Below are 57,671 nucleotides of genomic sequence, written 5' to 3'. Positions count from 1 at the left end.
CATATTCAGAGCCGCTCTACGTCCTTGGGGTCGATGCCGCCCGGAACGAAGTAATCGCCGGGATCGAGGGGGATCTATACTGCAACGGCCTGCTGGCATCCGGCTTCAACTGGCTCTGCACCCCGGCGCTCCCCCTGCAGGCGGCCTGCAAGATCCGGTACCGCCACCAGCCTGCCGCCTGCGCGGTGACGGACGCCGGGAACGGGATGATCGCTGTCAGCTTCAGTCAGCCGCAGAAATCGGTCACCCCGGGCCAGGCAGTGGTCCTGTACGACAACGATCTGGTGCTCGGCGGCGGCTGGATTGAAAAAGGGGTGAAGGGTGAACTTTGAATAGTGAACAGAAACGGGTCGCCGTAACCACCCTTGGCTGCAAGACCAACCAGTTCGAGTCGGCGGCCATGATCGAAAGCCTTGAGCAGAGCGGCTTCGCTGTTGTGCCGTTCGAGGAGCCGGCGGAGTTCTACGTCATCAATACCTGCACGGTCACGGCCAGGACCGATGCCGAGTCGCGCAAGCTGGTGCGCCGGGCCAAACGGCGCAACCCGGCGGCGCGGATCATCGTTACCGGCTGCTATGCCCAGGTGGCGCCGGAACAGCTCTCGGCCATGGCCGAGGTCGAGCTGGTGATCGGCAACGAAGAGAAGCGGCGTCTGCCCGAGCTGCTGACAGCCGCCGGGACTCCGCAGCGGGTGCTCGTATCCGATATCGGCGGCCTTTCCGAAACCGCCGGCTTGCAGCTTTCGAGCTTCAGCGAGCATACCCGCGCCTTTTTGCAGATCCAGAACGGCTGCGACAGTTTCTGCTCCTACTGCATCGTGCCGTATGCGCGGGGCCGGAGCCGGAGCGTGGCAGCGGAAGAGGTGCTCGACGGCGTGGCCCGCCTTGCTGCCGAAGGGTTCCGCGAGATCGTCCTGACCGGGATTCACCTGGGGTGCTACGGCCGGGATCTTTCGCCGCCGAACTCCCTGCTCCGGCTGCTGCAAAAGATCGAAAAGCAGCGGGCGGTCGAGCGTCTCCGGCTCGGCTCCCTGGAGCCGCAGGATATTACGCCGGAACTGCTCGACTTCATCGCCGCCTCCGGACTGATCGCCCCCCATCTCCATCTCCCGCTGCAGAGCGGTTCCGACGCGGTGCTCTCCCGGATGAACCGGCGCTACGGAGGAAGCGGCTTCCGGGATCTCTGTCTCAGGGCAGTGGCCAGGGTTCCGGACCTCTGCCTCGGTTTCGACGTCATTGCCGGGTTCCCGGGTGAAACCGTGGCGGATTTTTCCGCAACGGTGCAACTCATCGAAGATCTGCCGGTCGCATACCTGCATGTGTTCCCGTTTTCGTCCCGTCCCGGCACTGCGGCGGCCGCAATGCCGGGTCATCTGCAGAGCAGCGTGGTCACCGCCAGGGCCGAGCAGTTGCGGAACCTCGGGGAACGGAAGAAGCTCCAGTATCAGAGCCGTTTTGCCGGCCGGACCCTGGAGGCGCTGGTGCTGCAGCGGTCCGGTGACCGGCTCTGGCACGGCCTGACGCCGAATTACCTGAGCGTCTGTTTCGAGTCCGATGAAGATCTGGGGAACCGGATCGTCCCGGTCCGGGTGACCTGGGTCCGGAACGGCGCAATAATGGCAGAACTGTTGCAATAGCCCTGCAGGGGGAAAAACCGATATGCCCGACAGATTTGCAGCCACACCTTTGCCGGTCGCCCTGTTTCTCGACGACGACCGCGATTTCCTGAACGAGATCCGCTTCGTCGCTGAAAGCAGCGGCCTCTGCAAGGCGGTTACCCTGGACGACAGCAGCCGGCTCCTGGCCGAGCTGGAGAAGAATAATTACGCGGTCCTGTTCATGGACTGGGTAATGCCGGTGGTGACCGGTTCGGACCTGCTGCCGGTGGTCAACAAGACCTGTCCGTCCCTGCCGGTGGTCGTGATGACCGGAATCAGCGATGTCGGCAATGCGGTCAGCTGCATCAAGCTCGGGGCCATCGATTATCTCACCAAGCCGGTCGATTCCAACCGCCTCATCACCTGCCTGACCAATGCACTCAAGATATCGGAACTCGCCAGCCAGAACCGCCAGCTCAAGGAATACCTGCTCGGCACCCCTCTGGAGAAGCCGGACAACTTCAAGCAGATCATCACCAGCAGTGAAAAGATGCGGTCGATCTTCAAGCTGATCGAGACCATCTCCCCCTCCCGGTATCCGGTGTTCATCACCGGCGAAACCGGGGTCGGCAAGGAGCTGATCGCATCAGCGGTGCACAAGGCGAGCGGGCTGAAGGGGAAGTTCGTGCCGATCAATGTCGCCGGACTCGACCCGCTGATGTTTGACGATACCCTGTTCGGGCACAAGAAAGGGGCGTTCACCGGCGCGGCCGAGCAGCGCGACGGTCTGATCGCCCAGGCCCAGGGCGGGACCCTGTTCCTGGACGAGATCGGCGATCTCAGCCACGACTCCCAGGTCAAGCTGCTCAGGCTGCTGCAGGAGAACGAGTATTACCGGCTCGGGTCGGATTACGTCATGAAGAGCGACGCCCGGATCGTCACCGCCTCCAACCGTGATTTCAAAAAGCTGATCAGCGAGCGGAAGTTCCGGGAAGACCTGTTTCACCGGCTCTGTTACCACCAGCTGCATATTCCCCCGCTACGGGAGCGGAAGGAGGATATCCTGCCCCTGGTGAACCATTATGCCAGGCAGGCGGCAAAGAGCGTGGGGAGGCCGGCGCCGCGGCTTTCTACCGAGTTGCAGTACCTGCTCGGCAATTACGACTTCCCGGGCAATGTCAGGGAGCTGGTCAACCGGGTCAGCAACGCGGTCGTGGTCAGCCGGAGCGGGCTGCTGACCCAGCACGATTTTCCGGGGTTGTCACTGAAGCAGGAGGTGGTGGGGGACACGGACGGGTCGGCCGGGAAAGGGCCGTTCAGCATGCATCTGGTGTTTCCCGAATTCCCCACCCTGGAGCAGATCGAGCATATCATGATCCAGGAGGCGATGAAGCGGAGCGAAGGCAGGAAGGGGATGGCTGCGGATATCCTCGGGATCGGCCGCCATACCCTGCGCCGGAAACTCGAAGAAGGGTAAGGCGGGGGGCCTGCTAGTGGGCTGCGGGGAGCCTGACCGTAAACGATGTCCCCCGGTCCCGGCCCGAATCGAACGTGAGCGAGCCGTTGTGCTCGCTGACGATATAGTTGGAGATGTACAGGCCGAGGCCGCTCCCACCCTTTTCAAAGCGGGTCGAGAAGAACGGCTCCATGAGCCTCCCCCTGACCTCGTCGGCAATCCCGGCCCCGTTGTCCCTCACCGTAACCGTAATATCCCCGGTTGTATCGTCCCTGCCGGTAATCACGGCGATTGTCCCCCGCCGTCCCTCGGGAATGGCCTGTACCGCGTTCAGCAGCAGGTTGGTGACCACCTGGCCGAGCTGGTAACGGTTCCCGGTCACCGGCGGTATCCCCTCATTGAGCTGCCGGTCGATGGCGATATCCTCCATCTGCCGGTGAGCGGCTATGATCGCCAGCGCGTCATTGACCACGCCGTTGATGCTGATATTTTCGGTCAGCTGGCTCTGCTCGCCGATACTGTACTGCCTCAGGTTCTTCAGGACCTGGTCGATCCTGCCGGTGCAGCGTTCGATCAGCTCCAGCGAATTGGTGACCTCGATCCTGGCCACGGTGTAATTGACCCCGCCCAGGAGAAAATCCCCCTCGTCCCGTTTCATCCGGTCCAGAATCCGGGCCGCGCCGTCCCAGATCCGGGCGAACTTCTGCCCTGCCAGCCTGATGGCGCCGTTGGGGGTATTGATCTCATGCGCCGCGCCCGATACCAGCAGCCCCAGCGAGGTCATCCGGTTGGTCTGGATCAGCTTGGCCATGATCTTGCGCCGCTCGTCCCGCACCTCGTTTTTCATGGCGTCGATCAGTTCGTTGTTGAGCCGGGCGTTTTCGGCCTCGCGTAACTGCAACGCCTCGGCCAGCTGGTTGATAGCCGTGGCGGCTTCCGCCAGCTCGTCCTGGCCGCAGGTGGCGATCCTGGCGCTGTAATCGCCGCTATGCATCGTCCTGAGGCCGTTCACCAGCGGCTCGATCGACTGGGTCGCCCACCTGACAATCTGGTAGCCGATGACCATGAACAGCAGCCAGAAAACGATCCCGGTGATGATGGAGGTCAGCAGCAGGGAGTAGATCTGCCGGTTCAGCTCATCGTCGTTCATCTCCAGCTGCACCGTGCCGATCTTACCCCTGGAGGCGGCCCCGCCGCTCATCAGCTGGTCCACGGACGGCCCGAAATCGCCGGCAACGACCCCGGCTTCGATCTTCAGGTGCTTGGCGTCCGGGGCACCGGGCGACAGCGACACGTCCGAAATCACCAGCCCCTTTTCATCCAGCACGATTACCCGGTGCACCCCGTGCTGCCGGGCGGTTTCGCCGGCATACCGGGCAACCGCCTCCCGGTCGCCGGCAAAGAGCGGCAGGCGGATCGAGCTGGAGAGCTGGCCGGCAAGGAGGTTGGCCTTTTCCACGGAATTGGCCTTGTATATCGGCATGTCGTGCAAAATCCAGAGGGCGGTGAAGACAGTGGACATGAGCAGGGCAAAGGCCGAGAAGGCGGCGAACAGCCGGAACCGAAGGCTTGCGGGTACCCTGATTTTGTGAACTCCTGAAAGCATCTATTTCCCCTGATTTTGATGGCCCGAAACGACCCGACGGGCGTTTATCCTTTGATTTCGTGTAATTGAAAGGATAGCATATTATATGCCGAATAGGGGAGAGTGAAAACTTTTGTAAGCTTCAGCAGGGTGATGATGGGTTGATCAGTTGTTCCAGGCATGCGTCGTAATAATCGCGGCGGCAGGCTGCTTGCTTCATGGCGCCGGTCTGCTGGTAGGTAATCAGGCGGCAGCCGCCGAAGCAGAGCGGCAGGTAGGGGCAGTCCAGGCATTCGTCGTTCTGCCAGAGCTTGAGGTTGTGCGATTCGCCGTACTCCCTGATCCCGGTTGCCAGCGTGCCGATGCTCAGTTCCGGCCACCCCATGAAGCCGGGGCATTTGTAGATGCTGCCGTCCCAGTTCACCACCATGTCGTTGCCGAACTCCACCATGCATGCCCCCATGGCCGGCTTCTCCACCTTGAACCCGCGCTTCTTCGTCTCTTGCCGCAGCATCACGGCCGCTTCGGCCAGCCACGGCTCTGCGCACGACACGCAGCACCCGGCCGCGTCTCGAACCGCACTGTTGCCGGATTTGGGGAGGATCGGCGCAAAGATGACCGGGTCGAGCCGCTGCGGGTCGATCCCAGCGGCCAGCATGCTATCGAGCAGCCGCGGGAACTCGCGATAATTGTCGCGGGTGAAGTTGCCGCCCGGCTTCAGGGTGACCATCCGGTGGACCGCAACGAGATTGGCCAGGATGGTGTCGAAGCTCCCCTTGCCGGATACGAAGGGGCGTTGCGGGTCGTGGATCTCCTTCGGCCCGTCGAGCGTCACCTGGGCGGCAGTCAGCCCCAGCGGCAGCAGTTCTGCCACCACTTGCGGGGTGAGGAGGGTGGCGTTGGTCACCATGGTGCAGCGGAATTCGGTCCCCTGTTGGTTGGCCGCCTCCTGCAGTTCGGCCGCGATCCGCTTCAGCATGGCAAGCGCCATCAACGGCTCGCCGCCGTAGAAGCGGATCTGCACATTCCGTCCCTTGGCTATCTGCTCCCTTTGGATGTATCCTGTCAGCAGCCCGGCAGTCTCGTCGGTCATGGCCTGGTTATGGCGGAAACCCTCTTCAAAGCAGTAGGGACAGGCGAGGTTGCACGCCATGGTCAGAGCCACAGTTGCCGAGAAGCTGGTGCTCCGCTCGTTGCTCCTGGCCACGATACCGGCCATGGCGGCCCGCTCCGCTGCCGGGTCGTCCACCAGCATCTCCAGCCGGGTCAGCGTCTCCCTGTCGGCCGCAGGCAGTTCGCCGTCACCGGCGGCCAAGGCCAGTTTGGCCGCGGAGAGCCGGATGAGCGACCCCTTTTTCGTGGAGTAGAGGAGGTAATGGCCCGGCCGGTCGCGGTCGTGGTAGATTTTCAGGTAGCGGGACAGCGGCATGACGGCTCCATGAAATGCAAAAGGGGGCGGCAGCCCCCTTTCTGTTTTCCGCTCAGGTGCGTGCCTGATTGACGGTTGTGCAGCACTTAGCTACCTCTTCGCAGTTCTCGATCCCTTCGTCCAGGACCTCCAGTCCTTTCTCTTCGGTTGCCATGATATTGCCTCCTTGGTGGTGATCTTTCATCGCTGCTGGATGAAAAGAATATTATCTGGATTTAATGCGTAAATTCTGCTACCTTATGCCCCAATTTTACAGCAGCGCGGCTTAGCTATTGTATCGGTTCGATAAAATGCATCTTAAGGGCTGATTCTGAGACGTTACAATTTCTTACATCTTTTTCTAGTCCTATTGGCCGTACTTTCGGCCTATGTTGCTGCGCCCGCCCTGGCTGCGGACGATGAGGTGGTGGCGTCGCTAGGCCTTGGCGATGACGAAACCGAATTAACCTCGTCCCATTTTCCCCGCCCTGCCTCCAAGATTGCCGAAAACGTCACGGTTGTCACTGCCGAAGAGATCGAACGGCTCAATGCCCATACCCTGGCCGAGGTGCTTCAGACAGTCTCCGGTTTTCAGCTCGACCAGGTCCGCACCCCGGGCAGCTGGGGTTTTTTCTCCATAAACGGCACTTACAGCGGCGACGGCCATATCCTGGTGATGATCGACGGGGTGCCGCAGAATTTCCTTGCTGCCAATAACACTTCTGCCGAGATCGGTTTGATCCCGGTGCAGCAGATCGAGCGGGTGGAGATCATCAAGGGGGCAGCCTCCACTGCCTGGGGACCAGCGCTCGGCGGGGTGATCAACGTCATCACCAAGTCGCCGGACCCGGAGCGGCGGGTGGCCGGCACAGCCTCTGCCTCGATCGGAAGCAGCTACACTACCGATCTGCATGGGGAACTGACCGGGACGATCGACCGTTTCGGCTATTACCTCACCGGCGGCAACCTCCACTCCGACGGTTTGAACCAGGGGAACTGGACAAAACTCAACCATTTTTTCGGCAAGTTTACCTACGACCTGCCGACCAAGGGGACCCTGACCCTGGGGCTGGATTACCGCGACTCTTCCCGCGGGCTGGAGGAGTCCATCCCGTTCGATATCCGCGATTCCTCTGGGTCATATTACGGCAGCAGTTATCTGAACTTCAGTTACCCGCTGGCGGACCGGCTGAACCTGGAACTGACCGGCCGGTTGGGCCACAAGGAGATGTGGACCAAGTGGGGGTTTGTAACCATTCCGGACCTCCTTGCTGATATTAAGACACAGGAGGATTCCTGGGGGACAGGCATCAGGCTTAACTGGGGTGACGCCGAACGTAACCTGGTTTTCGGCATGGAGTATGTCCATGACTCGATTAAGACCAGGGATCCGCTCGTTGATCAACCCTACACCAACTTCGACCGGAAACTGGACCGCTACGACGTTTACCTGAACGGAGCCTATTCACTTGGGCCGCTGACCATCCTTCCGGGTGTACGCTACGATTATACCGGCCTTGACGACAATGCCTTCAGCTATACCCTTGGCGCCACCTACAAAATCACCGACAAGACCCTGCTCCGCGCCTATGGCGCCCGCGGCTACAGCATGCCGCTCATCAATTTCCAGAACAAGCTCCAGCAGATCTGGACCATGCAGGGCGGCTTCGAGACCGCGGAGATCCCATATCTCTGGCTGAAAGGGACCCTGTTCCAGAGCGACACCTGGCATATTGAGAACGACGACAATAGCAACTTCCCGGATGTGCTCGTTACCCTTACCGAGCAGAAAAGACGCGGCTTTGAGCTGGAGGCCCACACATCGCCCGTTTACGGGGCTTACCTGACCGCTGGCTATACCTATGCCGAGGTCAGGGACGCGACAACCGATGAACGCCCATCGTGGATACCCACCAACGGCCTCAAGCTGGCCCTCAACTACGACAACAAAGATATTGGCCTGCGCGGTGCGTTGATCGGCAATTACATCCATTGGCCCAGCTCTGCCGGTCCGGTCAAAGAGGGCGGACTGATCTGGGACCTGCACCTGAACCAGAAGCTGTTCCCGGCTAAAGAGCTGTCGCCGGAGCTGTTCTTCTCGGCCCGCAACCTGTTCGACGGCAACCAGTACACCAATGACCTGTGGAAGAACAACCCTCGGTGGTTTGAGGGTGGGGTGAGGTTTAAATTCTGATGAGGACGCTATTTATTGCCATAGCGCTCTTCGTCATGAGCGCCGCACCCTGCCTGGCCGTAGAGGTGCTGATCGTGCAGTCGGGCAACGGCGCTGCCTATGCCGAGGCGATCCGCGGCTTCAGGGAGGTGTTCGGCGGCGCCACGCAGACCATCCTGCTCTCCGACTATGCCGATGTGGACCTGGTGCGGATCGTCAAGGAAGAACAGCCGCGGCTGGTGCTGGCCGTGGGCGACCCGGCGCTCGCCAAGGCGAAAAAGGTCCGCCAGGTGCCGGTAATATCGTTGCTGGCGCTCGGTCAGGGGCTCCCGCGCCCGGCGGCCGGGAATATCCACGGCGTCTCGGTCGCCCCGGCGCCGGTCAGGTACATGCAGCTCTTTTCCGGCATGGGCGCCAAAAAGGTCGGGGTGGTATACGACCCGAGCCGCACCGGCAATTACCTGAAGCGGGCCCTGGCGGCGGCGGATAACGCCGGCATCAGGCTCGTGGCCCGCGAAGTGAAAGACCCCCGAACCGTTGTGGCCACGATCGATCAGTTCAAGGGGGTTGTCGATGCCGTCTGGATGGTGCCCGACACCACCGCAGTGACCACGGCGTCGCTGGAGGCGTATTTCGGCTTCTCGGCCCGCAACAAGGTTCCTGTCATTGCCTTCAGCGAACTGTACCTCCCCAAGGGCGCGGCCGCCTCCATCGACGTTGATCGCGTCGATATGGGGCGCCAGGCCGGAGAACTGGCCACATCGCTCCTGAAAGGCGGCTCTCCCGCACCCGGCACGCTCCTGGACCCGCGCAAGCTTGAGGTCAACAGCAATACGAGCATTGCGCAGAAACTCGGCCTGAAGATCCCGGATCTCATATTCCCCCAGAAGTAACCCGCGACCGCCCAAGCGCCATGGAGCCGGATTTTGATACCCTGTCGGTTCTGTGCCATTACTTAAGAGCGAATTTGCGACGGTATAATCCCTTACATCTGCTCGTCTTTCTTCCGGCCCTGCTTTTGGCATGCCTTGGCGCGCCTGCATTCGCCGCTGACCCGGAGGTGCAGAATGCATTCGGCCTGGCCGACGAAGAGATCGTCGTAACCTCGTCCCATTTCCCCCGCCCTGCCTCCAAGATTGCCGAAAACGTCACGGTCATCACTGCCGAAGAGATCGAACGGCTCAATGCCCACACCCTGGCCGATGTGCTCCAGACCGTTCCCGGCATCCAGCTCGATTACCTGCGCACCCCCGGCTCCTTCACCTTCTTCAATATCCAGGGGGCGAATAATACCACCGTCTTGGTTCTTATCGACGGGGTGCGGCAGAACGATTTCCAGTCTAATATGGCCGAGCCGGGTGCAATCCCGGTGCAGCAGATTGAACGGATCGAGATCGTCAAGGGCGCGGCCTCCACTGCCTGGGGACCGGCACTCGGCGGGGTGATCAATATTGTAACCAAGGAGCCGAACCCGGAACGCCTTGCCTCGGGCATGCTCTCCGGCTCTATCGGCGAGCGGTTCACGGCCGATTCCCGGGCCGAACTCTCCGGCACCATCGACCGGTTCGGTTACTATCTCACTGCCGGCAACCTCCGCTCCGACGGCCTGCTCCCCAACAACGCTGTCAACTTCAACAATCTCTACGCCAAATTTTCGTACCTCCTCCCCACCAACGGCACCCTTACCTTTGGCTACTCATACCTGGGCGATCGCCGGGGGATGGATGAGGGGTACCTGGCCAGCTGGGATATCGTTGTCCATGACAATAGCGACCACCGTCGTCAATACGGGTTTCTCAGGCTTGACCAGCCGTTGGGCGAGCGGTTCAAGATGGAGATCGAAGGTTATCTTACGGATAAATTCGTACTCGCCACATTGGGTTATATCGACAATGGCACTGTCGTTAATGACAATGAAATAGAGACGCGAGATCGCAGCCGTGGTGTCAACGCTCGTCTCAACTGGGGTGACAGCCAGAAGAACCTGGTGGCCGGTCTGGAGTATCTCCATGCCGAGGCCAGAAATCGGGATCTAGTGACTACGGACCCGCCGATCTTTGACCGGGCCTGGGACCGCTGGGCGCTTTACGCCAACGGTAGCTACACCCTCGGTCCCCTAGCTGTGTTACCCGGCATCCGCGTTGACCACACAGGACTTTCCAGCGAATACTTCAGTTATACTCTCGGCGCCACCTGGCGGCTGACCGAGAATAGTCTGCTCCGTGCCTATGGCGCTCAGGGTTATGGCCTGCCGACGCCGCTAACCACGCACGGTCTGATGAAGGTCCGTACCGTGCAGGCCGGGTTTGAATCGAGCGATATCCCGTACCTCTGGCTCAAGGGAACCTATTTCTTCAACTGGCTGCGCGACATCGAGTCGACGGGTGATATAGTGTTGCAGAACCAGAACCGCCAGGGGATTGAGCTGGAAGCACGCACCGTGCCGCTCTATGGCTTCTCTCTGTCGACCGGTTATACCTTCTCCTCCGTGAAGGACGTCGATACCGGCGAGCGGGTCAAGTCCAGCAGCCAGTGGGCTGTACCGCCGCACGTTCTGAAACTGGGCCTTAACTACGACAATAGCGACCTTGGCCTGCGGGGAAGTCTGACCGGTAACCATGTCAACTGGAACGCCACCAGCGGCACTATGTACGCTGCGGCCATGATCTGGGACCTGCACCTGAACTGGAAGCTCTGCCCGGCCAAGGAGCTGTCGCCGGAGCTGTTCTTCTCGGCCCGCAACCTGTTCGACGGCGTCCAGACCACCGATACCGAGCTGTACAAGAATACCCCCCGTTGGTTTGAGGGTGGGGTGAGGTTTAAATTTTGATGTGGACGCTATTTATTGCCATAGCGTTCATCATTCTGAGCGTTGCCCCGGCCCTGGCCGTGGAGGTGCTGATCGTGCAGTCGGGCAACGGCGCTGCCTATGCCGAGGCGATCCGCGGCTTCAGGGAGGTGTTCGGCGGCGCCACGCAGACCATCCTCCTCTCCGACTACGCCGATGTCGATCTGGTGCGGATCGTCAAGGAAGAACAGCCGCGGCTGGTGCTGGCCGTGGGCGACCCGGCGCTCAGCCGGGCGAAAAAGGTCCGCCAGGTGCCGGTAATATCGTTGATGGCGCTCGGCCAGGGGCTCCCGCGCCCGGCGGCCGGGAATATCCACGGCGTCTCGGTCGCCCCGGCACCGGTCAGGTACATGCAGCTCTTTTCCGGCATGGGCGCCAAAAAGGTCGGGGTGGTGTACGACCCGAGCCGCACCGGCAATTACCTGAAGCGGGCCCTGGCGGCGGCAGATAACGCCGGCATCAAACTCGTGGCCCGCGAAGTGAAAGACCCCCGAACCGTTGTGGCCACGATCGATCAGTTCAAGGGGGTTGTCGATGCCGTCTGGATGGTGCCCGACACCACCGCGGTGACCACGGCGTCGCTTGAGGCGTATTTCGGCTTTTCCGCCCGCAACAAGGTTCCTGTCATTGCCTTCAGCGAACTGTACCTCCCCAAGGGTGCGGCCGCCTCCATCGACGTTGATCGCGTCGATATGGGGCGCCAGGCCGGGGAACTGGCCACATCGCTCCTGAAAGGCGGCGCTCCCGCACCCGGCATGCTCCTGGACCCGCGCAAGCTGGCGGTCAACAGCAATACGAACATTGCGCAGAAACTCGGCCTGAAGATCCCTGAGCTCATATTTCCCCTGAAGTAACCCGCCTCTTTTTCCGTCCGGAAATCATTTTTTTTGACCCCCTGTTTACCCCTGATAGGGCACCCCGTTATTCCCCTGTTTTTACCCCCGGTTTTTAAAAATGGATCAAAATGCTCCATTTTTGACCCCTGTCCAACTAATTGAAAAACAACAACTCTCAAAAAAATGGAGCAAAATGATCCATTTTTTACCCCTATCCAACCTATTGAAAAATAACAACTCTCAAAAAAATGGAGCAAAATGATCCATTTTTGACCCTGTTTTTTTGGCCGGTATTTGCCCCTGGTTTGGAACCTCTCCGGACCTTCTGTCGGATCAGGTGTCAACTGCCCTGATTTTGGGGAGTTCGCTCGTTCGGCACGCTTGTTGCTTTATCATTAAAACAGCACCGGATAATGTCATTGCCAAGAGGGGTTTCATGCCAGCGGATTTTCAAGCCATAACCAGTTACATCGAGTTGATTCGAAGTTCGCGTCTCAGCCCGTATACCAGCAATATGCTGGAATACATCCTTTACCAGCTCAACCTCGCCATGCTCAAGACCGAGCGCGGCGCCCAGGCCCCGGCCGTTTTCCCGTGCGACCGGGCCGAGATCGAACAGTTGAACCGGTTGATCCATGCCGCCGGAAGCGATAACGACAATCAGGACGCCTCAAAGGAACTGGTCGACAAGATCTTTCAGATCATCGACCGGGTTTATAGCGACAACATGCATTTTGAAGCCGGATCAGTCAGGAGATCGCGTGAAAACTAAACATTCCAAAGAAGCGCTGCAGGAGTTGGCGCCGAAATGCCAGCATGGGCACGCCTGTGTAGAAACGGGCCGATGCGGCGACCGGGAGTTGTGCAAGGTGAAGCGGTGCGCCGGCGAGAGTGTCCTGTTTCTGGAAGGAGACGTGCCGTTTGTCTGTCCGTACCTGCTCTCGTTTGGTTACGGGCATCTTTGCACCTGCCCGGTGCATGCGCAGTTGTATAAGTCCGATCAAAACTGCTTCAGTTCTGAAACACCCGATCCATTGCGGAACAAGCTGGCGTCAACCAATAAATACTGACGCCTGTCAGCCGCTAACGCTTGCCATTGGGGAGATCCCCGCCGGGGTCGCTGCATCCGAGTCGTTTTGGTCCCTTCCTTTCCGACTCGACGTGCGCGACCCCTTTTTCTTTGTCAGGGCAATATGCTTCCCGGATCAGTGCCGCACCATCTCAAAGACGAACAGCAGGATCTCGACTGCGATCAGGGCGATGATGATCCATTCGAGGCGGGCGGAGCGGCGGGCGTGGGAGAGCCCGGCAAAAACCTCGTTGGTGTGGAGCAGGGTGTCGGATTTCTGCCGGATCTGGCTGTACCGCTGGCTGAGCTCGAACATGTTGGCCAGGGTGGCGTGGAACCGGTCGGCCTCCTCGCTCTCCCAGGTGATGTCCGGCTTGTCGAGGATCATGATGTGCGAGATGGAGCGGTACCTGAAGTTGAGGATGGTGGCGGCGGTGCGGGCAAGTTCGGAATCCGCGACCTTCAGCTCGCCCCGGCCGAGACGGTCGATGATCTCCTCCATCCGGTCGAACACCACGTCCACCAGCGCCTCCAGCTGCTCCAGGGCAACCGATTTGGCCAGGACATAGGCGATGATATCCAGGTAGACCTTTTCTCCTTGCGGCATGGTTGCCATGTCATTGGCGACCGTGATCTTTTCCCCTTCGTTCAGCCGGAGCGCGTAACGCTCCCGGTAAGAGGATGGCCGCAGCGGTTTCACCCCTGCCGCGCGTTGCGCCAGCCGATCAAAAAACCTTTCCACAAAATCGTCGGGGCAGTTGAAGAACACCGCGGAGCCGAAGGAGGTCAGGTAGACCCTGGGAGCATCGATCCGGCTGTCCTCGAACAGGGTGAGGTCAGCCGGAGCCAGAATCAGCGGCTCTTCCCAGGAGAGCTTGCGGGTGACGCCGAGTGCAGCGGCCAGCCGGTTCCGGTCGGTATCCCCTTCGATGGCTACGGCAAGAAACGGGTAGACGGTCATGGCGGCCTCACTTTGCAATGGCGCGGAACCGCGCCACGGCCTCGGGGATGGCGCTGTCGTCGATGTTGCCGAAGGCGAGCCTTAAGTACGGGGTGAGCGCAGGGCCGAATACCTCGCCGGGAAGGGAGAGGACTCCGGCCTCTTCGACCAGCAGGCGCGCCACCTCGCGGCCGGTCCTGGCCGGGAACGGGTGTCGCACCCAGGCAAAGAACGCCCCGCTGGTGACCAGTTCGAACCGGTTGCCGGGTCCAGTGAATTCGTCCCGGAACCGGTCGTGCCGCTGCTGCATCATCCGGCAGTTGTCCCGTACCCAGTCATCCAGGTTTTCGGCCCCGAATTTGACCGCCAGCTGGGCGATGCGGGGCTGGCAGACCGTCATGGAGTCCTGGGCCTTGAGCGCCTGGCCGATGAACTCTTCCGAGGCGGCCAGCATCCCGGCGCGGAAGCCGGTCAGGGCATAGGTCTTGCCGAACGACATGATCTGGATGAAGTTTTCCGGCCAGTCGGGGCGGGTGAAGAGGTTGTGGGGCCGCGGGCTTCCGGCGATGAATTCGGCGTAGGTCTCGTCCAGCACCAGGGGAATGCCGTTGCTCCGGGCCAGTTCGTACAACTCGTCGATAACCGGCGCCGGGGTGACTGCGCCGGTCGGGTTGCTCGGGGTGACGACCAGGATCGCCCTGGTCCGTGGGGTGATCAGGGCCGCAATGGTTGCCGGGTCCGGGATGCCGCGGTTTTCCGGGACGAACGGCGCCGCTACCATCCTGATGCCGAGCATGGCGAGCCCCATCGGGTGGTCGAAGTAGGCCGGTTCCTGGACGATCACCTCGTCACCGGGCTCGCAGAGGCCGATCATGGCGAGCCAGAACGCCTGGCTCGCACCCACGGTCAGGTCGATCCGGCCGGGGTTGATGACGGCGCCGTAAATCCGCCGATACCTGGCGCAGACCGCTTCCCTGACCTCGGCCAGACCTTCATCCGGCGTGTAGCGGGCGATCAACGGGTCGTCGAGCAGGGCCTTCAGATGGCTGGTCATTGCCGCTGCCGGCGGGTAGGAGGGGACGGCCTGGCAGAGATCGATCAGCGCCAGATCGCTGTTTTTGCGACCTCCCAGCCAGCCCAGGACCTCGGTGATCGGCGGGGGGTGGACTGCCGCAACGGCAGGGTTGATCCGAAAGGACATGGTCTCTGCTCCTGGTTATTTCTTTACCGGCGCGCCGAGCCGGGTCAGTTCGTCGCATTTCCCGGTTAGTTCGCATTTTTTCCGGTACATCAGGATGGCGTTTTCCCGGTATTTCACCTTCTCGAACAGGGCACCGGCCTGGGTGCAGATGTCGGCCGTGATATCCCGGCCGTCGATAAGGTCTTTCACCTGCTTGGTGAGGCAGATGTCGAAGAGGAGATTAGCGACCCGCGTCTTCTGCATGACCCCCAGGTTTTCCGATTGAATAGCGGCCACAGAGGCGTTGTACGAGTTCTCGACGTTGAGTCCTTTTTCAAAATATGCGACCCCTTCGTCGACCAGGGTGTTGTTGATAAGGAATAACCCCAGTTCGGCGCACGGGTTGTGACGGTCGCCGAACAGCTTCTTGTACACGGCCGTCTCCCCCTCCAGGCAGCGCTTGGCGGCTCCCTGGTCGATCTCGCCGGTCTGGCCGCTCCGGTCAGAGGCCAGGATCAGTTCTTTTCCCGAGCTGGATATGTATTTGGCCGGGAAGCAGCCGGCCAGCGGCACAATCAGGGCGGTCAGGACGCACAGCCGGAACAAAAAGGTTCGATGCAACTCGTTCATATATTCTCTTCCCCCTGAATTGGGTTGTTTGACCCCGGTCAACAACAAGGCCGTTCATCTCTGGTAGAATCTATACCATAGAAACTAAGATTACGCGACAGGGAGGGAATCATGGCGATCCGGGCCGAGCAGATAAATCTGGTTGAAGCGGTGGGGTACCAGGACGGGGCAGTGGTCAGCAAGACCCTGGTGGACAAGAAGGCCGGGACGATCACGCTGTTTGCCTTTGCCGCCGGGCAGGGGCTTTCCGAGCACACCGCTCCGTTCGATGCATTGGTGCAGGTGGTGGACGGCGAGGCGAAAGTGACGGTGGACGGGGTCGATTACCTGGTCAAGGCGGGCGAAATGATAATAATGCCGGCAAACTACCCCCATTCGTTGGCCGCCGAGTCTCCTTTCAAGATGGTGCTGGTAATGATCAGGGCTTAAGCTGGTATTCGGGGTATTAGTAACCCTTTAGTGGTAATATTTGTAACTTGCCGAAATTAAAGGGTTATGTCTCTTGGGGACGATTCCACAATGCCTGTGGATAACATTGTGTAAATAATGTGAAGACGTTGCCTAACCGTCACAAAAAATAGCTACCTTTGCGATTTGCCTAAATTATAAGCAGGCGATTTTGCCCCTGGATCTGGTTAAAAAAATCAATAATTACGAGATGTTGTGTAACTACCGGAAAAGGTTGGGCAACCGTGCTGTCAAGCAATTTCTTTGCCGGAATGGAAGAAAAACATCATGGAGACATCGTTTTAAAACGCTTGACTTGCCCCCTGCTCCTGTGGTAAGAAATAACCCTTTTAATTCAATATGTTAATGGTTTTGTGCGGCTCATACTGATTTCGGAGGGATAAACATGGCACAACAACTCGAATTCACGGTAGGCGGGCTTCTCGATCATATTGCGGCACGTTATCCGGACAACGATGCCCTGGTCTATCCCGAGCTGGGGCTGCGCTACAGCTACCGGCAGTTCAACGATCTCTGCCGCGGGGTGGCCAAGGGGTTGCTGAAGCTGGGGGTCAGGAAGGGTGACAATGTCGCCATCTGGGCCTACAACGTCCCCGAGTGGGTGGTGCTCATGTATGCCAGCGCCAAGATCGGCGCAGTCCTGGTGACGGTCAACACCGCCTACAAGTCGGCTGAGCTGGAGTACATCCTGAACCAGTCCGATTCTACCACCCTGTTCATGGTCAGGTCATGGAAGGATACCGATTACGTTGCCACTCTGACTGAGGTGGTGCCTGAACTGGCCGCCACCAAACCGGGCGAACTCAACAACGCCAAGGTGCCGTTTCTCAAGACTGTTGTCTTCATCGGTGAGGAGACCCCGGCCGGCATGTTGAATTTCACGAGTATTGCCGAGATGGGCAAGGGTGTCTCCGATGCCGAACTGCTGGCTGCGGAGGCTACGGTCGACAAGCATGATACCATCCAGATGCAGTATACCTCCGGCACCACCGGGTTCCCCAAGGGGGTCATGCTGACCAGTCACAACCTGGTCAATAACGGTTTTTTCATCGGTGAATGCATGAAGTTCACCGACAAGGACCGGCTCTGCATCCCGGTGCCGTTCTTCCACTGCTTCGGGTCGGTCCTGGCGGTTTTGGCATCAGTCACCCACGGCACCGCGATGGTCCCGGTGGAGATCTTCGACCCGCTCAAGGTGCTGCAAACAATCGAGAAGGAGCGCTGTACCGCAGTCCACGGCGTTCCCACCATGTTCATTGCCGAACTGGAGCATCCCGAATTCGGCAGGTTCGACCTCTCCACCCTCCGGACCGGCATCATGGCCGGGTCGGTCTGCCCCATCGAGGTGATGAAGCGGTGCGTCAAGGATATGAACCTGACCGAGATCACCAGTGTCTACGGCCAGACCGAATCGTCGCCGGGCATCACTCAGACACGCACCGAGGACTCTGTCGAGCTGCGGGTTTCCACCGTAGGCCGGGCGCTCCCCGGAGCCGAGGTAAAGATTGTCGACATCGAGACCGGCGCCACCCTGCCGCCCGGCAAGCAGGGTGAACTCTGCGCCCGTGGTTACATGGTGATGAAGGGGTACTACAAGATGCCCGAGGAAACCGCAAAGGTGATCGACGCCAACGGCTGGCTCCACACCGGCGACCTGGCGGTCATGGACGAAAACGGCTACTGCAAGATCACCGGCCGTATCAAGCAGATGATCATCCGCGGCGGTGAGAACATCTATCCCAAGGAGATCGAGGAATACCTCTATACCAACCCGAAGATCTCGGACGTGCAGATTTACGGCGTGCCGGACCGGAAGTACGGCGAGCAGGTGATGGCCGCGGTGATCCTCAAGAAGGGGGAGACCATGACCGAGGATGAGGTCCGGGAGTTCTGCAAAGGACGGATTGCCAACTACAAGATCCCGAAGTACGTCAAGTTTGTCGACGGCTACCCGATGACCGCCAGCGGCAAGATTCAGAAGTTCAAGCTGCGGGATATGGCTATTAAAGAGTTGCACCTGGAGGAGTAAGCGGGAGCGCGGCTTTTGCGCGATTTCGGCGTTGGTTTTCGTCACCAGTTTGTGCGACATAGCGCTGCTATGTCTCCGCACGGTTCCTCAACCGCCTTGAACTCGCATCAAAATCCACGCTCCTGACAATTGTCAGAATAAAAAAACCCGCCATCTTTGGATGAGCGGGTTTTTTCGTGTCATGAAGGTTTGCGCATCAGGTAGGTGACGAAATCTTCGCCGATCCGGCTGTCCACCAGTTCGCACCCTTGGTTCAGGAACCGTTGCTGGACATCGAACTTGTCCTGGATCGGAATGCCGGAGAGGAGCAGCATGCCGCCGGGCCGGGTCATGGCGGCCATCTCCGGGGCGAGCAGCAGGTGGATCTCGGCGTAGATATTGGCCAGGATCAGGTCAAAGGTTGTGCCGCTGATGCACGAGAGTTCGCCGCAGAGGGTGGCAATGCGAGGTTCCGCATCGTTGAGCCGGATGTTCTCGACGCCGGAAACCGCTGCCTTCCAGTCGATATCGATTGCCAGCACCGACGCGGCGCCCAGCCGTACCGCGGCTATCGCCAGTATCCCGGTGCCGCTCCCCAGGTCCAGGGCCTTGCTGCCGGCCAGGTTCCCCATTCCGGCCAGGAACTCCAGGCATGCGGCCGTGGTCTCATGCTCGCCGGAGCCGAATGCCCCCTTTTTGCCGAGAATGATCGGGATGCCGCAACCGGTTGCCGGCTCCCCTTCGGGGATGATCGTGAACGGCCCGATGTCGAACGGTTTGAATACTCTTCCGTAGCTGCTCATGGCTGGGCTCCTCAAGTTAGGAGGCTGTTGAAAAACTCAGGTTGTTCAAAAATGGTCAGATCGGCGCACCCACAGAAAGCCCCACGGAGGCGTAGCAGCGCTACGCCGCACACGGCGGCTTTCGAGGACGGCGACGAGATGGCTGTTTTTCAACAACCTGCTAAAAAAACGGGGCCTTCCGTAACGGAGGCCCCAATGTCGAATGGATCAGGTACGGTCAGAAGATGTAGACGAACTTGGCCCAGAGACTGTTCCCCTGCGGGCGGTTGGCGGTTTCGACCTCGAACTGGTACTTGAGGTCGAGGCTCATGTTCTTGTAGTCGTACTTGGCCTGCGGGCCGATGGCCAGGGCATAGCCGCGACTGTTATCGATCTTGTTGCCGTTCAGTTCGTCATCGGTGACCTGCTGGTAATAATACCCGCCGGCGCCGAGGCTCCAGGGGCCGATATGCTTGGCGAAGGTGTAATCGACATGGAATTCGTTGCCTGACTCGTAGTTGGTGGCACTGTTCTTGGTATTCATGTCGTACATGAATTTGCCGGACAGTTCATACCCCTTGTCGCAGACGTATGTTGCCCCGATAATCGGCTCGAACGTGTAGTAGTTCCTGCCGGGGTTGACGATCCTGGTCTTGTCGTAATCGCCGGTGGGGAGGAAGATATCCAGCCCAAAGACCGCGTGCAGGTTCTTGCTGAAATGCCAGGAGAGGATCACCGGGTCGATGATGATGTCGCCCAGCCCGAACTTGCTCTGGCTGATCTTGCCCCCCGGAGTCGTGACCGTGGCGTCCACGTTCAGGATCGGCACGAACATCTGCATCCCCCAGTTCGCCCCGAGGACGGTCTTGTCGGTGACATGCAGGAACCGGAAGACGTTGGCAGTGACGTTCAGCTTGAAGTCGGGGTTGGAGCTCTTGCCGTCGTTATTATTGAGCCGGTCGGCCGAGTACCAGTTGAAGTAGTCCAGGAAATAGGTGCCGGGCGGCGGCACTGCGCCGGCCATGAAGTCCTCCGCGCCGTTGGGATAGGCGCCTCCGCCCCCCTCGGTTGCCATTGCCCCGGTCACCAGCAGGCCGAGAAGCATTATCGAGCCGCTCATAATAGCGGCCATCCTGAAAAATCTCCGCATCATTTTCTAACCCTCCCTTTTGATTGAATCTGATCACACAGGTTCTTGAAGCGGCATTATTATCAATATTGCACCACGGGCGCAAGGGAGAATCTTTTGCTGGACTTGGGGCATGAAGTTTTTGTATACAAAGCGTTGCGGTAATCTAACAACAGACGGGGGAAGATGTGAGATCGACAATACTCGGCGTTGTGCTGGCCCTGTTCATGCTCTGCTTTCTGGCGATTGTCATTGAGGAGACGTTTCTGGGAGGGCGGCGGCGCCGCAAGATGGAAAAGAGACTGAGAGGAGAGAAGAATGCGGATAACGCCAACAGTCGAGCTTGAGCATCGTTGTCACCGGCTGCAGCTCAAGATGGCCGAAGAGGGGCTTGATGCGGTTATAATTCTCCAGAACGCCGACCTGTTCTATTTTACCGGCACCATCCAGAGCGGGTGCCTCTATGTTCCGGCAACCGGCCAGCCGCTCTACCTGGTCAGAAGGGATGTCGGCCGGGCCAGGATGGAATGCGGGCTGAAAGAGGTTGTGCCGTTCGGTTCGCCCAAAGACCTTCCCCGGATCCTGGCCGAGTTCGGCTATCCGGAGCCGAAGAGCATCGCAATGGAATTCGATGTGGTGCCGGTACTGTTCTATGAGCGGTACCGGAAGGTCTTTCCGCAGGCGGCGTTCAGCGACGCCACGCCGTTGATCCGGATGGTGCGGATGATCAAATCCGCCTACGAAATCCATATCATGAAGGATGCCGCGGACCAGGTGGACAAGGTCTACCGGAGGGCCACAGAGGTCATCAAAGAGGGGATCACGGACATCGAGCTTGCCGCCGAGCTTGAATACACGGCGCGCCGCAACGGCCATCTCGGCCATATCAGGATGCGGGTCTTCAACGGCGAGATGATCTTCGGCCATACGATTTCCGGCACCGACTCCGCAGTACCGGCATACACCGATACCCCGCTCGGCGGGGTGGGGCCCAGCCCGGCGTTCGGCCAGGGTGCCAGCTTCAAGCCGATTGCCGCACACGAGCCGATCATTGTCGATTTTGCCGGCAGCATCGACGGTTACTTGGTGGACCAGACCCGCGTCTTTGCCATCGGCGGGCTGCCGGAGCAGTTGGTCCGGGCGTATGAGGACATGGTCAAGGTGCAGGAGTTGATGATCGAGCTGGCGCCGGCCAGGCCGACCTGGGGGGCATTGTACGAATCCTGCCGGAAATTTGCCGAGGAGCTGGGTTACACCGACAGTTTCATGGGGTCTAAAGGCGCCCAGGTCTCTTTCATCGGTCATGGCATCGGCGTGGAGATCGACGAGTATCCGTTCATTGCCAGGGGGTTCGACACCATGAGCCTGGAGCCGGGGATGGCCTTTGCCTTCGAGCCCAAGGTCGTGCTGCCGGGGCTGGGCGCAGTGGGGATCGAGGATACCTTTTACCTGGCCGGCGACGGAACCCTGAAGCAGCTGACCTATTCCGACCCGAGGCTGGTAATTCTTTGACGAAGCCATGAAAAATTTTGTTGATTTTAATTTAAGCCGATGCTATAAGAGCCGCACAATTGTATACAGTATATCGAATCGCTGTTCCATGTAAGTCCCTTAATCTTTATTGTGCGCGCTGTTTCAACCCGTTATTTGCAGAAAAACGTATCTGAATTCAATTATTTAGTGAGCAACGAAAGGAGGGAGTGTACGGTCCAGCAGGTTTCTGGTTTTTGCTGCGGTTCATTTCCAACCTAATAACAACAACGCATGAAAGGAGAGCACGCAACATGGCACTGAAGGAAACCCTCAAGCAGAAGATTGAAGAGTTCCGCCCCCGCACAACAAAACTGGTCAAGGAATTCGGTAAGGTCGTTATCGATCAGGTAACCATCGACCAGTGTATCGGCGGCGCCCGCGACATCCGCAGCCTCGTGACCGACATCTCCTACCTGGATCCCCAGGAAGGTATCCGTTTCCGCGGCAAAACCATCCCCGAGACCTTCGCTGCGCTCCCAAAGGCACCCAAGTCAAATTACCCGACTGTCGAGTCCTTCTGGTACTTCCTGCTCACCGGCGACGTGCCGACCCAGGCCCAGGTTGACGAAGTAGTCAAGGAATGGAAAGTACGCCAGGAAGTTCCCCAGTACGTGTTCGACGCCATCCGCGCACTGCCGAAGGATATCCATCCGATGGTAATGCTCTCCGTTGGTATGCTGGCCCTGCAGAAAGATTCCAAATTCTATGCCTTCTACGGCTCGGGCAAGTTCAACAAGATGACCGCCTGGGAATATGTCTACGAAGATGCATCTGATCTGGTTGCCCGTATTCCTGTTATCGCTGCTTTCATCTACAACCTCAAGTATCGCGGCGACAAGCAGATCGCCATCGATCCGAGCCTCGACATGGGCGCCAACTTTGCCCATATGATCGGCCAGAGCGAAGAGTACAAGGATGTTGCCCGTATGTACTTCATCCTCCACTCCGACCACGAGTCCGGGAACGTCTCTGCCCACACGACTCACCTGGTTCACTCGGCACTGTCCGATCCTTACTATGCATACTCCGCAGGTCTCAACGGCCTTGCCGGCCCGCTGCACGGCCTTGCCAACCAGGAAGTTCTCGACTGGACCATGAAGTTCCAGGAGAAGTACTGCAAGGACGTCGAGCCGACCAAGGAACTCATCACCAAGGCCCTTTGGGATACCCTCAACTCCGGCCAGGTAATTCCGGGTTACGGCCACGCCGTTCTCCGCAAGACCGACCCGCGCTACATGTCACAGCGCGAGTTCTGCCTCAACACCCCGGGCCTCAGGGACGATCCGCTGTTCAAGGTTGTCGCCATGATCTTTGAAGTCGCCCCTGGCGTCCTCACCGAGCAGGGCAAAGCCAAGAACCCCTGGCCGAACGTCGACGCACAGTCCGGCGTTATCCAGTGGTACTACGGCCTCCGCGAGTGGGACTTCTACACCGTTCTCTTCGGTGTGGGCCGCGCCCTCGGCTGCATGGCCAACATTACCTGGGACCGTGGCCTCGGCTACGCCATCGAGCGTCCGAAGTCGGTTACCACCGCAATGCTGGAGAAGTGGGCTGCAGAAGGCGGCCGCAAGCTGTCCTAATTACGGCTTCGCAGCAGCAATAAAAAGGGGAGATGCTTCGGCATCTCCCCTTTTTTTATGTAAATTTTTCATTGACGCAAACCCCATTTCCAGCTTCTAACCCTTCTGAGTTTAACTCGCATTTAATTCTATCTGGCAGAAATATTGCAAAAATTTCATAATTTCTTATTTAATGTTTTGTTATTATCGCTGCGATGAATAAATGTCTTGGATTTGGTCGGTTCCGGAGGGGAAATGAAACGTGGTTTATTGCTGTGCATCGTCATATCGCTTTTTGCTGTCTGGAAACCGCCGTGTTTTGCAGCACAAACGGCCGTGAAACTTTCTGATCTGGAAAAATCATCCAGAAAGGACTCACGGTTTGTTGCGAATAATCTCCGGAATGACAAATCAGACGTTCATCAGTACAAGGATGACGAGATAATCGTCAAATTCCGGGAAAAGGTTCCAGTGGAGAAAAGACAGCAGCTTCACCAGCGTCATGGCGCCCGGGAAATCAAGGAGTTCAGGAATCAGAAGACGCATCATCTAAAGCTCAATGGTGGGATGACGGTGAAGGATGCGGTTGAGCTTTACAGGAATGATCCGGATGTTGAATACGCTGAACCAAACTTTATCTATACGATTCAGCGAACCCCTGATGATATTAAATTCAGCGAGTTGTGGGGGCTTCTGAACACCGGTCAGAATGGGGGTACACCAGGTGCTGACATAAAGGCGACGACTGCATGGGATATTAGCACGGGCAGCAGCGATAACGTTGTGGCAATAATTGATTCCGGTATAGATTACACTCACCCGGACCTGGTTGCCAATTTGTGGGTCAATGTCGGGATAGATACAGCGAATCAGGATTCAGACCCGTTTGACGACAATGGTCATGGAACCCATGTCGCAGGGACTATTGGCGCCATCGGGAACAACGGCACCGGTGTTGCCGGCGTCAACTGGAATGTAAAGCTTACCGCCTGCAAATTCCTGTCTGCAAGCGGTTCCGGCACTCTTGACAATGCGTTGCAATGTCTCGACTACATTAAGAGCCTGAAAGATGCTGGAGCCAATATAGTGGCCACAAATAACAGTTGGGGGGGTGGGGCTTTTTCGCAGGCGCTGTATGATGCGATTAACGCTCAACAGGACATTCTTTTTATCGCAGCGGCCGGCAATAACGGAACAGATAGCGATAACAAGCCTTCTTATCCCGCATCGTACGATCTGCCTAACATTATATCCGTTTCAGCAACCGACAGGAACGACAACAAGGCGACATTTTCCAACTATGGGAGACGAACTGTTCATGTAAGCGCTCCGGGAGTTGGGATATACAGCACGCTCCCTGCAGTTAATGAGTGGGGGATTCCCGGCGGATACGGCCTTCTTTCCGGTACATCAATGGCGGCCCCTCATGCTACCGGGCTTGCTGCACTGATCAAGGCGCAGTTCCCGGCAATGGACTGGAAAGGGATTAAGAACCTTATTTTGTCAGGAGCTGATAGTGTGCCGAATATGTATGAAAGGACGATAACCGGCAAGAGGATTGATGCCTATAATTCATTGACCTGCTCTGAAAGGATGCTCTTTTCGATACTGAAGAAGCCATCTTCGATATCTGTAGGCACGCCGGTTACCCTCTCGGTGATGAGCATTAACTGCTCGGCGCCGTCCGGCCCGGTTACGGTGACAAATTCAAACGGCGATGTCCTGATGCTTGCAGATGACGGCTTAGGTTTAGACCAAGTGGGTGGAGATGGTGTTTTTACCGCAACCTGGACTCCGACCCGGTCATTGGAGGTTCTTGTTTTCTCATCACCTGCAGGACGCGAAGTAATCGAGTTTCCTGCTCTCGGCATAGTTACCCGTTCAGTAGGAATAAATGTCGGTTCACCTTGCCGCCAGTCTCTGCTCGGTTCAGGCGGTCATTTCCCGTACACATGGTCCGTTGTATCGGGTAGCTTGCCGCCAGGCATGACACTTAACGGTTCCACTGGAGAGTTATCCGGCTCAGCCACAACTGAAGGGAGTTACCAGTTAACTGTGCAACTGTTGGATTCTCACGGAGCAAAGGCGCTGCAGGATCTCTTAATAAGCGTCTATCCTCCCGGCATACAGGTTGAATGGAGTGTTACATCTGACAGCAACTCTTTTACAAACGTTTATGTGGATTATTTAGTGGGTAATTTGGTCGATATTGCTGTAGATGGCGATGGGAACAGCTATCTGATTAGAGAGGGTTATTTTCTTAATGGCCAGAATGTCTGGGAATCCTGTGCCTATCTTTTCAAATATGATCCTGCCGGGAACCTTCTATGGTACAAAAATCCTGCTGGGATACCTTCGGCAATAGCACTTGACAGGGAGGGGGCTCTGTATTTAGGTGGGATGAGCTGCACTTGGTCCTCGACCGCGTGCAGTTATGATAAATATCTCCTTTCCAAATTTGATCCGGATGGGAATCTTCTCTGGAGCAGACAGCGTCCCGGCAATGAAGTGACAGACGTTTCAACCGACAAGCAGGGCAATATCTATATCTCCGGGACTTACAGCACATCTACCAACGATATCGTCATCGTCAAGTATGATTCCTCTGGAAACGAACTCTGGACCGGCACTGCCAAGAGCACAAGCACAAGGGTTCTGAGCAATCCATATATTGCGGTGGATTTGAATGACAATGTGTATATAACCGGCAATGCAGCCAATACAGCTGCACCAGGAATTGTCAATTATGATCAGCTGCTGCTGAAATTCGATGCATCAGGGAAAGAGCTCTGGCTAAAGACCGATGACTCCGGGGGTAAAGAAACCGGGCAGGACGTGGCGGTTGACAGGAACGGCAATGTTTATGTCACCGGGTGGTCGATCGCATCGCCGGCTGTTCAGCTGCTCACAAAATTTGACCAGAACGGCAATGTCCTCTGGAAAAGGAGTCATGTTGAAGGGATTGGCAGTAAGGGGTTCGGTCTTGCAGTGGACGAAAACGCCGTCTATGTGACCGGGAGCCTGCTGGGGTCCCCTTACAAGCCGACAGATTTCCTGGTATCGAAATACGATTTCAGCGGCAACATGTTGTGGGGCATGACCTATGACGCCGGCGGGTCTGAGCGCGGCGAGCGGCTCACCCTGGACCCGAACGGCAATATATTTGTCACTGGCAGTTCAGGCGATGTTGACAATGTGTATTTAAAGGCTCTCACGGTGAAGTTCAATGACTCCCTCGCACTTGCTGTTACCGCTTCTGGAACTCTGCCGGAAGGAGTGTCCGGGGCCCCTTATGACACGGCTCTATCCGCACGGGGTGGTACGCCTCCGTACAGCTGGTCCGTAAGCTCGGGAGCGATTCCCGCAGGATTGACCATGGACCCGGTCACAGGGGTGATTTCTGGAATTATCAATGGCAGCGGTAAGGTGCAATTCGATGTTCGAGTGTCTGACGCGACAGGTATGACGGCAAGCAAACAGATGTCGGTGACGATATTGGGGATAAACAGCCAGTCTTTTGTCCCGGCTACGAATGGGACGGATTACAAACTGGTGATTACCGGAAGCGGAGGAACAAGCCCATACAGCTGGTCCCTGGTTTCCGGGGCTCTACCGCCAGGTCTAGTGTTTGAGGGTTCTACCGATTCCTCTGTCATCAAAGGGGTGCCGACTGAAACCGGTATTTATAGCTTTACGCTGCAGTTGCAGGACAGCTCCGGCAGGACAACATCGAAGCAGTTTTCAATAACGGTTGCAGACCCGGTTTGCGTCGCTTATCCGGCAAGAACTCCGCGAACCCCCATAGCCTATTACAACAGCATGCAATCGGCTTTGAACGATGTCGTCGATGAAGTAATGCATGTGCAGGGAGTCGATATCTACGAGAGTATTTTATTGGATCGCGGCATTAATCTGAAGCTGTGGGGCGGTTATAACTGCTATTTTAACGACAACTCTCTGCAGACAAAGGTTCACGGTTCGCTGGTAATTGTTAACGGAGTTGTGGAACTGAATAATATAGTACTGCTTCCTTAATGTCGTTGAACAGCATTCAATCAGGCGTTGACCGCGTTCTTTTGCTGAATGAGACAAAAAGGGGAGATGCTTCGGCATCTCCCCTTTTTTGCTATTATCTGCTTCCAGCCAGCGGCCGGTTTACCCCTTACTGCTGCCTTTTACCGATGATCAGCTCATCCTCGTTGAAAACTTCGGCGCTGAAAACGTAGATATCGGTATTCTCTTTCCAGTCGTCTTTACCCATGCCGGCCTTCAGGGCCGTCTGCTGCAGAAAGGTATCGCGGTCCCAGCCGTATTCGGTGGCCACCTGGGGGAGCAGGACCCCGCGGTGGAAATTCCTCTCCATGTAGATGCCGTGTGTACCGACATGGATCTCATCGATGGCGGCAATTTTCTGCAAAGGCGACAGCACCGATATTTCCAGGGCGAAGTTGTCGAGGTCCTGCTTCTTCATCGGATAGAATCTCGGATCCTTGGTCGCGGCCGCTGTTGCCATTTCCGGCACCAGTTTGCAGAGCGGTTTGTCCGAGATAAAATTACCGATACAGCCACGCAATTTTTCGTCCACCTTGATGGTGACAAAACAGCCGAAGCATTGTTGGAGTTTTTCGGATTTTGCCTCCCGGGTCGATACGGAACCGGTCGATACGAAAGAGGTTATCGCTTCCCGGGCGATGTGCAGCAGTTGCCGCCGGTCATCTTTGCCAAACATCTTTGCCATGCAAAATCCTCCTCTTGGGGTTGCTAAGGGTGCGCTAATGTACTATATTCAGTAGGCATTTGACAAGCTATACCTGACAATCCGGACATTTCGTTCCAAACGAATTTGAACGGATGGGTGTTTCGGGGCAACAATGAAAGTGACCATAAAGCTGGTTGGGCCATTTCGGGACGGTCGATTTAAGGAAAATGTCCGTGAGTATCCTTCTGCAGTATCCGTGCTGGAGGTGGTTGACGAGCTCCGGATACCCAGGCCCCTTCTCGGTATCGTGCTTATCAATGACATCCATGCACGCATCGAAGATGAACTCCATGATGGCGATACCTTGTGTCTGTTGCCGTTACTGGATGGCGGGTAACCACGGAAGATGAATCATTGCTCTGCATAGCCTGTGCGCCTGAAACAAGGAGAAACCGACATGAAATGTTTCACCTCTGATCCGGCATCTGAACCAGCCTCGGTGTTGTATGCGCGTTGTACGGTCGATCTCGGGAGCGGCAAAACCCGCTATGAAGATGTTCCCTGCCGCAATCTGGAGGATGTTCTGGGCGGGTTCGGCCGTTCCTTCCAGATTCTGGCCGAACGCGACATCAGGGACGCCTATTGCGATGCCAACCCGCTCATCGTCAATACCGGCCTCTTAACCGGCAGCAGCGCCATGACCGGTTTGCGCACCTATTTTTCCGGCTACAGCCCGATCAAAGAGTCGAGGAAGGGTTTGCCTGCAGCCATCTGGTCGACCGGCAGCGGCAATTTCGGCGCCAAGTTCAAGTGGACCGGCCTGGACGAACTGATCTTCGAAAACCGCTCCCCTGAACCGGTCTATGCCTTGATCAGGGAGTCTGTTGATGGCCCGGTGGTGGAGCTGAAGCCGGCCGGTCACCTGGTCGGCCTTTCCACCCACGCCAAGATGATGGCTCTGCAGAATGAATACGGCAGCAATGCCCATTTTGCGGCGATCGGCCAGGCCGGTGAGCAGTGGGAGAATGTCTACATGGGCGCGGTAGCGCTGTCGACCGACAACCAGCTTAAATCCGGAGAGGATAAAATGCGTTTCGCCGGCCGCGGCGGCATGGGGAGCCTCATGGGATACAAGAACCTCCTCGCCCTGGTGGCTCAGAGCAGCGACAAGATCAAGCCCCTGACAGCTGAGGTGAAGAAGGTAAACATCAATGTCGTCAAAGGGGGCGGTTCGGCGCGGCTTCAGCCGATCAGCCGCGGTGGCGGCGGCGGAACCTGGGCTGCTTACGATGTCATGCAGGTCTTTAATGCCGTGCCGGTGAACAATTTCCGGCCCCAGGGAAACGATCTGCCGGAGAAGCTGTTCCGGGAAAATGTTGAGCCGCAGTTCGTGATCAAGTCGGAAGCCTGCTTCCGCTGCGGGATAACCTGCCATAACAATGTCCACGAAAAGAGGGGAGACGGCAGCGCCGGCAGGTTTCTGGCCAAGTTCGACTACGAACCGCTCAATCTCCTCGGCACCAACCTGGGGATCCATGATGCGGCGCAGGCGGCCAGCCTGATCCACCTGAGCGACAATTACGGCATGGACTCCATCTCCCTGGGAGTGACCGTCTCTTACGTGCTCTCCTACAACGAGAGGCATCCGGAACAGCCGCTCCTGAACGGCGCTCGCTTCGGAGAATACGCCGGGATCAGGGAACTGGTCGAGCAGGCCGGAACCGGGAATCTGCCTGAGATCGGGCACGGCTCCAAACGCCTCTCCGAGAGTACCGGCGAGACCTCCTACGCCTACCATGTCAAGGGTCTGGAACTGCCGGCTTATCAGCCCGAAACCAATCCTGGCTATGCCTGGGCCATCGCCGGCGGCCATATGTCGATGGGAACGTACGGGCTCCTGACCCGCGAGGGGAAGTCGGATATGGACTCCTGGGTCGAGGGGATCACTAGAACCAAGCTCCAGATTGTCGGCTTCGACATGATAGGCCTCTGCAAGTTTTTCGATATAACCAAGGGGATCTGCACCCAGATGGTGGTGGACTGCATCAAGAGCGAGTTCGATATGGACGTGACCGCAGAAGACCTGGCCGCCGCCGTGCGCAGGGCTTTCTTGCGCGGTCTGGCCCTGGAGCTGCGGCAGGGGTATGAAAAGTCCGAGTACACCCTTCCTGCCGAGGTGTGGGAACGGCCGAACCAGAATATCAAGCTCCCCAATATTACCAGCCCGGAATTTATTGCCGAGCTTCAGAAACGGGTCTGGGAGATCTTCGAGCCGGAGTTGGAGGGGCTTTTGCCCGAGATCGGACAGAAAGGCCGATGAGGGACGGGATGGAGATTCTGGGGAAGCAGTTTATCGACGGAAAGCGGAGCGAAGAGTCGGGGACCAGGTTCTGTTCGTTAGATGCCGCAACCGGCGAGCCCCTGGAGTACGAGTTCTTTGTCGCGACTGACGCCGAGATCTCTCGTGCCGCTGCTACTGCTGGCGCGGCCTTTACGATTTACCGCAAGTCGGGCTTGGAGGAGCGGGCGCAGTTTCTGGAAGCCATCGCCGAAGAGATCGACAGTCTTGACGACAGGTTCGTACAGATAGTAATGCGGGAGACCGGCCTCCCTGAGCCGCGGATACGCGGCGAGCGGCTGCGCACCAGCAATCAGCTGCGACTCTTTAGCGCGGTGGTCCGCCGCGGCGATTTCCTCGGAGCACGCATTGATACCGCTCTTCCGGACCGGCAGCCTCTGCCGCGCCCGGATATCCGCCAGTACCGAATAGGAACAGGCCCGGTGGCGGTGTTCGGCGCCGCAAATTTCCCGCTGGCATTTTCGGTAGCCGGTGGCGATACCGCATCGGCCCTTGCCGCCGGTTGCCCGGTCGTAGTCAAGGCCCACTCTGCGCACCCGACCACCTCGGAACTGGTTGCCTGCGCTGTGGTCAGAGCCGTTGAGCGAAGCGGTGTCCCCAAAGGGGTATTCGCCATGCTGTTCGGCGACAATGCCGGAGCAGCGCTGGTCAGATGTCCGGAGATCAAGGCGGTAGGCTTTACCGGGTCGCTGGCCGGCGGCAGGGCGCTCTCTGAAATCGCAGCCGCCCGCCCCGAGCCGATCCCGGTATTTGCGGAAATGTCGAGCGTCAACCCGGTCATCCTGCTTCCCGGAGCTTTACGGGAGCGGGGGAGCGTGATCGCATCGGGCTTAGCTGCCTCTGTGACCCTGGGCGCCGGCCAGTTCTGCACCAACCCCGGGTTGGTCATCGGCATTGCGGGGGAACCCTTCGATACTTTCTGTCAGATGCTTAGCCTGGAAATAATGAGCAGGCCGCCGCTGGTCATGCTCAGCCGGCCGATTCTCCTGAACTACCAGGAAGGGATCAGGAGGCTTTCGCAGCTTTCGGGCATGGAACTGCTTGGCGGTGCCATTACCGAGGGTGATCGTGCCGCGGCGTGCCTGTTCCGCGCGCCGCCCGAGCTGTTAAGATGCGAAACCCGGCCTCTGGAAGACGAGGTTTTCGGGCCGGTCACGGTGCTGGTTGCGGTAAAGGATCTTCAGGAGCTGCGGGAAATAATCCCGGACCTCGGGGGGCATCTCGCTGCCGGCCTGTTTGCCGCCGCCAGCGAGCTTTCCGATGCCGGGCCGATTGTCGAGCTGCTTGAAACCCGTGTCGGAAGGGTCATCCTCAACGAATTTCCCACCGGCGTCGAGGTCTGCGATGCCATGACGCACGGCGGACCATTCCCAGCCACATCGGACAGCCGTTGCACATCGGTCGGCACTCTGGCTATCGACCGGTTCCTTCGCCCGGTATGCTATCAGGGGTATCCGGACATCATGCTGCCGCCGGCATTGCAGGATGCCAACCCTTACGGCCTGCTCCGTCTGGTCAACGGCAAATGGTCTGCAGGTGGTATACGACTGGCTGATGATAAACATGAGATTGGTAGACATTAATAATGCCGCTTCTGATTGCCGGAAAAATTCAGTTGCTAATGTGATAAGTATACCGTATACACTTTGTAACATACTGAAATAAACCGGATAAAAATTAACGCGACTAAAGAAAAAACTCTTGACTTTTGATGTTATGGGAGTATATTCCCCTGTCGTTGTGACTTTACAATCGATGCGCTTTGCGCAAGAAAACACAAAAAGAAAGGACTAGACAATTATGAAGAAGCTCGTAACCCTCGCACTCTGTCTCTCTGTAGCAATGGCTTTTGGATGCAAGAAGAAAGAAGAAGCTCCGGCTCCGGCTCCGGCTGCTGAAGCTCCTAAGGCTCCTGAAGCACAGAAGCCGATGTCTTCTGCCCAGGCTCCTGCTGCTCCTGCAGCACCCGCAGCTCCTGCTGCTCCCGAGAAAAAGTAAGTTTCTTACTTTTCCGGACCTGTACTGAAAATGGCCTGCAGGCATGGTTCTGCAGGCCATTGCTTTATCTTAATTACGAACGGAGAGTAGTATGGAAAGAACATTTGCCATCATCAAGCCCGATGCCGTCGAGCGCAACATTTCCGGCAAGATCATCAGCAAGATCGAGGAAGCTGGATTCAAGATCGTCGGGATGAAAAAGATTCACCTCAGCAAATCCCAGGCAGAAGGGTTCTACTATGTCCATAAGGAGCGCCCTTTCTTCAACGACCTCTGCACCTTCATGTCACGCAGCCCGGTCATTGTCATGGTGCTTGAGAAGGAAAACGCCATTGCCGCCTGGCGGACCCTGATGGGAGCCACCAACCCGGCCAATGCCGAGCCCGGTACCATCCGCAAGGAGTTTGCCAAGAACATCGAAGAGAACTCTTCACACGGTTCCGATGCCCCGGAAACTGCGGCATTCGAAATCCCTTACTTCTTCAGCGCCCTCGAACTGGTCTGATCCCGGAAGGTATAGGAATCCAAGCCCTCTGCCGTAGAGGGCTTTTTTCGTGAAACAATGAACGCTAAAGCAGACCTGAAAAACTTTACGCTTCCCGAACTGGAACAGTTCCTCTCCGGTCAGGGGAAGGAGCGTTTTCGCGCCACCCAGATCTTCAAGTGGCTGTACCAGAAAGACGCCCGGACCTTTAGCGATATGACCAACCTCTCCAAGGATCTCCGCTGCGAGCTCGAAGAGACGGCCTTCATCAGCAACCTCGATGCCACAACAGTCGAAGTGGGGCGGGACGGCACCAGGAAGTATCTGTTCACCTTCAGCGACGGCGAGGCAGTGGAGTCGGTGCTGATCCCGGACGAAGGGCGCAATACCCTCTGCATATCATCACAGGTCGGCTGCGCCATGCAGTGCGAGTTCTGTCTCACCGGCACGTTTAAACTCTCCCGCAACCTGACTGCGGCCGAGATCGTGAACCAGGTCTGTGCGGTCCGCAGGGATGCCCCTGTGACCAATATCGTCTTCATGGGGATGGGGGAACCGCTGCACAACCTGGAAAATGTCATCCGGGCAATCCGGATACTGCTCGATGACAACGGGCTGCAGTTCTCGACCCGGCGGGTAACGGTCTCAACCAGCGGTCTGGTCCCGGAAATGGCGGAACTCGGTCGTGCGGTCACCGTGAACCTGGCGGTCTCCCTGAACGCGACCACGGACGAACTGCGCAACCGTATCATGCCGATCAACCGCCGGTACCCGTTGGCAACACTCCTGAAAGCATGCCGGGATTTTCCGCTCCCGGGCCGGCGGAAGATTACGATCGAGTATGTGATGCTCGGCGGGGTCAATGATTCGCTGGATGACGCCAAGAGGCTGCTCCGGCTGATCAGCGATATTCCCAACAAGGTGAACCTGATACCGTTCAACGAACACGAAGGGTGCGAGTTCAGGGCGCCGACCCAGGCAGCCATAGATGCCTTTCACAAGTATCTCATCGACCGGCATGTCACTGTAATCACCCGCGACAGCAGGGGGGGCGACATTTCCGCGGCCTGCGGCCAGCTGAAGGGGAAGCTGGTGAAGCAGAACCGGTCCGACCATCCCTGAACATCCCTGCTCTATTCCCTCCGGGTAAACCCTGCTTGATCCAAACAGCAGCATTCCATGATACCGCCCTGTTTTAAGTCATCTTTTTGACTCTGATCGTATTGAAATTACTTCTTAAGTTTCCAAAACCTTTCGTCGATATAAGGGGTATAGAAACGAGAAGGAGTTTTTTCGTATGCAATGCAAGATCTTGTCGGACAATTTCCCTACCAACTGTATGGCGGTGCTGACGATCGGCGGATGCCTGATCTGGCTCTGCATGCCGGGCTACCTGGGGATGCAGAGGCTGGAGGCGGCAGGCGTGATTTCGGTATCCATGCTTGTCATGTATTATGTGCTTACCTATCTGGAGCGAACCGCCCGTCTCAGCCAGATCAAGAAAAACTGGGAGCTGGCCGGCGAAAAGGTCCATCTGATGGAGAGCATCAGCAAGCTGGAGGAAAATTATCTGTCGACCATCCAGTCGATAGCTGCGGCGATCGATGCGAATGCCACCTATTCGAGCGGCCATTCGGCCCGGGTCGCCGGGTTTGCGGTCAAGATCGGCCGGGCCATGGGGCTGTGTCAGGACGAGCTTGATTCCCTGGAACGGGCGGCCCTGCTCCATGATATCGGCACCATTTACATTCCGGACCATGTCTGGCGGAAAGAAGGTCCGCTGACGGTCGAGGAGCAGTCGCTGGTGCGGCAGCATTCGGTCCTGGGCGCCGAGATCATCGACTCGGTAAAATCCCTGAAGCAGGAGAGCCTGGCGATCATGCATCATCACGAGCGCTATGACGGGACTGGCTACCCGTACGGGCTCAAGGGTCTGGCCATCCCGCTCGAATCCAGAATTCTGGCCGTTGCCGATGCCTTTGACGCCATGACCTCGGAACGCCCCTACCGGGATGTCCTGAACATGAGGGATGCCCTGGAGGAGCTGTATTCCAATGCCGGCAGCCAGTTCGATCCGCGAGTGGTCGAGGGTTTCCTGACCGTGCTTGATGACATCACCCGTGAGACCGAAGTGGTGACGTTTGCCAATAAGCGCTTCGGGGCCAGGGTCTACAGCATGGTCGGCAACTGCTGATCCGCGGTCCGGTTTGCCTGGTGGCGGTTGTCCGTCAGTGCGGTGAGGTGACAATGATCAGGCTCAGACGAAAGTGATTTTCACCAGCAGTGCGTTTTATTCGGGACGGCGTTTGCCGTCCCGTTTTTGTCGGTTGATCGGATTAAATTTCCCATTTATATGCAGGTAGTTCCACCGGTCCGGAATCCCCCTTTTTGCTTGACTTCGCAGCATGATATGGTCTATTTTGCCAGTTTGTTGATCAGCTGGAAATGCCTTGTCTTTTCGGTTTAAAAGGGGATTTATGGAAGAACTCAGTGAGCTGTTGCTGCAGAGAAGAAGGAAAGTCGATACCCTGTGGGAGGCGGGGATAAACCCGTACCCCAATGACTTCAGGCCGACCCATTCTTCTGCCGGTATTTTGCAGGAATTCGGATCAATACAGGAAATACCCGAGCAGTCGGCAACCTATGTGGTGGCCGGCAGGATAATCGCCCGGCGTTCGTTCGGCAAGGCCGCCTTTGTCCAGTTGCAGGACCGTAAGGGGCGGCTGCAGATCTATGTCCGGAAAGACACGCTCGGTGAGGAGGGGTTCGCAAATTTCGATTCATTTGACATCGGCGATATAATCGGCGCCGAGGGGTGGCCGTTTCGGACCAAGACCGGGGAACTCTCCCTGCACGTCACGTCGATCCGGTTGCTGACCAAATCGTTGCTCCCCTTGCCGGAGAAATTCCACGGCCTTACCGATGTGGAAACGAGATACCGGCAGAGATATGTGGACCTGATCGTCAATCCGGAAGTGCGCGAAGTCTTTGTCAAGCGATCCAGGGTGATCAACCTGATCCGTGAATTCATGGTGAATAACGATTTCCTCGAAGTCGAGACCCCCATGATGCATCAGATCCCGGGCGGCGCGACGGCGCGGCCGTTTGTCACCCATCATAACGCCCTGGATATGGAGCTGTATCTCCGTATTGCGCCGGAACTGTATCTGAAAAGGCTCGTGGTCGGCGGGTTCGAGCGCGTTTTCGAGATCAACCGGAATTTCCGCAACGAAGGGATTTCCATCCGCCACAATCCCGAATTCACCATGATGGAGTTCTACCAGGCCTATGCCACTTACGAAGACCTGATGGACTACACGGAAAAGCTCCTGTGCCATGTCGCCATGGAACTGCTCGGCACGCTCGAGTTCCCGTATCAGGGGCACACGATCAACTTTAACCGGCCCTGGCGGCGGTTGACCGTGCTTGAGGCGATCGTCGAATTCGGTGATATCGATGCCAAAAATCTGGCCGACCGTGACCTGGCCTATGCCTATGCCAAGAGTATCGGACTGGACCTGCCGGAAGACATCGGATACGGCAAGCTGGTTACCGAGATTTTCGAAGAAGTGGCCGAGACCAAGCTGATTCAGCCGACGTTCATCACTGCCTATCCGACCGAGGTTTCGCCGCTGTCGCGCAAGAATGACCAGGATCCGGAGATCGTGGACCGTTTCGAGCTTTTCATTGCCGGCCGCGAGCTTGCCAATGCCTTTTCCGAGCTTAATGACCCGGTCGACCAGAAGGAGCGGTTCCTGGCCCAGGTTGCGGCCAAGGACAAAGGGGACGAAGAGGCGCATTACATGGATGAGGACTACATCCGTGCCCTGGAGTACGGGTTGCCTCCGACGGCCGGCGAGGGGATCGGCATTGACCGGCTGGTCATGCTGCTCACAGATTCCGCGTCCATTCGCGACGTCATCCTCTTTCCGCAGCTGCGGAAGGAAAAGTAAAGTGTGAAACGTGAAAAGTGAAATGTAAGAAACCGCGTTAGATTTAGTTTTTTCACTATTTACCATTCACTATTCACAGGTTTTTATGCCCTACGAACTCTTCATCGGTCTCCGCTATCTCAAGGCGAAGCGGAAATCAACGTTCATCTCCATAATTACCGTTATCTCTACGAGCGGCGTGGCCCTCGGCGTGCTTGCGCTCATCGTGGTGCTGGCGGTGATGACTGGTTTCGAGGAGTCGCTCAAGACCAAGATCATGGGGACCAACGCCCATGTCGTGGTGCTTGGCGGCGCCAACGGCATTGATGACTCCAACGGTCTGATCGACCGGGTGAAGAAGTTCGAGGGGGTGCAGGCGGCGACGCCGTTCATCTACAGCCAGGTGATGCTGACCAGCGGCAAGAACGTTTCGGGCGTGGTGCTGCGCGGGATCGACCTGGCCACGGACGGTAAGGTCACCAATCTCCATAAGTCGGTCAGCGATGGCAAAATTGCCGATCTCGAGCCGGTTTCGGGCGCTCCCCTGGCAGGCGCCGAACCGCCTCTGCCCGGCATAATGATCGGTCGCGAACTCTCCAGAAATCTCAATCTCTATGTGGGAGACACGCTGAATGTGGTCTCACCCATGGGGAACATCACCCCTCTCGGCATGATACCGAAGATGAAGAAGTTCCGGGTCGTGGCGCTTTTCAATACCGGTATGTACGAGTATGACTCCACCCTTGCCTATGTGGCGCTTTCAGAGGCCCAGGATTTTCTCGGCATGGGCGGCAGTGTCACCGGGATCCAGCTGAAGGTGGCCGATGTCTACAAGACCGGCGAACTGGTGAAGAAGCTTAATGCCGGGCTCGGTGCGCGATACCATGCCCGGGACTGGATGCAGATGAACAAGAACATCCTGTTCGCCCTCAAGACCGAGAAGATGGTGATGTTCATCATTCTGACACTCATAGTCCTGGTTGCCGCTTTTGGCATCGCATCGACCCTGTTCATGGTTGTCATGGAAAAAACCAAGGATATCGCCATTCTCAAGTCGATGGGCGCTACCGGCCGCAGCATCATGAAGATTTTTGTCCTGGAAGGGTTGATCATCGGCGTTACCGGGACGTTCATCGGCACCATCGGCGGACTGCTGATTGCCTGCAACCTGGAACAGATCGTCGATGTTATCCAGCGGCTTACCGGTTTCGAGCTGTTCAGCAAGGATGTGTACTACCTTGACCATTTCCCGTCGCAGGTAGTTCCGGGCGATGTGGCCATGATCTGCGTTACGGCAATAGCGATTTCGTTTATCGCCACACTCTACCCGGCCTGGCAGGCATCGCGGATGGCCCCTGCGGAAGCGCTCAGGTATGAATAGTTTCCTTGAGGTCAGGGGGGTCCACAAGTCCTTCGGCAGCGGCGATGCCCGGGTCGATGTCCTGAAGGGGATAGACCTTGAATTTGCCGAGGGTGAGACCATCGCACTCGTAGGGGCATCCGGAGCGGGCAAGAGCACCCTGCTGCATATTCTCGGTACCCTTGATCGCCCCAGCTCAGGCAGTGTCCTGTTTCAGGGCGAAGATGTATTCAAGACCGGCGACCAGGGGCTGGCATCGTTCCGGAACCGGTCCATCGGGTTCGTGTTCCAGTTCCATCATCTGCTCCCGGAATTCACGGCAGTGGAGAACGTGATGATGCCGCTGCTCATTAGCGGGGGAAAAAGGATCGAAGCTGCCGAAGTCGCGTCCCAGCTGCTTCGGGATGTCGGTCTGGGGCACCGGTTCTCGCACCGCCCCGGAGAGCTGTCCGGCGGGGAGCAGCAGCGCGTTGCGATTGCCCGGGCCCTGGTCGGGTCTCCGCAGCTGCTTCTGGCTGATGAGCCTACCGGCAATCTTGATATGAAAACCAGCGACGAGATTCACGGCCTGCTGGGGGAAATCCATGCCAGCCGCAGATTGACCATGATCATCGTAACTCATAACGAAAGGCTGGCCGGCCGCATGGGCCGCACGATCCGGCTGGTTGACGGCCGAATCGGATCATAGTGCCGGTGCGGTCATTGCACCGCGCAAATTTCGCCGGATTTTGCTTCCTGCCCCTGTTGCGGTTCACTGAATCGATTTGGAGGACTTTTGGTTATATGGTTTGGTAAAATATGCGCTCTCATTCTCCTGCTCATTACGGTGGCCGCAGGATATGCCGGCGCTGAGGGTGAGCGGATTGCCGAAGTCCGGGTTTCGGGTAACAGGAGGATCGAATCCGATGCCATCAGGAACGCCTTGATGATAAAAGCCGGAGACCTGCTCTATCTGGACAAGGTTGATGCCGATGTCCGGGCCGTGTACAAGCTGGGTCATTTCCAGGATGTCAAGGCCGAGACAACTCCGGGTGACAAAGGTCTGATCCTTACCTATACCGTGTCCGAAAGGCCGGTGGTCAGGGATGTCAAGATCGAGGGAAACAAGGAGCTTTCCGCGGAAAAGATCAAGGAAGCCCTGGAAGTCAAGCCCAACTCGATCTATTCTGCCAAGGACCTGGCGCGAAGCATCAGGAAAATCAAGAAGCTGTATGCTGACGAAGGCTACTATCTGGCTGAAGTGGAGAGTGCCACCGAAAAGCGGGGGGATACCGATCTCAAGGTGGTGCTCAAGATCACCGAGGGGAAGAAGATCCTGATTCAGGAGCTCCTTTTTACCGGCAACAAATCGTTTACCCGCCGCAAGCTCAAGGGGTTGATGGAGACGACCGAAGATTGGTGGCTTTCCTGGCTGACCGGCGCCGGGGTGTACAAGGAAGAAGTTCTCAAGAACGACATGGCCCTGATTGCGGATTTTTATTTCAATAACGGCTATGTGAATGTGAAGGTTGCCGAGCCCCGCGTCGAACTGCTCCCTGACAAGAGAGGTCTCCAGGTCCAGATCGATATCAGGGAAGGGGACCAGTACCGGGCCGGGTCGATCGATTTCAAAGGCGATCTCCTGGAAAAGAGCGAAGAGCTCTCCAAGAAGCTGAAGCTGAAAAGCGGGGAGATCTTCAGCCGGGCAATACTGAGAAATGACGTCTTTATCCTGACTGACGTGTATGCGGACCAGGGGTATGCCTTTGCCAACGTGAACCCGGTGACGCGGGTCAACCCGGAAGCCAAGACCGTGGACATTACCTTTGACATGGAGAAGGGTGACAAGGTCTACATCGACCGGATCACTATCGCCGGTAACCCCAAGACCAGGGACAAGGTAGTCCGTCGTGAGCTGAAACTCGCTGAGGGAGATCTGTACAGCGGCACCGGGCTGAAGAAAAGCAAGCAGAACCTGATGAACCTGGGCTTTTTTGAAGAGGTCACCATTGCCACCGAGCGCGGCTCTGCCGATAACAGGCTCAATCTCAAGGTCGATGTCAAGGAGAAGCCCACCGGCACTTTCAGTATCGGCGCCGGCTACAGTTCTCTGGATGGCTTCATCGGTCAGGGTTCGGTGCAGCAGTCCAACTTCTTCGGTCTGGGGCTGAAGGCGAACGCATCGGCTTCCATCGGGGGCAAATCCAGTACCTACAGCTTTGGGCTCACCGATCCGTATTTCCTGGATTCCAAGTGGACAGTCGGCGCGGATCTGTACCGGTCGCAAAGGGATTACATTGATTACACCCGCCGGGCGATCGGCGGTGACCTCAAGGCCGGGTATCTGATCAGCGACACCTTGAGCACCTTCTGGATCTACAAGTATGAGCAGAAAGAGATATTCAACCTCTCGCAGGCGTTTATCCTCAGCAAGCAGGAATTTGAGCCGACGTCAACGACCAGCTCGATAACCGCCAGTGTGACGAGCAATAACACCGACTACCGGATGGACCCGACAACCGGCACGATGAGCACGCTCTCTGCCGAATTTGCCGGGCTTGGCGGAACCAGCCGGTATGCCCGTTATATCGGCGAAGCAACATATTTCACGCCGCTGGTCTGGAACAGCGTGTTTTCCGTTCGCGGCGTTCTAGGGCATATCCAGGGGCTGGGGAAGGATATCCCGATCGACGAGAAGTTTTATCTCGGCGGGATCAACACCCTGCGCGGTTTCGGCGGCAGGACAGTCAGCCCTTACAAGATCGTTGACAGCAGGTCGGATGTGAACGCCACAAACGCGGTTATCCGGTCCTATACCGGCGGGACCACCGAAGCGATCTTCACTGCCGAGATTACCATGCCGCTCCTCAAGGAGGCCGGCCTCAAAGGGGTGTTGTTCTTTGACACCGGCAACTCTTACGACAAACCGAGCCAGATGTTCTCGGTCATGCGGAGCAGCTACGGTTTCGGCGTGCGCTGGTTTTCGCCGATCGGGCCGTTGCGGCTTGAATACGGCATCCCGCTCAATCCGCGCGAGGGCATTGACAGCAGAAGCGGCAAGATCGAATTTTCCATCGGGAGCTTTTTCTGATAACCACAAAGGAGAACTGTATGAAATCAGGGATTATCGGGTTACTTGTATCATTGTTACTTCTCGGGGCCGCGCATGCGGATGCTGCAGAATCGACGAAGATCGGGGCTGTCGACATCCAGAAGGTGCTGTTCAATTCCGATGCCGGCAAGGCCGCCAAGGAGCAGCTCGCCGCAAAGATTGCCAAGCACGAATCCGAGAAAAACACCAGGGAAGACGAGCTGAAAAAGCTCAAGACCGATCTGGAAAAGCAGAACATTCTGCTGAACGAATCGGCCCGCAATGCCAAGGAAAAGGATTACCAGCAGAAGCTCAAGGAATACCAGCGGTTCATCAAGGACGTGAACGACGAGCTGCAGGCCAAGGACGAAGAGCTGAAGAACAAGATCATCGAGGAAGCGTTCCGGACCACCCAGGAGTACGGGAAGAAGAACGGTTTTTCCCTGATCCTGGCCAAGAGCGAGATGCTGATGTACTTTGACGAAAATGTCGATCTGACCGATGAGATCGTCAAGCAGATGAACGGCAAAAAGGACAAGAAATAATGCCGTCGGGCTGGATGGAGATGCCGTTATGACCAAGTCCTTGCAGGAACTGGCAGAGTTTCTCGGCGCCAGGGTCATCGGCGACCCGGCCGTGGTTGTCACCGGCCTGGCATCCTTGGATGATGCGGTCGAGGGTGAGATCTCCTTTCTGGCCAACCCGAGGTATGCCCCCAAGGTTGCCGCCACCAAGGCATCGGCCGTGGTACTGCCGCCCGGAGCGGACAGTCACGGCAGAAACGTGATCGAAACACCGAACCCGTATCTTGCCTTTGCCAAGCTGCTGACTCTTTTCCATGTTGCGCCCCCGGAACCGATGGGGGTCATGGACGGGGCACTGGTCGGGAAGAATGTCACTATCGGCGCGGACATAACGGTCTACCCCGGCGCAACGATCATGGATGGCGTCAAGCTGGGGAACCGGTCGGTCGTTTACCCCGGCGCGGTCCTTTACCCGGGGGTCGAGGTCGGCGATGACGTCACCATTCACGCCAACGTGGTTATCCGCGAACGGTGCATTATCGGCAACCGGGTGATCATCCAGAGCGGGGCCGTTATCGGCAGCGACGGCTTCGGCTATGCGCCGGACAACGGGCAATGGTACAAGATCCCCCAGATCGGGATCGTAATCGTTGAAGACGATGTGGAAATCGGGGCCAATTGCGCCATTGACCGGGCGGCGCTGGATGTTACCCGGATCGGCCGGGGCACCAAGATCGACAACCTGGTGCAGATCGCCCACAACTGCGTGATCGGCGAGGACTGCATGATCGTCTCCCAGGTCGGGATTTCCGGGAGCACCAGGCTCGGCAACCATGTCACCCTGGCCGGCCAGGTCGGGGTGGTAGGACATCTCACCATCGGCGACAACGCCATCGTCGGGGCCAAATCCGGGATAGCCGGCAGTCTCCCTGCCGGAAGCCAGGTAAGCGGCATTCCCGCCTATGATCACCGCCAGTGGCTCAAGACCTCTGCAGTGGTGCCGAAGCTGCCTGATGTCAAAAAGAGCGTATCCGCCCTGGAAAAGCGGGTAGCGGAGCTGGAAAAACTGCTGCAGCAGGAAAACCGATAGTCTGAGACCAATCCTTTGATTGTTCATAAACAGGAGGGCACCATGATAATGGATGTAAACCAGATAATGAAGATACTCCCGCACCGGTTTCCGTTTCTGTTGGTTGACAGGGTTGTGGAGCACGATCCGGGCAAGAGGATTGTGGCGATCAAGAACGTGACCATTAACGAGCCGTTCTTTCCCGGCCATTTCCCGGGACATCCGGTCATGCCGGGCGTGCTGATCATCGAGGCAATGGCGCAGGTCGGCGGGATCCTTGCCTATCTGGCGACAGGTGACGATCCTCAGAATAAAGTATGTTATTTCGGCTCTATTGACGAAGCGAAGTTCAGAAAGCCTGTTGTCCCCGGAGACCAGCTCAGGATAGAGATTGACGTGATCGCCTGCAAGCGCGGGATATGGGTATTTTCCGGCAAGGTTTTTGTCGAGGGCAAACTGGTGACTGAAGCCAAGTTAAAGGCCACTTTAGCAGACAAGGATACGGAGTAAATAATGATACATCAAACAGCGATTGTCCATCCGGGGGCCCAGATTGCCCCAGATGTCGAGATCGGGCCGTACGCGGTGATCGGAGAGCATGTCAAGATCGGGCGCGGCACCAAGATCGGCGCTCATGCGGTGATCGACGGCTGGACCACCATCGGCGAAGAGAACCAGATTTTCCAGATGGCCGCCATCGGCGCTGCTCCGCAGGATTTGAAATACAAGGGTGAGGAAACGCTGGTCATCGTGGGCGACCGGAACGTGATCCGCGAATTTGCCACCATCCACCGCGGAACCGTCAGCGGCCGGAAGCAGACGGTTGTAGGGAGCGGCAACATGCTGATGGCCTATTCCCACGTTGCCCATGACTGCATCCTCGGCGACGGCATTGTGATGGCCAATGCCACTGCCCTGGCCGGACATGTCTCGGTGGACAGCTATGCCATCCTGGGCGGCCTGGTCGCCATCCACCAGTTCGTCAATATCGGCGGCTATGTGATGATCGGCGGGGGGACCATGGTCGGCCACGATATCCCGCCGTTTACCATTGCCGCTACCTGTGACAAACGCGACGCCTCCCTGCGCGGCCTGAACCTGATCGGTCTCAAGCGGCGCGGCTTCAGCCCGGAGGTGATTTCCGACCTGAAAAAGGCCTATCGGATTCTGGCATTTTCCAAGCTGAAGCTCCCCGATATCCTGGCCAAGATCAAGAGTGAGGTCAGACGGTCGCAGGAAGTGGACTACTTTGTGAATTTCATCGAGAAGTCCACGCGCGGAATCTGCCGGCCATGAACGGCTTGCTGTGCGACGAAGTAATGCCGTGTTCATCGAGGTGTGCATGACTATGATACGGACAGCGGTTGTTGGGGTCGGCTATCTGGGTAAGTTCCATGCCGACAAATTTGCCGCTTGCGATGGCGTGGAGCTGGTCGCCGTGTCGGATGCAGACCGGTCGCGGCTGGACGAGGTCGCCGGCCTGCTTGGTGTGGAAGCGGTGACCGATTACCGGGAGCTTGCCGGCCGGGTGGATGCGGTCAGCGTGGTGGTCCCGACCCGGGCCCATTTCGAGGTGGCCGAGTTCTTCCTCTCTCGCGGGGTGCATGTCCTGCTGGAAAAGCCGATGACCGCAACCCTGGAAGAGGCGGAGGCCCTGAACCGGATCGCCGCGGCACAGGGGGTAACCCTGCAGATCGGTTTCCTGGAGCGGTTCAATCCGGTGTATGCGGCCCTGCGCAGCAACCTGAAGACGCCGCGGTTCATTGAGGCGAGCCGGATCGGCCCGTTCAAGGCACGCGGCACCGACGTCAGCATCATCGTCGACCTGATGATCCATGATCTGGACATCATCCTCTCCCTGGTCGATTCGCCGCTGCGGGAAGTCCGGGCTACCGGAGCCCCGGTTTACAGCGACAAGATCGATATCGCCAATGCCCGGCTTGAGTTCGAGAACGGCTGCGTCGCCAATATCACTGCCAGCAGGATCAGCCTGAAAGGCGAGCGGCGGATGCGGATCTTCCAGGAAGACTCGTACCTGAACGTCGATTTCCAGGACCGCAAGATCATCCGGTTCTCAAAGGGGGAAGGGGAACAGCAGCCCGGGGTGCCGAACCTGGCCCGGGAAGAGCAGTCGTTCCCGGCCTCGGACCCGCTGCGTGACGAAATCGAGGCCTTTATTGCCGCGGTCCGTTCGGGTTCGACCCCGCCGGTTACCGGACTGGACGGTAAAAGGGCGCTGGCGGTGGCGTTGATGGTGGAAGATGCTGTGAAGGGTAAATTGTGAATGGTGAAAAGGAGATAAATCGATGATTCCAATGGTTGACCTGAAGGGGCAATATCATGCCTTGAAAGAAGAGATTGATGCCGGCGTTCTCGCCGCGCTTGAAAATACCCAGTTTATCCTCGGCCCGAACGTGGCCGCGTTTGAAAAAGAGACGGCCGAATATCTCGGCGTCAGGCATGCCATCGGCTGCGCCTCTGGCACCGATGCCCTGCACCTGGCCCTGGCCGCTGCAGGGATCGGATCGGGCGACGAGGTGATAACCACGCCGTTTACCTTTATCGCCACGGCAGAGGCGATCCGTTATGTCGGCGCCACTCCGGTCTTTGTCGATATCGATCCGCACAGTTTCAATATCGTTCCGAGCCTGATCGAAAAGGCGATTACCCCCCGCACCAAGGCGGTGCTTCCGGTGCACCTGTTCGGCCAGCCGGCGGACCTGAAGGCGATCGGGGAGATCTGCCGAAGCCGGGGACTGCTCCTGATCGAGGACTGCGCCCAGTCGTTCGGCGCCGACATCGGCGGCAAAATGACCGGTTCCTGGGGAACTGCCGGCTGCTTCAGCTTTTTCCCAAGCAAGAACCTCGGCTGCTACGGTGACGGCGGGCTGGTCACCACCAACGACGACGCGATTGCCGAGCAGATCAAGGTTCTCCGCAACCATGGCAGCAAGGTCCGTTACCACCATCATGTCATCGGCTACAACAGCCGTCTGGACGAGATCCAGGCCGTGATCCTGCGCATCAAGCTGAAGCGGATCGAGGAGTTCACCAAGGGGCGCAGAAGGGTTGCGCACCTGTACAGCTCGCTGCTGGCAGGCTCGGCCCTGACGCCGCCGGCTGAAGACGGCATCGGCACGCATGTCTACCATCAGTACACGACCCTTACCGGTAAGCGCGACGCTGTGATGGCCGCTCTGACCGAGGCGCAGATCGCATCCGCCGTCTATTACCCGATCCCGCTCCACAAGCAGGAGGTCTTTGCCGAGGCATACCAGGGGAAACAGCTCCCGGTCTCGGAAGAGGTTGCGGCGCGCTGCATGTCGCTGCCGGTGTTTCCGGAGATGACCGACGACCAGGTGCGCCGGGTGGTGGAGGTAATACGCTCGGTTTGACAGGTCAGCCTGGCAACATGATCGCAAAAAGAGACGCCCGGCCGGGCGTCTCTATGTTTTATGGGGAGAGCTGTGCGGGATAAACGGGTCATGATCGTTTCCGGAGAAGCATCCGGCGAGATGTACGGCGCCCGCCTGGTGGAAGAGGCGCGGCGGCTGGATCCGGAGCTCTCGTTTTTCGGCATGGGCGGCGTCCGGATGCGCGAGGCCGGGGTCGATATCCTGGTGGATGCCGCGGATATGGCCGTGGTCGGCCTGATCGAGGTCATTGCCCATTTCGGTGTCATCAAACGGGCCTATACCACCCTGCGCAATATCCTCAGGACCGATCCCCCGCAGCTCCTCATCCTTATCGACTACCCGGATTTCAACCTGCTGCTGGCCAGGGCGGCCAAAAAGGCCGGAGTCAGGGTTCTCTATTACATCAGTCCCCAGGTCTGGGCCTGGCGGGCCGGGCGGGTGCACAAGATCGCCCGGCTGGTGGACCATATGGCGGTGGTCTTCCCGTTCGAGGTCCCTTTCTACGAGCAGGCCGGGGCAGCGGTCACCTTTGTGGGACACCCCCTGGTCGATATGGTCAACCCGGTTTTTTCGCAGACCGACTCCCGCCGGTCATGCGGCCTCGACCCGTCTCGCCCGGTAGTGGGGCTTTTCCCGGGCAGCCGCAAGGGTGAGGTGAAGAGGCTCTTTCCGGTGATCCTGGCTACTGCCGGACTCCTGCGGGAGAGGTTCCCCGAGCTCCAGTTCGTGATCCCGGTGGCGTCAAGCCTTACCGCTGGCGATCTGCAGCCGATGCTCGATCAGAGCGGCATCGCTGCCACCCTGGTCAGCGGCAAGGTCCACGATGTAATCCAGTCGTGCGATGCCGTTGTTGCGGTTTCCGGGACCGTCACCATGGAGATCGCCCTGCTTGGGGTGCCGATGGTGATCATCTACAAGGTTTCACCCCTGACCTACGTCATCGGCACCAAGCTGATCCGTGTCGATCATATCGGCATCTGCAACATCGTCTCGGGTGAACGGGTGGTTCCCGAACTGACCCAGCATGATGCCGAACCCGGCAAAATTGCCGCTGAGCTCGGCAGGATGCTTGTTGACAGTGAATATGCCGGGAGTATCCGCCGAAAACTGGGCCGGGTCAGATCCCTGCTCGGAGAAAGCGGGGCCTCGCAACGGGTGGCCCGGCTGGCCATCGACCTTCTGAAACAAGGAAACGCTAACCGATGAATGCATTTCGACGGATCGTTCTTTACAGCAAGCCGTACTGGAAGCGGATGGCGATCGCCGCCGTGGTTTCGACCGGCGTCGGCGCCATGGACGGCGCCTTTGCCTATCTGGTGGAACCGCTCCTGAAAAAGATCTTTGCGGAAAAGGACCTGCTGATATTCTCGCTGCTGCCGGTCGGCATCATCGTCCTGTTCATCATCAGGGGGGTCTGCCGCTTCACCAACGACTACCTGATGCGCACTGCCGGACAGATGGCGGTACAAGGGGTGCGCAACGAGATCTACCAGCGGAACATGCGGCTATCGCTCGGTTTTTTCCAGCGCCAGACCACTGGCGGCCTGATGTCGCGGGTACTCAACGACGTCAACATGATGCAGGAAGGGGTCGGCACGGTCATCACCGGCCTGTTCCGCGACGGCCTTTCCGCAATCTCGCTCCTTGGGGTCATCTTCTACCGCAACTGGGAGCTGGCCCTCATCTCCTTCATCGTCATACCGGTAACCGTCTATCCGGCCCAGAAGATCGGCAAGCGGATCAAGCACCTGGCCAAAGAGGGGCAGGGAAAGATGGGGGATATTGCCGGCATCCTGCAGGAAACCTTTTCCGGGATCAAGGTCATCAAGGCGTTCGGTCTGGAGGAGCGGGAGGTCGACAAGTTCAGGAACCACAACCGGGACTTTTATTATTACCAGCGCAAGGCGATCAAGTACGAGGCGCTCTCGACCCCGGTGATCGAGTTCATTACCTCGTTCGGCGTTGCCGCGGTCATCTGGGTCGGCGGGGCCAACGTGATGTCCGGCCGGATGACGGCCGCGGAGTTCTTCTCTTTTGTGACCGCCATGGTCCTGATGTACTCGCCGATAAAAAAACTTACCAACGCCTACAACGTGATGCAGCGCTCCATCGGCGCATCGGAACGGGTCTTCGAGATTATCGATGCCGAGCCGGACATAGTCGATGCCCCGGATGCCGAGCCGGTCTCGCGGGTGCGGGGCGAGGTCGAGTTCCGCAATGTCTCTTTCAGCTACGATGACGAGGAGGTGCTGAAAGGGATTTCCCTATCGGCCCGCAAAGGGGAGGTCGTGGCGCTCGTCGGGCCTTCCGGCGGCGGCAAGACCACCCTGGTATCGCTGATCCCCCGTTTCTATGACGTCAAGTCCGGTGAGGTCCTGGTTGACGGCCGGGATATCAGGAACCTGGTGCTGGCCGATCTCCTGAAGCAGATCTCCCTGGTCGATCAGGAGACGATCCTGTTCAACGACACCATTGCCAACAATATCCGCTACGGCCGGCCGGACGCGATCGATGCGGATGTCGAGGCTGCGGCACGGGCCGCCTTTGCCCATGACTTCATCCTGGAGATGCCGGAAGGCTATCAGACCAACATCGGCGACCGCGGGGTGCGGCTTTCCGGCGGGCAGCGGCAACGGCTCTGCATTGCCCGGGCAATCCTCAAGGATGCCCCGATCCTGATCCTGGACGAAGCCACCAGCGCCCTGGACACCGAAAGCGAGCAGATGGTCCAGAAGGCCCTGGAAAACCTGATGGCCAACCGTACCACCTTTGTGATCGCCCACCGGCTCTCGACCATATTCCGTGCCGACCGGATCGTGGCCATCGAGAACGGGGAGATCAAGGAGAGCGGGACGCATGCCGAACTCCTTGAAAAGGGCGGGCTTTACAAACGGCTTTATGATATGCAGTTTCAGGGATGAAAGAGCTGCGGAGGAAAATGCTGGCCCGTCTCAGCCCGCAGATTGCGTGGCTGATCTATGGCCTGTTGAGCCTCTTTCGGATGACCATGCGGATCAGGATGATCGGCGGGGAGATCATGCCGGGCCTGGTCGCCAGGGGCGAAGGGTTCATCGGCACCTTCTGGCATGCCCGCTTGCTGATGATCCCTTTCATCTACCCGGGCACGCGAATGAACGTGCTGATTGGCACCCATCGGGACGGCCAGCTGATCGCCGATGTCATGAAATGTTTCGGCTTCGGCCTGGTCCGGGGGTCGTCCTCCAAGGGTGGTGTCGGCGCCCTCCGCGAGATGGGGCGGCTGCTTGCCAAAGGGAATGATGTTGCCATAACCCCTGATGGCCCGCGCGGACCGGCGGAGGTGGCAAAAATGGGGGTCGCGCAGGTTGCCAGGGTAACCGGCCGGCCGGTAGTGCCGATCGCCTTTTCCTCTTCCCGCTGCTGGCGCGGGACCAGCTGGGACCGGATGGTGATCCCCAAGCCGTTCTCGCAAGGGGTGTTTGTCATCGGCGATCCGGTCTACTACAGCGAAGGGGAGGAGCTGGAGACTTTCCGGCTGCGGATCGAGACCGCCCTGAGAGAGACCACGGCAACGGCCGACCGCGCTGCGGATTCCCGGCAGTAACCTGAGACAACAGACAGTTCGGGCCGAACATGTATTTACTGTACAACATCCTATTGCTGCTGCTGCTGCCGCTGATCATCGGCTGGCACCTGTATCGCTCCGCGAGCAGGGGACGGCCTGCGGCTTTGGCAGAACGGTTCGGTTTCATCCGGGAATTACATTACGGCGCGGACAGGCGCCCCATCTGGGTCCATGCCGTATCGGTGGGGGAATCGGTTGCCTGCCGCCCCCTGCTGAAAGCGATCAAGGCGCGTTTCCCCGATACCCCGCTGGTGCTCTCCAATATGACCGAGACCGGAAGGCAGGTCGGCTCCGGCTTTCCGGAGGTCGACCGGGCCATCTATTTCCCGTTTGATTACCCTTTCAGCGTGCGCAGACTGTTGAGAACGGTCAACCCCTCGGTCATCGTGGTGGTCGAGACCGAACTCTGGCCGAATTTCCTTCGCGAGGCCGCTACTGCCGGGGTGCCGGTCGTCATTGCCAACGGCAGGATATCGGACCGCTCCCTGCGCGGCTACCTGCGGGTCAAGGCATTTTTCCGGCCGGTGCTGGCCAATGTGTCCCGCTTCTGCATGCAGGGGGAAGAGGATGCCAGGCGGATCGTTGCCATCGGTGCCCCGGCAGACCGGGTTTCAGTGGCCAGGAACCTGAAGTTCGACATCCCGGTCGCTCCGGCGGCAGCGGAACGAAAGACGGAGCTGCGGGAAAGATATGCCATCCCGGCCGCAGCAACGGTCATCACTGCCGGGAGCACGCACCAGGGGGAAGAGGAGGCGGTAATAGCCTCATATCTCGAACTTCTGGCCGGAACACCCGGCCTGTTCATGGTCCTGGCCCCGCGCCATCCCGAGCGGGCCGCTGCAGTTGCCGAACTCCTCAAACACAACGGGATAATATTCCGGCGGCGGTCGGAACTCAACCCCGGCGACCCGCCACTGCTGGCGGGACAGCTGCTCCTGGTCGATACCGTTGGCGAGCTGATGCAGTTCTACACCCTTTCGGATATCGTTTTCGTGGGGGGCAGCCTGGTCCCAAAAGGGGGCCATAATCTCCTGGAGCCGGCGTCTCTGGGGGTGCCGGTCCTGTTCGGCCCGCAGATGAACAACTTCCGGGAGATCGCCGCGCTGGTAAAGGAGTATGGGGCCGGTTGCGAGGTGGCCGATGGGGCGCGGCTCACGACAGAGATCCGGCAGCTGCTCGCTGATCCTGCCGGTCGCCGGGAGATGGGCGAATGCGGCCTCAGGCTGCTCCGGGAGAACAACGGGGCCACCGAGAGGCATATGGCCGTGATTGCAGGGCTGATAGAGGGGCGCTCGTGAGCAGGGAGCAGTATTTCAGGGAACTGCTGGCCGGCAAGCGGCAGGGAGCGGGCGACCGGCTGCTCCTGGCGCTGTTGCGGCTCGCCGCGGTGCCGTACAGCGCAATCATGCGATTGCGGGCTCTTGGCTACCGGTCCGGCCTGCTCCGGTCCCGTAGACTGGCGCGACCGGTGATCTCCGTGGGGAACATTACCGTGGGCGGGACCGGCAAGACCCCGACCGTGCTCTTTCTTGCCCGGATGCTGATGGCACGGGGGAAGCGGGTGGCTGTCCTGACGCGGGGTTACGGCGGCTCCCTGGAAGGGGAGACCAGGGTGGTCAGCGATGGTTCCGCCCTGCTCCTGTCAGCGGAGGAGGCCGGCGACGAGCCGTGCCTGCTGGCATCGTCGTTGGCAGGTCTGATTGTCGTCATGGGGCCGGATCGCTACCGCGCCGGCAATCTGGCCATGGAGCGTTTTAGCCCAGACCTGTTCATCCTTGATGACGGTTTTCAGCATCAGCGCCTGAAGCGCGATCTCGACATCCTCCTGCTCGACGCAAAAGATCCGTTTGCCGGTTCCAGGACCTTCCCGGCCGGGCTGCTGCGCGAACCGGTGACAGCGGCACAGCGGGCGGATCTCGTGCTGTTCACGCGTTGCGGGGAACTCTTGCCAGAGATCCCTGCTGCGGTTCGGGCGATTCCGTACTGCAGTGCCAGCCACGCCCTGACCGGCTGGGCTCCGCTTGCGGGCGGCGATAGCACCTCATTTGCCGAACTGTCCGGCCGCAGGGTCCTTGCCTTTGCCGGTATCGCCGATCCATCGGGGTTCTTTGACGCCCTGGAGCGGGAAGGGGTGCCGCTGCTCGCCACGCTGGCCTTTCCGGACCATACCCGCTACGGCAAGGAAGAGTTGGAGGCGCTCGGCCGGTTGAAGACGACCAAAAAGGCCGACTGCCTGATCACGACTGCCAAAGATGCGGTCAAGCTGCTGCCGTACCGTGGCATCCTGGGGAACTGCCTGGTCGCGCGGCTGGAGCTCAAGATCAATGAACCGGGACCTCTGGTCTCGGCGCTGGACAAGTTACTCTGAGGAGGTAAGCCATGGCGCTGTCGCCCGATCTGATTGCCATACTGGTTTGTCCGCAGTGCAAGGGGAAGCTCGACCTGGAGGCAAACGAGGCCGCCTTTGTCTGCCCGGCCTGCCGGTTGCGGTATCCGGTGCGGGAGGGGATACCGGTTATGCTCGTTGACGAAGCAGAACCGACTTCGTAGCAGGTCCATCTGCGGCGTTGCACTGCAGCCTGATGAGCTCAACGTACTTCAGTACGCCTCGCTCCTCATCCTTTGTGCGCCTTGCATCTGGAGCCTGCTACTGTGTCGGTTTCTATCTGAGTGACTATGACTGATAAACGATCTTATTCCAACCTTGACCGTTCCTCGATCCGGAAGATCCTGATCCGGGCCACGAACTGGATCGGGGATGCGGTGATGACCCTGCCTGCCATCGGCACGGTCCGGGCCGCTTTTCCGGAGGCGCGGATCACGATCCTGGCCAACCAGATGGTGGCCGGCCTGTTCTCCCCCCATCCCTGGGTGGATGAGGTGCTGGTCTACGACCGCAAGGGGCGTCACAAGGGGTTGGCCGGCAGGTTCAGGCTGGCTGCGGAGCTGCGGCGCCATGGTTTCGACCTGGCCCTGTTGCTTCCCGACTCATTCGACGGCGCGTTCATAACCCTGCTGGCCGGCATTCCCCGCCGCCTCGGGAACCGGAGCGACGGCCGCGGGCTGCTGCTTACCCATCCCTTCCCGCTCTCCCTGCAACCGAAAGGGGAGCATCAATCGGAAAACTATCTTGCCATGCTCGCCCATTTCGGGATAACCTCCGCTGAACAACGCCAGCTGCTGGTAACGACTGCTGCGGAAGACAATGCAGTCGCGGACCGGCTTGGCCGGCACGGCATCGGCAGGACGGATTTCGTCCTGGGGATCAACCCCGGCGCCACCTATGGCTCGGCCAAGAGATGGTATCCCGACCGGTTTGCCGCCGTTGCGGCCGAACTCGCCTCGGCGTGGGGCGCAAAGGTCGTCATAACCGGCGGTCCGGGCGAAGCGGCCATTGCCGCGGACATCGAGTCCGGGCTGGCCGGCGCTTGCGCCAACATGGCGGGCAAGACCACGGTGCGGGAGCTGCTGGCGCTGGTCAAGCGGTGCGACTTTTTCATCACCAACGATTCCGGGCCGATGCATCTGGCAGCTGCCTTCGGTGTGCCGCTGGTGGCGATCTTCGGCTCCACTGACCACACCACCACCTATCCGCTTACCGAATATGGTGTGGTGGTTCGCGAAACGGTTGACTGCGCGCCGTGCATGAAGCGGGAATGCCCGACCGATCACAGGTGCATGAAAGCGGTTACTGTTGCCGCAGTGGTCGAAGCTGCCCGCGATCTGCGGGGGAAAATCATTCCACCCCCTGAAAACGCCTGAGCAGAGGGCTATGGATCTATCCGTAATCATCGTCAACTATAACACCCGGGTGCTGCTCCTCGATTGCCTGGCATCGGTCTACGCTACCGTGTCGCCTCTGCTGGTCGAGATCTTCGTGATCGACAACGCGAGCACGGACGGGAGCGTCGCTGCGGTGCAGGAAGCCTTTCCCGGGGTGCGCTGCATCGCCAATACTTGCAACCTGGGGTTTGCCCGGGCGAACAACCTGGCGATCAGGGCAGCGTCCGGACGATATCTGATGCTCCTGAACAGCGATGCCCAGCTGACCCCGTCTGCGGCAGCAACGATCGTCTCGTTCATGGATGCAAACCGCGACGTCGCAATCTGCGGCGGCCAGCTCCTGAACAGGGACGGCTCGCTGCAGAATTCGATTGCCAACTGCCCGACCCTCGCGACCGAACTGTTCAGCAAGTCCCTGCTGCGGCGGCTTTTTCCGGCACGGTATCCGGGCAAGGAAGCACGATTCAGCCAGCCGGTCGAGGTGGAGTCGATTATCGGCGCCTGCATGGTCGTGGCGAAAGAGGCGGTCGATCGGGTCGGGATGCTGGACGAACGGTTCTTCTTTTTCTTCGAGGAGACCGACTGGTGCCTGCAGATGAAAGACAGCGGCTGGCGGGTGATGTTCCACCCCGCTGCCCGCATCTACCATCTCCAGGGGCAGTCGGCCAAGCGGGTCAATGTAGGGGCCAGGATCGAGTACTGGCGGTCGCGCTACCTCTATTTCCGCAAACATCGATCCATTGCCGCCTGTTTCCTGTTGCGGTGCGGTCTCGTTATGAGGCTTATATTGTCGCTCACCGGCCAGCTGGCCACAGCGCTGTTCAGCGCCAACAGCCGCAGCAGGTTGCGTATCAACGCGACCCTCCTGTGCTGGCATCTCAGCGGCTGCCCATCGTCATGGGGGATCAACGGCGGAATGACCGGAGTAACGGAATGATGTGGAATGGCAGATAAGATTTCGTGCATAGTCATTGCCAGGGATGAAGAGGCCAGGATTGGCGACTGTCTCGACAGCGTCCGCTGGGCCGACGAGATCGTGGTGGTCGACTCCGGGAGCAGCGACAACACCGTGGCCATTGCCAAAGGCTTTACGGACCGGGTCCATGTCATCCCCTGGCAGGGGTTCGGCCCGCAAAAGCAGGCTGCGGTCGAGCTGGCCGCCCACGACCTGATCTTCAGCATCGACTGCGACGAGCGGGTCACCCCGGAACTGGCCGCGGAGCTCAGGGAGCTTGCTGAGGCCGGCGACCGGCTCCCCGGTTACACCGTACCCCGCCGCACCTTTGTGGGAAAGAACGAGATCCGCCATTGCGGCTGGTATCCGGACCGGACCATCCGGCTCTTCGACCGGAGGCGCGCCCGGTTCTCCGACAGCCCTGTCCATGAACGGGTGATTGTTTCCGGTACTGTCGGCGACTGTTGCCACCATCTGCTCCATTACTCCTTTGCCGGATTCCGCGACATGCTCGCCAAGATGAACCATTACACCGATCTGGCCGCGGAACAGATGCATGCTGCCGGCCGCTTCGCCGGGTATGCCGACATCACAGTCAGGCCCCTGTACATGTTTATCCGCACCTATCTCTTCCAGCTCGGCTTCCTGGACGGTTTTGCCGGGTATCTGGTCTCCGTTTCCAATGCGGTCTCGGTGTTCGCGAAATATGCCAAATTGATGGAGCGCAACCGGAAATGATCCTGCAGCGTTTGAACATGGCCATTACCTCCCGGCAGCTGAAAGATGCCCGTTGGCTCGCCATCGGCCACCCGATGGCCTTGGGCGACGTCGTGGCTTCGCTTCCGCTCGCCGGGATCATAAAAAGGGAGCTGCCGCATCTCAAGATCTGCTTTGTCGGCAGTCCTTACGCCCGGCCGGTGATCGAGTGCTGCGAGCATATCGACGCCTTTCTGGAGGCCGGCGCGGTGATCAATGATCCCGACCTTCTGAACCGACAGGGGATCGATATCTTCCTCAATCCGTTTCCCCACTTTGACCTTGCTGTCGCCGCCTTTCGGGCCGGAATCCCGATCAGGGTCGGCAATCTGCGCCGCCGCAAGGTCGCCCGCCTGTGCAACCGCTTCGTGTTTTACAGTCGCCGCCGCAGCGGCAGGCATGAGATCGAGCTGAACCTGGAGAACCTGGCCGGCATCGGCCTGGCGACCAGCTTCCCCTTATCCGGGGTTCCCGGTTTTTTCGGGCTGACCCGTCTGCCCGGCCTGGAGCCGGAATTAAGCGAACTCCTGGACCCAGGGCGGCTAAATATCATTTTCCATCCGAAATCGAGCGGCAACGGCCGGGAATGGCCCGCCTCCCATTTTCTATCTCTTGCGCGGATGCTCCCCCCGGATAGGTTCCGGGTCTTTGTCTCCGGCGTGGAAAAGGAAGGGGCAACGCTCCGCAGAGATGTCCCGGAACTGTTCGCTGTTCCGGGAGTGGTGGATCTGACCGGACGGTTGAGCCTCAGACAGTTCCTGGCCTTTATCGCCAGGGCGGACGGCCTGGTTGCCAGCGGCACCGGTCCGTTACACCTGGCAGCGGCCCTCGGCATCCATGCCCTCGGCATCTTTCCACCTAGGGTCGATATCGACCCGGCCCACTGGGCGCCGATAGGGGTGAAGGGAGAATATCTCTGCCTGATCGAGCCGTGCCATCCGGGTGGGGAGAGATGCCCGGACGATTTCCCCGGCGGTTACTGCGCCTGCACTGCGGCCATCACGCCGGAGATGGCGCTGGAGCGGGTACTGAAATGGCAAAAAATGGGAGAGAGCACGGCATGACCTCTCCTGCGAAACTTCGGCCACCGGCAAACATCCTGCTGATCCAGTTGGGGGATATCGGCGATGTGGTGCTGACCACTCCGACGATCCGGGCGCTGAAGGAGAGCTACCCGGATGCCAGGGTCTCCATCATGGTGCGTAAGCCGTTCGGTACTCTGCTGGCTGGCGATCCTCATCTCCATGAGGTGGTGGAGTCGATCAAGCCGAGAGGCAAGCTGTTCAAGGTTATGGGCGAATACCTCGGGTTTGCTGGCAGACTGCGCCGGGCAAGATACGATCTGGCGATCGACCTGCGGACCGGCGACCGCGGGGCTTTTCTCTCCTTTATTACCGGTGCCGCAGAGCGGGTCGGGCGGCGGGTCGGAGAGCAATGGTCCTGGCACGATCTGATGTTCACCAGGGTACTTCCGGAAAGTTTGCCGGCCGGTCCGGCAGGTGTGCATCCGGGCGCGGATCAGTCGCTGCGGATTATCCGGGAGCTCGGGATCGATACACCCGACAGCCTGCCGCGTTTATATGTTGCGCCGCATGACCGCGAACAAGGCGTGGCGCTTCTGGCGAAAGCCGGTCTGGCTCCCGGTGGGCGCATGGTTACCCTGAACCCGTTTTCGCGCTGGGCCTACAAGGAGTGGGACAGCGGGAAATGGCGGGCGGTCATCGAGTGGCTCTGGGACCAGCATCAGCTCCCCAGCGTGATCATCGGATCTCCCGAGGAGGCGGCAGCTGCCGAGGCTATTATCAATGGCCTGGAGGGGCGCGCCTTTAGCCTGGCCGGAAAGACGACGCTGGGAGAACTGACGGCAGTCATCAGCCTGAGTTCGCTCCATATCGGAGTCGACAGCGCGGCCCCGCACATGGCTGCAGCTCTCGGAATAGCGACGGCCACCATTCATGGCCCGTCTGATTGGCGCGATTGGCGTTTGAGCGATGACCGGCACCGAATTATCACCCCCGCTACAGAGTGCGTGCCGTGCCACGGAATGGGGTGCGACGATTCCAGGAAAAGCCGGTGTCTCGAAGAGTTGAGCGTGGCTGAGGTTATCGCGGATATCGACAGGATACTGCTTATGCAGCGGGATTCCGGCGGACAAGCGACTTGACCCCCCGCTCGATCCGCTTTGAGATCTGCGTCAGGGCGCTATAACAGGCGCCGAAGCGCAGGGACCGGGGTGACGCCGCTTTCGCCTCGATTGCCCTCTGAAAGAATTCCTCCTGCGACATCGGTTCAGCAGCGTTCCGATTCAGCCGTTCAAATTCCCTCAGCAGATTGACATAGTTGCGGCGCAGAAAAATCCGGCCGCCGGCATCGCTCAACCGCTCCCCCAGCAGCTGGCGGTAGTAGCGCTGCAGAGCGAAGATCTCCGGCAGAAACGGCCCGGTCGCCTGATCGGCGCTGT

General features: G+C 58.5%; 53 protein-coding genes (2 of these 53 running past the window's edge). 43 read left to right on the top strand and 10 right to left on the bottom strand.

Going from position 1 to position 57,671, the window contains the following annotated elements:
* The 3 genes in view from mnmA to OR1_RS01185 are tightly spaced (at most 22 nt apart) and all read left to right on the top strand, a layout consistent with a single transcriptional unit that may run on beyond the window.
* Positions 1 to 332 carry the 3' end of a tRNA 2-thiouridine(34) synthase MnmA gene (mnmA, locus tag OR1_RS01195; RefSeq protein ID WP_041969432.1) on the top strand. 733 nt of this gene lie to the left of the window's left edge, so 332 of the gene's 1,065 nt are visible here — the last part of the coding sequence; its start codon lies beyond the left edge, outside the window; its stop codon occupies positions 330 to 332.
* Positions 329 to 1,636 (top strand): tRNA (N(6)-L-threonylcarbamoyladenosine(37)-C(2))-methylthiotransferase MtaB, encoded by a 1,308-nt coding sequence (gene mtaB, locus OR1_RS01190; protein ID WP_041969431.1) that lies wholly within the window; start codon positions 329 to 331, stop codon positions 1,634 to 1,636. Before mnmA ends, mtaB begins: the two co-directional genes overlap by 4 nt.
* 22 nt (positions 1,637 to 1,658) lie before the next feature.
* On the top strand, positions 1,659 to 3,074 hold the full coding sequence (locus OR1_RS01185; RefSeq protein ID WP_041969430.1) for a sigma-54 dependent transcriptional regulator: 1,416 nt from the start codon (positions 1,659 to 1,661) through the stop codon (positions 3,072 to 3,074).
* Between the two features lie 13 nt (positions 3,075 to 3,087).
* Here OR1_RS01185 and OR1_RS01180 read toward each other — a convergent pair whose 3' ends face one another.
* From OR1_RS01180 to gptA, 3 genes are all read right to left on the bottom strand, one after another.
* Positions 3,088 to 4,659: an ATP-binding protein gene (locus OR1_RS01180; RefSeq protein ID WP_041969429.1), complete on the bottom strand. Its 1,572-nt coding sequence runs from the start codon at positions 4,657 to 4,659 to the stop codon at positions 3,088 to 3,090.
* A 121-nt stretch (positions 4,660 to 4,780) separates the two neighbouring features.
* Positions 4,781 to 6,067: a geopeptide radical SAM maturase gene (gene gptM, locus OR1_RS01175; RefSeq protein ID WP_041969428.1), complete on the bottom strand. Its 1,287-nt coding sequence runs from the start codon at positions 6,065 to 6,067 to the stop codon at positions 4,781 to 4,783.
* Between the two features lie 52 nt (positions 6,068 to 6,119).
* A complete protein-coding gene (gene gptA / locus OR1_RS21335) occupies positions 6,120 to 6,221 on the bottom strand; it encodes a geopeptide (protein ID WP_082002748.1) in 102 nt (33 codons plus the stop codon).
* A 195-nt stretch (positions 6,222 to 6,416) separates the two neighbouring features.
* Here gptA and OR1_RS01170 point away from each other — a divergent pair, with 195 nt between their 5' ends.
* From OR1_RS01170 to OR1_RS01145, 6 genes are all read left to right on the top strand, one after another.
* The gene (locus tag OR1_RS01170; RefSeq protein ID WP_041969427.1) at positions 6,417 to 8,240 is read left to right on the top strand and encodes a TonB-dependent siderophore receptor; all 1,824 of its coding nucleotides are present in this window, start codon (positions 6,417 to 6,419) and stop codon (positions 8,238 to 8,240) included.
* Positions 8,240 to 9,112, top strand: a complete 873-nt coding sequence (locus OR1_RS01165) for an ABC transporter substrate-binding protein (RefSeq protein WP_041969426.1) — start codon at positions 8,240 to 8,242, stop codon at positions 9,110 to 9,112. The genes OR1_RS01170 and OR1_RS01165 overlap by 1 nt, the downstream gene beginning before the upstream one ends.
* A 74-nt stretch (positions 9,113 to 9,186) precedes the next feature.
* Positions 9,187 to 11,049 carry a TonB-dependent siderophore receptor gene (locus tag OR1_RS22980; RefSeq protein ID WP_160295190.1) on the top strand — a complete coding sequence of 621 codons (1,863 nt, stop codon included), beginning with the start codon at positions 9,187 to 9,189 and terminating at the stop codon, positions 11,047 to 11,049.
* Positions 11,049 to 11,921: an ABC transporter substrate-binding protein gene (locus OR1_RS01155; RefSeq protein WP_041969425.1), complete on the top strand. Its 873-nt coding sequence runs from the start codon at positions 11,049 to 11,051 to the stop codon at positions 11,919 to 11,921. The genes OR1_RS22980 and OR1_RS01155 overlap by 1 nt, the downstream gene beginning before the upstream one ends.
* 418 nt (positions 11,922 to 12,339) lie before the next feature.
* Entirely contained in the window at positions 12,340 to 12,675 is a 336-nt protein-coding gene (locus tag OR1_RS01150) for a hypothetical protein (RefSeq protein ID WP_041969424.1), read from the top strand.
* Positions 12,665 to 12,973 (top strand): hypothetical protein, encoded by a 309-nt coding sequence (locus tag OR1_RS01145; protein ID WP_041969423.1) that lies wholly within the window; start codon positions 12,665 to 12,667, stop codon positions 12,971 to 12,973. Before OR1_RS01150 ends, OR1_RS01145 begins: the two co-directional genes overlap by 11 nt.
* Positions 12,974 to 13,108: 135 nt before the next feature.
* On the opposite strand, the gene OR1_RS01140 is transcribed toward OR1_RS01145, so the two are convergent.
* From OR1_RS01140 to OR1_RS01130, 3 genes are read right to left on the bottom strand one after another with little or no spacing between them, the layout of a single operon-like run.
* A complete protein-coding gene (locus tag OR1_RS01140; protein ID WP_041969422.1) occupies positions 13,109 to 13,933 on the bottom strand; it encodes an RMD1 family protein in 825 nt (274 codons plus the stop codon).
* Between the two features lie 7 nt (positions 13,934 to 13,940).
* Positions 13,941 to 15,113: an aminotransferase gene (locus tag OR1_RS01135; protein WP_041969421.1), complete on the bottom strand. Its 1,173-nt coding sequence runs from the start codon at positions 15,111 to 15,113 to the stop codon at positions 13,941 to 13,943.
* Between the two features lie 15 nt (positions 15,114 to 15,128).
* Complete coding sequence (locus OR1_RS01130) at positions 15,129 to 15,722, bottom strand: hypothetical protein (protein WP_041969420.1); 594 nt, start codon at positions 15,720 to 15,722, stop codon at positions 15,129 to 15,131.
* 111 nt (positions 15,723 to 15,833) lie between these two features.
* Here OR1_RS01130 and OR1_RS01125 point away from each other — a divergent pair, with 111 nt between their 5' ends.
* Together OR1_RS01125 and OR1_RS01120 are read left to right on the top strand one after the other, a co-directional pair.
* Entirely contained in the window at positions 15,834 to 16,151 is a 318-nt protein-coding gene (locus tag OR1_RS01125) for a cupin domain-containing protein (RefSeq protein ID WP_041969419.1), read from the top strand.
* A 424-nt stretch (positions 16,152 to 16,575) separates the two neighbouring features.
* Positions 16,576 to 18,219: an AMP-binding protein gene (locus OR1_RS01120; protein ID WP_041969418.1), complete on the top strand. Its 1,644-nt coding sequence runs from the start codon at positions 16,576 to 16,578 to the stop codon at positions 18,217 to 18,219.
* Between the two features lie 179 nt (positions 18,220 to 18,398).
* Here the strand turns inward: OR1_RS01120 and OR1_RS01115 are convergent, their stop codons facing one another.
* Positions 18,399 to 19,001, bottom strand: a complete 603-nt coding sequence (locus OR1_RS01115; RefSeq protein WP_041969417.1) for a 50S ribosomal protein L11 methyltransferase — start codon at positions 18,999 to 19,001, stop codon at positions 18,399 to 18,401.
* A 217-nt stretch (positions 19,002 to 19,218) separates the two neighbouring features.
* Complete coding sequence (locus OR1_RS01110; RefSeq protein WP_152609770.1) at positions 19,219 to 20,133, bottom strand: transporter; 915 nt, start codon at positions 20,131 to 20,133, stop codon at positions 19,219 to 19,221.
* A 164-nt stretch (positions 20,134 to 20,297) separates the two neighbouring features.
* Between OR1_RS01110 and OR1_RS22440 the strand changes: the two genes are divergently transcribed.
* From OR1_RS22440 to OR1_RS20505, 4 genes are all read left to right on the top strand, one after another.
* Positions 20,298 to 20,456, top strand: a complete 159-nt coding sequence (locus OR1_RS22440) for a hypothetical protein (protein ID WP_193377080.1) — start codon at positions 20,298 to 20,300, stop codon at positions 20,454 to 20,456.
* Entirely contained in the window at positions 20,428 to 21,621 is a 1,194-nt protein-coding gene (locus tag OR1_RS01105; protein WP_041969416.1) for a Xaa-Pro peptidase family protein, read from the top strand. Before OR1_RS22440 ends, OR1_RS01105 begins: the two co-directional genes overlap by 29 nt.
* A gap of 272 nt (positions 21,622 to 21,893) precedes the next feature.
* Positions 21,894 to 23,222: a citrate (Si)-synthase gene (locus OR1_RS01100; RefSeq protein ID WP_041969415.1), complete on the top strand. Its 1,329-nt coding sequence runs from the start codon at positions 21,894 to 21,896 to the stop codon at positions 23,220 to 23,222.
* A 234-nt stretch (positions 23,223 to 23,456) separates the two neighbouring features.
* Complete coding sequence (locus OR1_RS20505) at positions 23,457 to 27,236, top strand: S8 family serine peptidase (protein ID WP_052440181.1); 3,780 nt, start codon at positions 23,457 to 23,459, stop codon at positions 27,234 to 27,236.
* Positions 27,237 to 27,363: 127 nt separating this feature from the next.
* On the opposite strand, the gene amrA is transcribed toward OR1_RS20505, so the two are convergent.
* On the bottom strand, positions 27,364 to 27,939 hold the full coding sequence (gene amrA, locus OR1_RS01090) for an AmmeMemoRadiSam system protein A (protein WP_041969414.1): 576 nt from the start codon (positions 27,937 to 27,939) through the stop codon (positions 27,364 to 27,366).
* Positions 27,940 to 28,072: 133 nt separating this feature from the next.
* Here amrA and OR1_RS01085 point away from each other — a divergent pair, with 133 nt between their 5' ends.
* The 28 genes from OR1_RS01085 to OR1_RS00960 all read left to right on the top strand — a co-directional run bounded on the left by OR1_RS01085 (position 28,073) and on the right by OR1_RS00960 (position 57,374).
* Complete coding sequence (locus OR1_RS01085) at positions 28,073 to 28,297, top strand: MoaD/ThiS family protein (protein WP_041969413.1); 225 nt, start codon at positions 28,073 to 28,075, stop codon at positions 28,295 to 28,297.
* Positions 28,298 to 28,357: 60 nt separating this feature from the next.
* On the top strand, positions 28,358 to 30,220 hold the full coding sequence (locus tag OR1_RS01080) for an aldehyde ferredoxin oxidoreductase C-terminal domain-containing protein (RefSeq protein WP_041969412.1): 1,863 nt from the start codon (positions 28,358 to 28,360) through the stop codon (positions 30,218 to 30,220).
* Positions 30,221 to 30,228: 8 nt separating this feature from the next.
* Positions 30,229 to 31,842: an aldehyde dehydrogenase (NADP(+)) gene (locus OR1_RS01075; protein ID WP_041969558.1), complete on the top strand. Its 1,614-nt coding sequence runs from the start codon at positions 30,229 to 30,231 to the stop codon at positions 31,840 to 31,842.
* A 217-nt stretch (positions 31,843 to 32,059) separates the two neighbouring features.
* A complete protein-coding gene (locus OR1_RS21330) occupies positions 32,060 to 32,257 on the top strand; it encodes a hypothetical protein (protein WP_082002746.1) in 198 nt (65 codons plus the stop codon).
* Positions 32,258 to 32,348: 91 nt separating this feature from the next.
* On the top strand, positions 32,349 to 32,762 hold the full coding sequence (gene ndk / locus OR1_RS01070; RefSeq protein ID WP_041969411.1) for a nucleoside-diphosphate kinase: 414 nt from the start codon (positions 32,349 to 32,351) through the stop codon (positions 32,760 to 32,762).
* Positions 32,763 to 32,819: 57 nt separating this feature from the next.
* Positions 32,820 to 33,863: a 23S rRNA (adenine(2503)-C(2))-methyltransferase RlmN gene (rlmN, locus tag OR1_RS01065; RefSeq protein ID WP_041969410.1), complete on the top strand. Its 1,044-nt coding sequence runs from the start codon at positions 32,820 to 32,822 to the stop codon at positions 33,861 to 33,863.
* Positions 33,864 to 34,038: 175 nt separating this feature from the next.
* Entirely contained in the window at positions 34,039 to 34,935 is an 897-nt protein-coding gene (locus tag OR1_RS01060) for an HD-GYP domain-containing protein (RefSeq protein ID WP_041969409.1), read from the top strand.
* A 283-nt stretch (positions 34,936 to 35,218) separates the two neighbouring features.
* Positions 35,219 to 36,694 (top strand): lysine--tRNA ligase, encoded by a 1,476-nt coding sequence (gene lysS / locus OR1_RS01055; RefSeq protein WP_041969408.1) that lies wholly within the window; start codon positions 35,219 to 35,221, stop codon positions 36,692 to 36,694.
* 85 nt (positions 36,695 to 36,779) lie between these two features.
* Positions 36,780 to 38,054, top strand: a complete 1,275-nt coding sequence (locus OR1_RS01050) for a lipoprotein-releasing ABC transporter permease subunit (RefSeq protein ID WP_041969407.1) — start codon at positions 36,780 to 36,782, stop codon at positions 38,052 to 38,054.
* Positions 38,047 to 38,721 (top strand): ABC transporter ATP-binding protein, encoded by a 675-nt coding sequence (locus OR1_RS01045; protein ID WP_041969406.1) that lies wholly within the window; start codon positions 38,047 to 38,049, stop codon positions 38,719 to 38,721. The genes OR1_RS01050 and OR1_RS01045 overlap by 8 nt, the downstream gene beginning before the upstream one ends.
* An 87-nt stretch (positions 38,722 to 38,808) precedes the next feature.
* The gene (gene bamA / locus OR1_RS01040) at positions 38,809 to 41,103 is read left to right on the top strand and encodes an outer membrane protein assembly factor BamA (protein WP_237754190.1); all 2,295 of its coding nucleotides are present in this window, start codon (positions 38,809 to 38,811) and stop codon (positions 41,101 to 41,103) included.
* A 20-nt stretch (positions 41,104 to 41,123) separates the two neighbouring features.
* Positions 41,124 to 41,648, top strand: a complete 525-nt coding sequence (locus tag OR1_RS01035) for an OmpH family outer membrane protein (protein ID WP_041969405.1) — start codon at positions 41,124 to 41,126, stop codon at positions 41,646 to 41,648.
* Positions 41,649 to 41,676: 28 nt separating this feature from the next.
* Positions 41,677 to 42,717, top strand: coding sequence for a UDP-3-O-(3-hydroxymyristoyl)glucosamine N-acyltransferase (gene lpxD / locus OR1_RS01030; protein WP_041969404.1), 1,041 nt, complete (start codon positions 41,677 to 41,679; stop codon positions 42,715 to 42,717).
* A gap of 42 nt (positions 42,718 to 42,759) precedes the next feature.
* Positions 42,760 to 43,206: a 3-hydroxyacyl-ACP dehydratase FabZ gene (gene fabZ, locus OR1_RS01025; RefSeq protein WP_041969403.1), complete on the top strand. Its 447-nt coding sequence runs from the start codon at positions 42,760 to 42,762 to the stop codon at positions 43,204 to 43,206.
* 3 nt (positions 43,207 to 43,209) lie between these two features.
* Entirely contained in the window at positions 43,210 to 43,992 is a 783-nt protein-coding gene (gene lpxA, locus OR1_RS01020) for an acyl-ACP--UDP-N-acetylglucosamine O-acyltransferase (RefSeq protein ID WP_041969402.1), read from the top strand.
* A 46-nt stretch (positions 43,993 to 44,038) separates the two neighbouring features.
* Complete coding sequence (locus tag OR1_RS01015; RefSeq protein ID WP_041969401.1) at positions 44,039 to 44,980, top strand: Gfo/Idh/MocA family protein; 942 nt, start codon at positions 44,039 to 44,041, stop codon at positions 44,978 to 44,980.
* A gap of 22 nt (positions 44,981 to 45,002) precedes the next feature.
* Complete coding sequence (locus OR1_RS01010; protein ID WP_041969400.1) at positions 45,003 to 46,091, top strand: DegT/DnrJ/EryC1/StrS aminotransferase family protein; 1,089 nt, start codon at positions 45,003 to 45,005, stop codon at positions 46,089 to 46,091.
* 90 nt (positions 46,092 to 46,181) lie between these two features.
* Positions 46,182 to 47,318 carry a lipid-A-disaccharide synthase gene (lpxB, locus tag OR1_RS01005; RefSeq protein ID WP_370543316.1) on the top strand — a complete coding sequence of 379 codons (1,137 nt, stop codon included), beginning with the start codon at positions 46,182 to 46,184 and terminating at the stop codon, positions 47,316 to 47,318.
* On the top strand, positions 47,315 to 49,033 hold the full coding sequence (gene msbA / locus OR1_RS01000; protein ID WP_041969398.1) for a lipid A export permease/ATP-binding protein MsbA: 1,719 nt from the start codon (positions 47,315 to 47,317) through the stop codon (positions 49,031 to 49,033). Before lpxB ends, msbA begins: the two co-directional genes overlap by 4 nt.
* Positions 49,030 to 49,695: a lysophospholipid acyltransferase family protein gene (locus OR1_RS00995; protein WP_052440180.1), complete on the top strand. Its 666-nt coding sequence runs from the start codon at positions 49,030 to 49,032 to the stop codon at positions 49,693 to 49,695. Before msbA ends, OR1_RS00995 begins: the two co-directional genes overlap by 4 nt.
* A gap of 29 nt (positions 49,696 to 49,724) precedes the next feature.
* Positions 49,725 to 51,014, top strand: a complete 1,290-nt coding sequence (locus tag OR1_RS00990) for a 3-deoxy-D-manno-octulosonic acid transferase (protein WP_041969397.1) — start codon at positions 49,725 to 49,727, stop codon at positions 51,012 to 51,014.
* On the top strand, positions 51,011 to 52,084 hold the full coding sequence (lpxK, locus tag OR1_RS00985; RefSeq protein ID WP_041969396.1) for a tetraacyldisaccharide 4'-kinase: 1,074 nt from the start codon (positions 51,011 to 51,013) through the stop codon (positions 52,082 to 52,084). The genes OR1_RS00990 and lpxK overlap by 4 nt, the downstream gene beginning before the upstream one ends.
* Positions 52,085 to 52,095: 11 nt before the next feature.
* Positions 52,096 to 52,266, top strand: a complete 171-nt coding sequence (locus tag OR1_RS21325) for a Trm112 family protein (protein ID WP_082002745.1) — start codon at positions 52,096 to 52,098, stop codon at positions 52,264 to 52,266.
* Between the two features lie 126 nt (positions 52,267 to 52,392).
* Positions 52,393 to 53,478: a lipopolysaccharide heptosyltransferase II gene (waaF, locus tag OR1_RS00980; protein ID WP_041969395.1), complete on the top strand. Its 1,086-nt coding sequence runs from the start codon at positions 52,393 to 52,395 to the stop codon at positions 53,476 to 53,478.
* Positions 53,479 to 53,488: 10 nt separating this feature from the next.
* Entirely contained in the window at positions 53,489 to 54,436 is a 948-nt protein-coding gene (locus OR1_RS00975; RefSeq protein WP_041969394.1) for a glycosyltransferase family 2 protein, read from the top strand.
* A 6-nt stretch (positions 54,437 to 54,442) separates the two neighbouring features.
* Positions 54,443 to 55,192, top strand: coding sequence for a glycosyltransferase family 2 protein (locus OR1_RS00970; RefSeq protein ID WP_041969393.1), 750 nt, complete (start codon positions 54,443 to 54,445; stop codon positions 55,190 to 55,192).
* Entirely contained in the window at positions 55,189 to 56,274 is a 1,086-nt protein-coding gene (locus OR1_RS00965) for a glycosyltransferase family 9 protein (RefSeq protein ID WP_052440179.1), read from the top strand. The genes OR1_RS00970 and OR1_RS00965 overlap by 4 nt, the downstream gene beginning before the upstream one ends.
* Positions 56,244 to 57,374 carry a glycosyltransferase family 9 protein gene (locus OR1_RS00960; protein WP_041969392.1) on the top strand — a complete coding sequence of 377 codons (1,131 nt, stop codon included), beginning with the start codon at positions 56,244 to 56,246 and terminating at the stop codon, positions 57,372 to 57,374. Before OR1_RS00965 ends, OR1_RS00960 begins: the two co-directional genes overlap by 31 nt.
* Here the strand turns inward: OR1_RS00960 and OR1_RS00955 are convergent.
* Positions 57,340 to 57,671, bottom strand: the end of a protein-coding gene (locus OR1_RS00955; RefSeq protein WP_041969391.1) for a glycosyltransferase family A protein. Its footprint extends 646 nt past the window's final position; 332 of the gene's 978 nt are visible here — the last part of the coding sequence; the start codon falls outside the window, past its right edge — the gene reads right to left on this strand; the stop codon is at positions 57,340 to 57,342. The two genes, OR1_RS00960 and OR1_RS00955, sit on opposite strands and share 35 nt — an antisense overlap.

This window comes from Geobacter sp. OR-1 (assembly GCF_000813145.1).
Taxonomy (GTDB): Bacteria; Desulfobacterota; Desulfuromonadia; order Geobacterales; family DSM-12255; genus Geoanaerobacter.
This window is presented reverse-complemented; position numbering and strand designations above follow the sequence as displayed.

Coding starts and splice junctions, on each gene's coding strand:
- OR1_RS01185 (WP_041969430.1), top strand. CDS start 1,659: ATGCCCGACAGATTTGCAGCCACACCTTTGCCGGTCGCCCTGTTTCTC.
- OR1_RS01180 (WP_041969429.1), bottom strand. CDS start 4,659: ATGCTTTCAGGAGTTCACAAAATCAGGGTACCCGCAAGCCTTCGGTTC.
- gptM (WP_041969428.1), bottom strand. CDS start 6,067: ATGCCGCTGTCCCGCTACCTGAAAATCTACCACGACCGCGACCGGCCG.
- gptA (WP_082002748.1), bottom strand. CDS start 6,221: ATGGCAACCGAAGAGAAAGGACTGGAGGTCCTGGACGAAGGGATCGAG.
- OR1_RS01165 (WP_041969426.1), top strand. CDS start 8,240: ATGAGGACGCTATTTATTGCCATAGCGCTCTTCGTCATGAGCGCCGCA.
- OR1_RS01155 (WP_041969425.1), top strand. CDS start 11,049: ATGTGGACGCTATTTATTGCCATAGCGTTCATCATTCTGAGCGTTGCC.
- OR1_RS01150 (WP_041969424.1), top strand. CDS start 12,340: ATGCCAGCGGATTTTCAAGCCATAACCAGTTACATCGAGTTGATTCGA.
- OR1_RS01140 (WP_041969422.1), bottom strand. CDS start 13,933: ATGACCGTCTACCCGTTTCTTGCCGTAGCCATCGAAGGGGATACCGAC.
- OR1_RS01135 (WP_041969421.1), bottom strand. CDS start 15,113: ATGTCCTTTCGGATCAACCCTGCCGTTGCGGCAGTCCACCCCCCGCCG.
- OR1_RS01130 (WP_041969420.1), bottom strand. CDS start 15,722: ATGAACGAGTTGCATCGAACCTTTTTGTTCCGGCTGTGCGTCCTGACC.
- OR1_RS01125 (WP_041969419.1), top strand. CDS start 15,834: ATGGCGATCCGGGCCGAGCAGATAAATCTGGTTGAAGCGGTGGGGTAC.
- OR1_RS01120 (WP_041969418.1), top strand. CDS start 16,576: ATGGCACAACAACTCGAATTCACGGTAGGCGGGCTTCTCGATCATATT.
- OR1_RS01115 (WP_041969417.1), bottom strand. CDS start 19,001: ATGAGCAGCTACGGAAGAGTATTCAAACCGTTCGACATCGGGCCGTTC.
- OR1_RS01110 (WP_152609770.1), bottom strand. CDS start 20,133: ATGATGCGGAGATTTTTCAGGATGGCCGCTATTATGAGCGGCTCGATA.
- OR1_RS01105 (WP_041969416.1), top strand. CDS start 20,428: ATGCGGATAACGCCAACAGTCGAGCTTGAGCATCGTTGTCACCGGCTG.
- OR1_RS01100 (WP_041969415.1), top strand. CDS start 21,894: ATGGCACTGAAGGAAACCCTCAAGCAGAAGATTGAAGAGTTCCGCCCC.
- OR1_RS20505 (WP_052440181.1), top strand. CDS start 23,457: ATGAAACGTGGTTTATTGCTGTGCATCGTCATATCGCTTTTTGCTGTC.
- amrA (WP_041969414.1), bottom strand. CDS start 27,939: ATGGCAAAGATGTTTGGCAAAGATGACCGGCGGCAACTGCTGCACATC.
- OR1_RS01085 (WP_041969413.1), top strand. CDS start 28,073: ATGAAAGTGACCATAAAGCTGGTTGGGCCATTTCGGGACGGTCGATTT.
- OR1_RS01080 (WP_041969412.1), top strand. CDS start 28,358: ATGAAATGTTTCACCTCTGATCCGGCATCTGAACCAGCCTCGGTGTTG.
- OR1_RS01075 (WP_041969558.1), top strand. CDS start 30,229: ATGGAGATTCTGGGGAAGCAGTTTATCGACGGAAAGCGGAGCGAAGAG.
- OR1_RS21330 (WP_082002746.1), top strand. CDS start 32,060: ATGAAGAAGCTCGTAACCCTCGCACTCTGTCTCTCTGTAGCAATGGCT.
- ndk (WP_041969411.1), top strand. CDS start 32,349: ATGGAAAGAACATTTGCCATCATCAAGCCCGATGCCGTCGAGCGCAAC.
- rlmN (WP_041969410.1), top strand. CDS start 32,820: ATGAACGCTAAAGCAGACCTGAAAAACTTTACGCTTCCCGAACTGGAA.
- OR1_RS01060 (WP_041969409.1), top strand. CDS start 34,039: ATGCAATGCAAGATCTTGTCGGACAATTTCCCTACCAACTGTATGGCG.
- lysS (WP_041969408.1), top strand. CDS start 35,219: ATGGAAGAACTCAGTGAGCTGTTGCTGCAGAGAAGAAGGAAAGTCGAT.
- OR1_RS01050 (WP_041969407.1), top strand. CDS start 36,780: ATGCCCTACGAACTCTTCATCGGTCTCCGCTATCTCAAGGCGAAGCGG.
- OR1_RS01045 (WP_041969406.1), top strand. CDS start 38,047: ATGAATAGTTTCCTTGAGGTCAGGGGGGTCCACAAGTCCTTCGGCAGC.
- OR1_RS01035 (WP_041969405.1), top strand. CDS start 41,124: ATGAAATCAGGGATTATCGGGTTACTTGTATCATTGTTACTTCTCGGG.
- lpxD (WP_041969404.1), top strand. CDS start 41,677: ATGACCAAGTCCTTGCAGGAACTGGCAGAGTTTCTCGGCGCCAGGGTC.
- fabZ (WP_041969403.1), top strand. CDS start 42,760: ATGATAATGGATGTAAACCAGATAATGAAGATACTCCCGCACCGGTTT.
- lpxA (WP_041969402.1), top strand. CDS start 43,210: ATGATACATCAAACAGCGATTGTCCATCCGGGGGCCCAGATTGCCCCA.
- OR1_RS01015 (WP_041969401.1), top strand. CDS start 44,039: ATGACTATGATACGGACAGCGGTTGTTGGGGTCGGCTATCTGGGTAAG.
- OR1_RS01010 (WP_041969400.1), top strand. CDS start 45,003: ATGATTCCAATGGTTGACCTGAAGGGGCAATATCATGCCTTGAAAGAA.
- lpxB (WP_370543316.1), top strand. CDS start 46,182: ATGATCGTTTCCGGAGAAGCATCCGGCGAGATGTACGGCGCCCGCCTG.
- msbA (WP_041969398.1), top strand. CDS start 47,315: ATGAATGCATTTCGACGGATCGTTCTTTACAGCAAGCCGTACTGGAAG.
- OR1_RS00995 (WP_052440180.1), top strand. CDS start 49,030: ATGAAAGAGCTGCGGAGGAAAATGCTGGCCCGTCTCAGCCCGCAGATT.
- OR1_RS00990 (WP_041969397.1), top strand. CDS start 49,725: ATGTATTTACTGTACAACATCCTATTGCTGCTGCTGCTGCCGCTGATC.
- OR1_RS21325 (WP_082002745.1), top strand. CDS start 52,096: ATGGCGCTGTCGCCCGATCTGATTGCCATACTGGTTTGTCCGCAGTGC.
- waaF (WP_041969395.1), top strand. CDS start 52,393: ATGACTGATAAACGATCTTATTCCAACCTTGACCGTTCCTCGATCCGG.
- OR1_RS00975 (WP_041969394.1), top strand. CDS start 53,489: ATGGATCTATCCGTAATCATCGTCAACTATAACACCCGGGTGCTGCTC.
- OR1_RS00970 (WP_041969393.1), top strand. CDS start 54,443: ATGGCAGATAAGATTTCGTGCATAGTCATTGCCAGGGATGAAGAGGCC.
- OR1_RS00965 (WP_052440179.1), top strand. CDS start 55,189: ATGATCCTGCAGCGTTTGAACATGGCCATTACCTCCCGGCAGCTGAAA.
- OR1_RS00960 (WP_041969392.1), top strand. CDS start 56,244: ATGGCAAAAAATGGGAGAGAGCACGGCATGACCTCTCCTGCGAAACTT.